This is a genomic window from Leptolyngbya sp. Cla-17 (genome assembly GCF_016807185.1).
In the GTDB taxonomy this organism is placed as follows: domain Bacteria; phylum Cyanobacteriota; class Cyanobacteriia; order Leptolyngbyales; family Leptolyngbyaceae; genus ULC077BIN1.
In genome coordinates this window covers 1756343-1814013 of sequence record NZ_JAEVYN010000001.1, presented here as the reverse complement: position 1 = coordinate 1814013, position 57671 = coordinate 1756343, and the positions used below count along the sequence as shown (strand labels likewise).

The following is a 57671-nucleotide window of genomic DNA, read 5'->3' as shown; positions in this document are numbered from 1 at the left end:
CGGTGCAGTTCCTATCACCGCAGGGTTCGTCAGCGGCGGTGGTTTTGGAGTGGTGAATATGCATGCTTACACCATCACTTCTTACAATGCGGCAACTGGGCGCTTCCGCCTGAACAACCCTTGGGGCAACACCCACGCGGATGTCACCTTCAGTGAACTGAGAGCACTCAACGCTCGTGTCGAATGGAGCAATGTCTAAGAGTCTCTTACTTGATTAACCCCAAGGATAACTGGGAGCGGACTCCTGGTTATCCTTTCTTTTCACATTCGCTACCGAGGATACTATGTTCAAACTTTTCGTTTTACTCACTCTTTCTACTAGTGTGCTTGCCTGCAGTCGCCTGATTGCCAATGGTTCTCCCAGTCCTTTACCTACACCAGTGATGTTATCCACTTTTGTTTCCATCAAACGTGCCAGCTTGGTTGCTAGAGAGGAAACCCTACCTCCTCTAGGCACCAATGTAAAACCCGATCGCCCGATTCATTCAGCCGCTGTGTTCATCGAACTAGAAAATCTTCAAGAAGCCGATTCGATAGTCCGCATTCAAAAAATCGAGATTAAAAATAGCGAAAATGGACGAGTTGAGTTGCTCAATCAAAAACCTGAGGAAATTCTATTGCGATCTCTGCAAAGTTCAGTTCGAGACTTTCATTTGACTCAAGCAGGCACTTACTCAGGAGTCGGCAAAGTGAAAGCAGTTGTCACACTTCAGGTGAACAATAAAACTCAGGTTATCGAATCTGATGCAGTTGAGGTCCAGCGGTATTAGTCCGTCCTTTCCTATGCCGCTTTCATCGGTTCAATGCACTCCGGGCGATCGCTGCTTGCCCGGTTCACCACCTTACTCACTGGGTAGGATGCCATTTCATCAGCCGGATAAGGACGCAATAACCGCAATAGCTCAGATGTCTTGTCCAAAGTTGGGGCAAGCCACTGATCGTAGTCTTCAGGTTGCAGCATCACAGGCATCCGGTTATGAATTGGGCTTAATACCTCATTCGCCTCAGTTGTCAAAATGGTACAAGTCTCCAGAATTTCATTTTGGGGACTTTCCCAATGCTCCCACAGCCCCGCAAAGGCAAAGGGTTGATCATCTTGCAAGTGAAAGAAATGGGGTTGCTTGCCACTCTCTACGCGCTGCCACTCATAAAAGCCATCCGCCACAATTAGACAGCGTCGATAGCGAAACGCCGCCCGAAACGAAGGTTTCTCCGCCACCGTTTCAGCTCGTGCGTTGATCAACTTGGCTCCCAAACTGGAATCCTTTGCCCAAAAAGGAACTAGCCCCCACTGAAACACCCGGAACTGCCGCTGGACTGTTTCAGCAGGCTGAGTCACTGCTGCAATCAGTTGAGTTGGCGCGATGTTGTAGCGCGGCGGCGAGTCGGGTACAACCCCAAGCTCAAATTGTTTTGCGATCGCATTGTTAGGTTGCCGTTGAGTGAATCGTCCACACATAAAGGAAATAGAAAATAAGGAATGAGGATCTCAGTAACACTTGCCACCTGTTACCTGCCGCTCTCCTCTATCATAGAAAACACCCCGCCGAAGGGTAGTCTTTCTTGCGATAGGTCATGGTAAATATTTCTCAATTGTTGGCAACGGAGCTTTCTCTACAAGCGTTTCAGGTGGCAAATGCGCTGGAACTGCTGGCAGAAGGGGCAACGGTGCCGTTTATCGCTCGCTATCGTAAAGAGCGCACGGGAGAAATGACCGAAACTCAATTGCGAGATTTATTTGAGCGGTTTGCTTATGTGACGGAATTGGAGGAGCGCAAAGGGTCGATTTTGGAGGCGATCGCTCAGCAAGGCAAACTCACTGACGATCTGAAAGGCAAAATTGAAACTTGTTTGCAAAAGACGGAACTGGAGGATCTGTATTTGCCTTACCGTCCTAAACGTCGTACTAGAGCCGCGATCGCCAAGGAGAAAGGCTTGGAACCGTTGGCAGACTGGATTAAATCCCTCAATACTTCTGTGGCAAAACCGCAATCTTTAGAAGAGGAAGCTGCTCAGTATATTTCTGCTGAAAAGGGAGTTCAGGCGATCGCCGATGCCTTGAGCGGAGCCTCAGATATTTTGGCAGAAGAAGTGGCAGAAAAAGCAGCTCTGCGCGCCTACTTGCGTAACTTTTTGCTGACGAATGGGATGTTTACCTCGCGGATTAAGGGCGATCATGCCGAAGGCAGCACCAAGTTTGAGATGTACCGACAGTATCAAGTAGCGGTCAAATCCATTCCCTCGCACAACCTGCTAGCGCTGTATCGGGGTGAAACAGAAGGCATTTTGACTGTCGCACTAGATTTTGATGAACAGGCAGTACAAACCTATTTAGAATCTCAGGAAATTCATACGAAGCAACCGGAAATTCGCAGCTTTTATCAAACAATGCTGAAGGATACATTTAATCGTTTGATGAAAAATTCTTTGCTGTCTGAAGTGCGAAATGCAAAGAAACAAGAAGCAGATATTGAGTCGATCAAAACCTTTGAAGCAAATCTGCGAGAACTGTTGCTATCCTCTCCAGCAGGAATGAAACCTACCCTAGCGATCGATCCTGGATTTCGCACGGGATGCAAAGTTTCTGCACTCGACCAAACAGGTAAATTTTTGGAATATAAAACTATATTTCCTCATCAATCTGCTAATCAACGAAACCAGGCAGCACAAACGGTAAAGCAGTTGCTTGAGAAATACAAAATTGAGTTGATTGCGATCGGAAATGGCACTGCTGGTAGAGAAACCGATGACTTTGTGAAGGAGGTGCTGAAAACTCTAGATAAAACCCCAATCGCTGTCATGGTAAATGAAGCAGGAGCCTCGGTTTATTCCGCAAGTTCAGTCGCGATCGCGGAGTTTCCTGATCAGGATATCACCGTGCGTGGAGCTATTAGCATCGGTCGCCGTCTGCAAGATCCCCTAGCTGAACTCGTAAAAATCGATCCTAAATCGATTGGGGTAGGGCAATATCAACACGATGTTGATCAAAAGCTGCTGAAAAAGAAGCTGGACGACACCGTGGAAAGCTGCGTCAATTATGTCGGCGTAGATTTAAATACCGCATCCAAGGAACTGCTGACGTTTGTGTCGGGTCTTAGCCCCGCGATCGCCAACAATATTATCGCCCACCGCAATGAACATGGAGCCTTTCGCGATCGCCGTCACCTGCTCAAAGTCGCCAAACTTGGACCCAAAGCATTTGAACAAGCTGCTGGCTTTTTGCGAATTCGAGATGGCAAAAATCCTTTAGATAATACTGCCGTTCACCCCGAAAGCTACAGCCTCGTAGAAGCGATCGCGGTTGACCTCAATTTACCTCTGACTCAAATTCACCAGTTTGCCGAAAAAATCAAAACTGTCAATCTGAAAAAATACATTACCGATACCGTTGGTGAACCTACCCTACGCGACATTCTGGCAGAATTGGAAAAACCTGGCAGAGATCCCCGCGCTGAGTTTAAATACGCCACTTTTATGGACGGTGTAAAAGAAATCAGCGACCTGAAAGTGGGGCTGGAACTAGAAGGTGTAATCACCAACGTGGCAAACTTTGGTGCTTTCGTGGATATTGGCGTGCATCAAGATGGACTGGTGCATGTTTCTCAACTGGCAGATCGGTTCATTAGCGATCCTACCCAGGTCGTGAAAGTAGGACAGGTCGTGCAGGTGCGAGTGTTAGAAGTGAACGAAAAACTAAAGCGGATCAGCCTTTCCATGAAATCGGAGCGATTAGGTGAAAATATCGCTGGTGCTCAACCGCAAGCCGCGACAAAAGAACGCGATCGCGCCCCAACTAAACCGCAACCGCAAACCAAACCGCAGCCACAACAGTCACTTAATCAATATTCAACATCACCCACCTTGGAAGATTTGCAAGCCAAATTTGGCAAGAAGCGCTCTTAAACAGAAGTCTATCGCCTTTGCAGTTCTCGTCCTGAATACCCTTCTAAGTGAAAATGTTCTCATCGTAATTTCTAAACCCCGGACTCCTAACCCCATTCTTTTTCAACCTCTGGCTTCAAAAGACTTAAGTCTTCTCAGGTAGTCACGTAATGATGCTTCCTTTGAAAGCAGGGAATACTATAAGCAGTATGTATCAGTGCCCGGCATTTTCTGCTGTTATGACAACTCTAAAAGGTGCGACGAACCCACATTTGCCTACTCCATTGGTCACTGCTGCCAGTGAACAAACCATCACAGTTTTGCTAGTGGACGATCAAGCGACTGTCAATGAAGCGATTCATTGCATGTTAGAAACTGAAGCAAACTTAACCTATCACTACTGCTCTCGTGCAGAAAAGGCGCTCCAAATCGCAACAGAAATTGCGCCAACGGTGATTTTACAAGACCTGATCTTACCTGACAGCGATGGGATGACGATGGTCAAGAAGTTTCGGGCAAATCCGGTGACATGCGATGTGCCCATCATCATGCTATCCACCAATGACAACCCCCAAACCAAAGCAGAAGCGTTTGCGATCGGTGTTAATGATTACTTAGTCAAACTGCCGAACCAAATTGAGCTAGTTGCCCGAATTCGCTACCACTCGCAGGCATATCTCAATCGACAGGCACATACCGCTGCATTACTTGCTCAAGCTCATGCCAAAGAACTTGAACAAACGCTGCAAGAACTTCGGCAAACTCAAGCCCAACTGATTCAAACAGAAAAGCTATCGAGCTTAGGGCAAATGCTGGCAGGAGTCGCCCATGAAATCAACAATCCGGTCAACTTCATCTTTGGCAATCTGACTTACATCGATACCTACGTTCAAGATTTGATGAAACTAGTGCAGCTTTATCAAGATAAGCATCCTGAGCCAGATAGCGCGATTCAAGCGCACCTTGAGGATATTGATTACGATTTTGTGATGGATGATTTGCTAAAAATGCTGCGGTCTACTCGCATGGGTGCTGAGCGTATCGTTCAGATTGTGCTGTCGCTGCGGAATTTCTCGCGCCAAGACCATCAGGAAATGAAGCCATCCAACATTCATGAAGGGATTGACAGCACTTTGTTAATCTTGAGTCATCGTCTTAAACTTGGGATTAATGTTGTTAAAGACTATGGAGATCTACCTCTAGTGGATTGTTATCCAGCACAACTTAATCAAGTGTTGATGAATATCATCAATAATGCGATCGATGCTTTGTTAGACCAACCTAATCAACAAAAGAAAGAAATTATTATTCATACAAGTAAGATTAATAAAAACCACATTAAAATTCAAATTAAAGACAATGGACCAGGTATCCCATTGGCCGTGCAAACTAAGCTTTTTGAACCATTTTTTACAACAAAACCAGTAGATAAAGGCACAGGTTTAGGACTTTCTATCTGTCAACAAATTATTGCAAATCATCAAGGAACGATTCAAGTTATCTCTAAGCCTGATGAGGGTGCTGAGTTTACAATCCAGCTAGCTGTGCAGAGTACTGTTGCTTAACTGATGCAGCCATATCTATCCTGGGTTTAACTCGTTTTAGGATTGATTAACAGCCGCTTTGTAGGCTGCCCAGCCGCCATAATCAGAAATATCAAGCCAGTTATATTTTTCAACTAAATCTTGAGGATAAAAGAATGCGATCGCAGCTTCTCCGTCCTCCAACAGCACTTCCGCAGGATACATATGAGGTGGTTCACTGGCACATAGCCGCTCAAAATCAACCAGTGTCATTTCATACACCTCACCTGGAATTGCAACCCCATTTTCTGTCACTCTATAAATTGCGGGATGCCATCCGTCTGCCGCTGAATGCATTCGATAGATTGGTTTAGTTTTGGTTTCACAAATAAACGTGGAAGCTTGCATTCCTGAATGATCAGGCTGTCCTTGCAAAGCAGATCCGCAAATGAAAATCTTTTTTGTTTCTGAATAAGAATCTGGATTGGGATGAGCCATACCGCTTGAAACTCCTGAATATGTTGCCAGACATTGTATGAGCATCCGCGACCTGAACTGCAAAAAAATCTGCAAAATTGAACACAGCCAGTTGCATTCTTTACAATGAATAGGGGAACAAATCAATTTTTGCTTGTCATAAATTTCCGGTCGGGGCGTTTCAAGCAATGCTTTTACCGATTCTGTTCTTGCCCAATCTAATCACTTTTAACCAGCAACAATGGCACAACAAGCAGACTTTGAAGTAACAAAAACTGAAGATGAATGGCGCAGTATGTTGACACCAGAACAGTTTAAGGTGTTGCGTCAACATGGTACCGAAAGAGCAGGCACCAGCCCGCTCGATAAAGTGTATGAACCGGGTACTTTTGCCTGTGCGGGCTGCGGTCTACCTCTATTTACAGATGAGACAAAATTCAACAGTGGCACGGGGTGGCCCAGTTTTTTTGCGCCCCTTGACGATGCGATCGCCACCACAGTTGACCGTGCTTTGTTTATGACTCGCACAGAGGTTCATTGCAGTCGTTGCGGTGGGCACTTGGGGCATGTTTTTAACGATGGTCCTGCACCCACAGGGCTACGCTACTGCATGAATGGAGTGTCTTTACAGTTTGTTCCCAAGCAAGACGCTTAAATTTCATTTCAAACTAAAAAAGCTGAGAGTTGGAATACTCCTCAGCTTTTTTAGTTTGCGTAGCTATTTATAGCTCTGTTGAAGGAGGCATATCAATGCCGAGATTCGCTTTACTGCTGGAAAGAGTGCCCCACAGGTCTCCAATTTTTTGATAAGCATCTTCCGAGGAAATTTTACCATTGGTTTCAAGGCTGCAAATGTAGCTAACCTTTTGGGAGAATTCCTGCAAGTTTGCATTAAACATCAGGTTTTGGGGAGTAAACTGCCCTCGATATCTAGAGCGGGGAAAAAGAAACTCGGTAACTTGCATTGAATACGCCTCCCTAATTACTCCTGTTCGGAGCTAAAAATTGAGTCTATAGAGTTTAATCTCTAAGATATGAACCTACATATTTTAATCTTCCCTTAACCCAGAATTGCTTTTCTTAATGTTTTGGCGTAATTCCTTAACCTTTAGTTAATCTAAGTTTGTTAGCCAACAGTTTATTAAGTCGATTGCCCTTAGTGAAACTCTCTTGAGGAAGATGCTTTGTAAAATTATGCAGAGGGCTGAGGCTTTGTGGAACTGTTGCCCCAGCCTGCAATACTCTGTAGATAAATACTGCCCACACTCGCTAAAAACAAGCAATAGGCGATCGCTTGAACCAAATAAATCTGATCTTCATACCCCAATAGAGTGTGCAGCAAAATTCCAGGAAAACGCTGCTCTGGTAACCATCGGCTGCTATTCCATAGCAGCGGTCCTAATATGCAAGAACTTTGATTGGCTGAAGAATTTAAGCAGATTGAAGCAGCGGGCTGGATGTCGGCCCATCGCAGTAAAGCTGTGTCGATATGGGCTAGGGCAGAGAGAACCAATCCCGCCACAATGAACAATAGAAAAATACCCATCGCCTGGAAAAACAGCCGCAGATTAATTTTCACGCCGAACTGAAACAGCAGTACGCCAATCCCAGCCGCAACAATTATTCCCGCGATCGCGCCCAAAATTGGAATCGTTCCCTGCTGAAATTTAGCCGCGATAAACAGAACCGTTTCAAACCCTTCTCGCAGCACGGCAAAGAAAATTAGCCAAAAAATACCCCATCCTGCTGCCCCATCCTCCAGCGTTGAGCTAACCGTTCCTTCAATCTGTTTTTTGAGTAGGCGAGATTGCTGAGTCATCCAAATCAGCATCCAACTCAGCATGGCGATCGCTACCACACTGAAAACCCCTTCCAGCAGCGGCTTGAGGACGGGAGCGTAGACTTGATTGGTTGAGCCAGCCGCGCTTAATCCCAAAATAAATACGAATCCTACCGCTCCACTGGCAAGCAATCCCGCGCCAATGCCGCTATATACCCAAGCATTTAAGCGAGTTTGCCCAGCTTTTGCCAAATATGCCAGCACGATGCCTACCACAAGCGCCGCTTCAACTCCCTCTCGCAAAGTAATTACAAAAGTCGGTAGGGCAGGCGTTAGATCAATCATCAGTTGCACTCGAACAGAACATACTTTTAGATTGTAGGTTTTGTAGAATGAACGCGCCTGCTTAAACAAATATAGATTTGCGATCGCGCCAAGGAGTTACCGTTGAGCCTAAGTTACATCTGCATATTTTGTGGTTCGAGTATGGGGGGTAACCCTGCTTACAAATTGGCAGCGCAAGCAATGGGAAACGCTTTGATTAGTCGGGGACTTGGCTTAGTCTATGGCGGCGGAAATGTGGGACTGATGGGCGTAGTTGCCGATACGGTGTTGGCAGGGGGTGGAGAAGCGATTGGCGTGATTCCAGAGTTTTTAGCGGCTAAAGAAATCGCCCATACTGGATTGACTCGGCTACATACGGTCGCCTCGATGCACGATCGCAAGGCGCTAATGGCAGAACTCGCCGATGGCTTCGTTGCGATGCCCGGTGGCTATGGCACCCTGGAAGAATTTTGCGAAATCCTGACCTGGGGGCAATTAGGGTTGCACCAAAAACCGCAAGGTTTGCTGAATATAAAAGGCTACTACGACCCGCTACTCAAGCTGTTTGATCAAGCAGTAGCGGAACAATTTTTGAAGGCTGACTTGCGCAAAATGGTGTTGGCATCCTCTGACCCAGAAACGTTGTTGGATCACCTAACAACCTATCAACCCAAAGATGTTGATAAATGGATTGATGTACCTAGACAGTCCTAATCGAAACCTGTTTCTAACCTATCAATTACTGATACTGCTTTCTGTCAGGGCGATCGCATCCAAACTGTCCAACTTTGCACTGAAACTCGCAAAACAGTGTGCCTGAGTTTAGGATTAGCACCGTGATTTCATTGATAGCTAGTTCAGGCTGTGTTACATGAATAATTTGAGAGTAAAAAGCCCCCTAAGACGTTATATTTTAAGGGGCTTTTCAATGAGTTGCTCAAGCTGGTTCAGGTAACGCTTACGCTTCTTCCTCTTCCTCTTCTTCACCAAAAAGTTCGACAATAATCTCGTTAGAACGCTCTAATGAAAGACCAAGCGCTCCACTGAGTTGATTGATGTATTCTTGCTCTTCTTCAGGCACTTCACCATCCGCAGAGACCATGACGAGGGCAACGATAAAGGCTGCTTCTTCAAGTCCTTCCTCTTTTGCAGTGGCGATCGCTTGATTAACGACAGTATTAATCCCCTCGTTATTGATTAGGCTAGCAATCTCTACCCCTAGCGCTTCAAAGTCTTCATCGGCGTAATCTTCATACAGATCCAATGCTGGTCAACATTTCACCGAGCGCGTAGGTTTTCACGTCTTCAGTCGCTTCGCCATCGACAAAGGTCGAAAAAAGCCCGATTGCTGCGATCGCAAGTCGGGACTCAAAGCTATCTGAGTGTTACCACCACTAGGCACTATACGTTTAGACATCGTTTCTCCTAATTTCCGGTGAGTTTTTCTAGTGAACAAAACGATAAATGCTACCAATTGTCTTTGAATCTGCACCACACGCATCTTCAAAGACAATGGATATAACCCGTCTGGGTTCGACCAACCAAATCATTAACTTTAGGGTTCTCTAAGGTGACCTGAATGGCACACAGAACCGTGTGTTGCACGATGAGTAATATGAAATCCGGGTGTAAACTTACTGCATAAAGTTAGCCTAGAAAGTCCTATGCCCAAACGCCTAACCCTTGAGCCTCATCTCAGTTGTGAAGAATTGGAGGAGCGGTATCGTCAAGCGAAAGAGGGGATCGAACGTAGTCAGTACCAAATTCTGTGGCTACTGGCGAAGGACAAGCGGACGGCAGAGGTGCGCGAGGTGACAGGGTATTCGTTGCGCTGGATACGGGTGATAGCCAATCGCTACAATCGAAAGGGAGAAGTAAGTGTGGGGGATGGTCGGCAGCACAATTGTGGAGCCGAACCTTTACTCGATGAAGTTCAACAAGCCCAACTCCTGCAAGCGATTGCAACGCCTACGACTGAAAACGGCTTGTGGAATGGACGCAAGGTTGCCGATTGGATGAGTCGAGTGCTGAGCGTCCAGTGTCGCCTCAGCGAGGGTGGGAATACCTCAAGCAGATGGAGTTTCGCCTGCGAGTGCCGCGCCCTGAGCATCAGCAGCAAGACCCGCAAGAACAGGAAGCCTGGAAAAAAAACTGCCCGTGCGAGTAGAGCAGTTGCGTCAGCAGTATCCTCAGGCAGAGATTCAACTCTGGGCAATGGATGAACATCGAATCGGTCTCAAGCCCGTGCTGCGGCGCATCTGGGTGCCTTGGTGGGAAAACCCAATTGCTAAAGTGCAGTGGCGTTATGAGTGGGTCTGGGTCTACGGTTTTGTTCATCCTGCCTCCGGCGAGACGTACTGGTGGATCATGCCCAAAGTCAACATCGACTTGTTCAATCGAGTCTTAGCAGATTTTGCTCAGCATTTTGGATTGGGTCAGCACAAACATGTTTTATTGAGCGTTGACCAAGCGGGTTGGCACACGAGTGACAAGGTAGTATTACCCGAAGGTTTGCACCTGGAATTTCTCCCCCCCTATTCACCTGAGTTACAGCCCGCAGAACGCCTGTGGTCAATTTTGGATGAACCGATTGTAAATCGTATCTTTGAGAAGATTGAAGACCTTGAACAAGTACTCTGTGACCGCTGCTGTGCACTGCTTAAACAGCACGAATTTATTCGAGGTCTGACTCATTTTCACTGGTGGCAGGAAGCTAATGCTTAACGATAACTACTTAGCCGGATTTCATATAATGTGGTATTTGGTAAATAGTCTGTCGATTGTGGTGCTGGAGGAATTGAGCGATCGCGATCGCATTTTCCGCAGGTTTACTTAAACGAACCCAAAGAAGCCTGATTTCATCAAAATATTGCCAAAGTTGCCTTTCATCGCCACATGGATCAATATTATGGATATTCTTCTAGTACAATTGCTCGATTCCTCATCACTTTCGGCTATAACCAATAGGAAAGACGCTGCGCCCAGAAAGCTCGCTATTTATGGAACTTCCTAGCTCCCCACTGAATTCATTTTCCACTGTTGCCGTTGTGATCGGCACTGTTAAAGGTCCTGGCGAAAACGGCAACCAGTATGTATTCATCACAGCAGATAACCGCTATGTGAAAATCGGCGAGTTTGTTTACTACGAAGTGCAGGAAACCGAAACAGGCGGCGAAATGCGGCAGATTTTGGGCAAGCTGTCGGCACGCAGATTGATTGACCACCTACCCGATCGCATCTTTGCTGATACGGAAGTTAGCCCTGAGGCAGTGGCAGCGCTGATTGGCTTCACCGACACTAATCCTGAAATTTACGAAGTGACTGTAGATGTGATCGGCTATTTTGACGATCGCCTGGGTTTTATGAATCCACGCCGCACACCGAATCCGGGTGCAAAGGTTTATTTAGCCGATGATGCCATGCTGCAACGGATACTCAATAAACGGCAACCGGGCGCGATCGGCTCAGCGTTTATCGGTGGCTTGCTGTTGCGAGAAGTGGGAGCGGTGCCGATCTCGCTGGATGTAAAGGAACTGGTCAGTACTCACATGACCATCCTTGCAGGCACGGGTTCCGGCAAATCTTACACTGCTGGCGTGTTGATTGAAGAGTTGCTATTACCCCACAACCGAGCAGCTGTACTAATTTTTGATCCTCATGGAGAATACAGCACCTTGTCTGAAATGCAAGGACATCCAGCCTTTCAAGGAGATGATGGCTACTCGCCCAAGGTAAAGGTGCTGACTCCAGACGACATTCGGATTCGCACATCGTCGCTGGATTATGCCGATATCCTGACTCTGCTGCCGGAGATGAGCGATCGCCAGCAGTCCATTCTCAACAAAGCCTACGCGATCGTCAAAAAGCATCGCAAGGGCGACTATCGCTGGGATGTCCAGGATTTAATTGCAGCAGTATACGAAGCAGATACACAGGTAGACGATGAAGGCAACGAAAAGCCCGGTTCCTCGGCTCCAGCACTGGAGTGGAAGCTAGAACGACTAGCGCGATCGCCCTACTTTCACCCGTTTCAGCACCTTGCCCCCAAAGATTTGTTTGAGCCAGGTCAGGCAACCGTGTTGCAAATGAACGAAATCAGCCAGGAAGAACAGCAGGTGATTTGTGCGGCGGTACTGCGACAAGCCAATCAAGCCCGGATGAATACTCAAAAAGAACTGATTACCCCCGAAGACGAAAACTATCTTCCCTATCCGGTTTTCATCATTGTGGAGGAAGCGCATCGCTTTGCCCCCGCCCACGAGCCATCTCGCTGCAAAGCTGTGCTGCGAACCATCCTCAGCGAAGGGCGCAAGTTTGGGTTGGGCATGGGTTTGATTACGCAAAGACCAGGCAAAATCGACTCCGATGTGCTGTCGCAATGTATGAGCCAGTTCATCATGCGAATTGTCAATCCAGTGGATCAAGAAAGTCTTAAGTTTGGCGTGGAAGCAGCCGGACGAGATTTGTTGAAAGAGTTGCCATCTCTGACCAAGGGACAGGTGATTATCTCTGGCGCTTGCGTCAACACCCCTGTCTTATGCAAAGTGCGCCAGCGGTTGACTAAACACGGCGGCGAAACCTTAGATGCGCCGAGTGAGTGGCAGCGCCATTTTCAAACTCACCGAATTCAAGATCGTAAGATTCAAGAGGCACCTGTGGCAGGCAGGGAGCGATCGCAAACGATTCGCGGAGTCAGCATTGAATAACTAAATTGCAGCAAGTTTTGCTTCACAGGTTGACAAAAGCCTGCGATCGTTATCACTGACTGTTTGAATGCGATGGTAACCTGCTAGCTTAACCGCTACTAAAGTGGGGTTTGCAGCACTTGCCACTCGTGAATTAGTTTGCAGGGCAATGCCGTAAGGCGACTGAGTTTGCTCGTAACTGTTAGTGACCGTCAGTGCCAGTCGGTTTGCCTGTAAAGTGCCTTGAACGCAATCAAAGGAAGACGCAGGCTCATAAATGGCTCCCGTCACCGAGCGATCGCGCACCTGCAAAACAAGATAAGTCCTGCCAATCTGTTCGGCTTTGGCAGCTTGACCATACAAGTAGGTTCCATTCGGCAACGAAGGAGATTGAGCGACCTGAACGGATTTAGCAGGTTGAACCTTCACCTCAGAATCTTTCATCTCAGAACTTTGGGCTGGCAGTGTTGCAGCCGTTATTCCCAAGGCGATCGTGAACAAGGTGCTAACGAGGATTGTTTCGGCACGGAATGCAACAGATGTTTGGGTCGATGCAGTGGGGCAATTACAGGCTGACATCATGGCAAGAAATTTGTTAGGGGCGTTGGATGTCTGTAGTATCGAGTGTTTTAATCGATAGCCTGGTGATGCAAAGGGTCACTGAACGGTGATTTTGCTCTAGCCATGACGTAATTTAGCTCACCGGAGAGTGTGACCTACATCACGAGGTTGCAGAACGGCTCAGATTTGTTAAGAGAAGATGTATTTCGTAGCTCTCGATACAGAAAATAATTATATAATTAGTGTGAAGAGAAGGAAAAGACTTCTCTGTTGCCCATTTTTCTGTAGAACTTCCATGACTAATACTCTTTACGTCCACGATGATTCCCTTCTTTCCAAGCATCGGGATAACATCATGACCTCGCTTGCTGAACGTCTGCAAAGAGCTGAAAGCGCAAATGATTTTCGCCTTGTTCAACTGTTGGAGCAAGAAAAAAAGCAAATAGAACAAGAAGTTCATCAGCTTGAGCCGCGATCGCTTTGGCTAAATACCCTTCAAAACTGGTTAAACAGAATGCTGTTTAACAAAAATGAACTGCAAGTCTCCCAGTTTGTAGATGGTGCGAACGATCAGTGGTGGTATGCCTTCGATCCACAAAGCGGTAGCTGTGTTTATGCTGATTCTGAAGCCGAACTGCGTCTGTGGATCAAAAATAACTATCAGGGTCGGTAGAGTATCGGTTATCTCTTTCGATTGCTTTGGTGGATGATCCCGGAGGGCAGTAATACAAAAGCTTGGAGTTGCACAACCATCGAGCAGGTGATGGCTGGGACTATGCTGAGATTATGATCCTTAAGGCCAGAAAGCTCGGAAATTGGTCAATTTCACATCTCTACGTACCAGTATCCTTGCAGCGAATTAGATAACGACGAGCAAGTATCGATTGCCAGAAGCGATCGCGAATACATTGTGGAACTAAGCTATTTCACCGACGATCATTACAGACTATCTGTGGTGATCGTTCAATTTTGTCAAATTACATCCTTGCATAGAGGCAATTAACCCGTTTCTAGCCAAGGATAAAAAGTATGATTGGTCAAAATTGCAAGCTTCCTTTAGAGAAGGTATTCCACCATGAGTCAACAATATTTTTCAGAAGATGAGTGGGCAACTCTGCTGCAAACCCCCAATATGGTCATCATGGCAATGACACTTGCCGATAAAACTGACCCAGTTTCCTTTCTTCAAGAAACACAGGCAGCCATTCAAATTGTTGCAAATGAGCAGAATCGCCCTGATTTAACGAGTGATTTAGCAAAATCGCTGACCGCATCAATGAAAGAAATTGATGCAAAAGATTCCTTACAAGGAGAGCAGCTTTTGCTAAAAAAACAGTTTGAATTGCTGGGCATACTTCAAAATCTAAAGAACGCCTCTGAAGGACGGAAGACCACCTTGGATCACTTCAAACAGGTGGGTTTAATTTTGGGCAACAAAGTGACTGCGGTGCAGGCACGAGAGTTCAAAGATTGGATTCTCTCCATGGCGCGCCAAATTGCTGAAGCTGTGAAAGAAGGCGGTTTATTTGGTATTGGTGGTGAACGAATCAGTCGAGACGAATCGGAGATGCTGAAAGCTATCGAAAAAGCTCTGGATGTGAAAATATAAGTACTTTTTTGCTGTGTTGAGCACAAATATTCGTGTCATAGAAAGTTTCTAGAAAATTAGGTCTACGGCACGATTATTTTTATGGCTTGAATTTATGACCTGCTTCCGCAACTAAGTTTACCTGCTGCCTCAATTCGAGGGAAGTTGAAGTAAACACTCCTAGTCTAAGCATCAAGAGTCATTGTCTCAGTAATGAGAGCACCAAAACGAGTGTAGAAATATTCCTGTTTTTTCTGCTACAAAGCGATAGATAGGAACAGAGGACTATTGGTATAGCTTCGGACTGATTTGATCTGTTGATCTGACAGAGGTGTTGGTGCGCGATCGCCTGACCATGATGCTTAATTTAGATGAAACTGTAGTTGTCACAAACATGAGGGTTAGGGATTGGGCGTTCAAACGATTGAAGAACAGGCGTGGGAAGCGCTTGAAAAAACGATTATTTACTATCAAGGTAAACCTGTTGGTACTGTTGCCGCCCTCGATCCCGATTCGGATGCATTGAACTACGATCAGTGCTTCATTCGAGATTTTGTTTCGGCAGGATTGCTGTTTTTGATCAAAGGCAAACCAGAAATTGTTCGCAACTTTTTAGAAGAAACTCTCAAGCTACAGCCAAAAACTGGACAGTTAGATTGTTCCAAGCCCAGTCGAGGTTTGATGCCTGCCAGCTTTAAGGTTGAGTTAATCAACGGACGCGAATATGTGCGGGCAGACTTTGGCGATCACGCTATTGGGCGGGTTGCCCCAGCCGATGCTTGCCTATGGTGGATCTTCTTGCTGCGAGCCTACGCGATCGCCACCGAAGATATGGAACTCGTTCATCGATCGGATTTTCAAGAAGGCATTTGCGTCATCTTGGAGCTTTGCCTCGTCACTCGATTTGACATGTACCCAATGGTGTTGGTGCCCGATGCTGCCAGTATGATCGATCGCCGCATGGGTCTATATGGGCATCCCTTAGATATTCAATCTCTGTTCTATGCATCGCTTCGAGCCAGTTTAGAACTACTGCTACCGACTCAATCCAACCAGCGGATTATTCAGGCGGTGCAAGCGCGACTAGAACCCCTAACAACCCAACTCCGTGAAAACTATTGGCTCGATACGGAGCGCTTGAATGAAATTTATCGCTATCGTGTCGAAGAGTATGGCGAAGGAGCGCTGAATCAGTTCAATATTTTTTCCGATTCAATTCCTTTTTATAAACTGGCAGAATGGCTGCCCGAAGCGGGTGGTTATCTGGCAGGTAATTTGGGACCGTCTCAGTTAGACTGCCGTTTTTTTGCGATCGGTAACTTGATGGCGATTATTTCCTCTTTGGCAGATGAAGAACAGTCTCACAAAATTTTAAACGTAATTGAGCTGCGCTGGAGCGATTTGGTCAGCCATATGCCGATGAAACTCTGCTATCCAGCCCTGGAAGGTGCAGACTGGCACATTGTCACGGGAGCTGATCCTAAAAATCGCCCTTGGTCTTATCACAACGGCGGCAGTTGGCCTGTGTTGCTGTGGATGCTGACGGCAGCAGCGCGCAAAATGGATCGGGCAGAGTTGGCGCATCATGCGATCGCAGTCGCTGAACGCCGCTTGGTACAGGATCGGTGGCCTGAATATTACGATGCACCCGATGCTCGGTTGATTGGCAAAGAATCGCGTAGGTATCAAACCTGGACGCTGACTGGATATTTGTTGGCAAAAGAGTTGATTGCTGACCCTAGCCACCTGAATCTGATCACGTTTAGCTATGGGGGAGTTCTTTGAAAGGCTTTTACGAGGAGCGATAGTTAATCAACAAGGTCGGCAGATAGTCAAACCCATCTACACCAATGATTTGCAAAAACTGTGGACGGTATTTTGTCAGGACTGCCTGAAAGGCTTCAGCCCCCATTTGCCCGTTAAGGATACTAAGGATTCCGGCAGGTTGTCGCCATTGGTGAGAGCCAATCTGATTCAGCAAATACATACCTAGACAGCCGGTGTAAATTGCCAATTCAGAGTTTCCTAAACCGCGATGGGCTTCTGCCATGTAGGTGCAGTTTAAGCCTTGTAAGGATAAGTCGCCGATCGCTTGGGCAATCCGAAGTCCTTTTTCTAGGGACGCGATCGCCTCTGGATATTGTTCCAGCATCACTTGAGCAATGCCTAAACTATTGGTGCAAAGCGCCTGACTGGGCACATCACCTTCTTGTTCAGATAGTCGTAATCCCCGCTGCAAATACCCCAAAACCTGTTCGTATTGATCGGCATCGAGAGTAATTTCTGCCTGACCTTGTGCCACTGTCGTACTGCCCAAGTTAGTCAAGGCATTCGCTTCACCCAGGCGATCGCCCGTTTGCCGCGCCAAAATGAGCGCTCGTTGACTGGTATCAATTGCCTTAGCATACGCGTTTTGCATCACCCAAGCGCGGCTGAGATGGTTCAAGTTAGCAATTTCACAAGAGCGATCGCCCGCTTCTCGCGCAATTTCCAACGCCTGCTGGTGCAGCTTTAAGGCTTGCTCAACTTGCCCTAACGCCCGTTGCGAGTAGCCCAACAGGGTTAGAATTCTGGCTTTACTGGCAGTATTGGGCACCTGACGCAACGGCTGATCCAAATAATCCAGAGTCGTTTGCAGCGGTTCGCCCGACAGCGCCGCAAACAGACCTCCATACAGCGGATAGTAGGGCTGCTGAGCGAAGTAATACAGCGATTGCAGCGCCATTTGAAAACAGCCCTGCGCCAATATCGGCTGATTCAGTTGGCTAAACCGCTGAGATAACTGACTCCAAACAGCAGTGAAAGTAAGAAAAGTGGCGATCGACAGGCGTTTTCCGGCAGTGGCATCATAGGGTTGTTTATCAAACCAGCCCACCAAGCCTAATTGCAACCGCTGCAAGGCGATCGCCCATTCCACCCAATCTGTAACGCTGGTAGGTGAAGGAACTCCCTCTGCTGTGACCGCTTGCTGCTGTGCCAAATCATTAAATAGGGCCTTTAACCCAGGCGATCGCACTGACTTTGCCCAACTGCTCCAAGGACCAAGCTGTTCAGATCCGCCAAACCCTAATGAACCCTGATTTTGTTCAAAAATCCAACCCACCACATTCACTTCCAACTCTTGCCAGGTTTTTAGCCCTTGATGCAGTCCTGCGGCAAAATCTGCAATTTCTTTGGTAAATTCCTTTGCGGCATCGGGTTTATTTGCGGCTTGTTGCAGCAGTTCGGCAAGTTGTCCAATTTGTTCACGGGTTAACACTTGAGCCTGATTTGGATCGATCGCATCCAAAAGCTGGCTCAACCGTTCTTCTGGAGGCTGGGTTGCGATCGCCTGCACCACTTTGGTTAAGGATGAACTGCTTTGATTATTTTTTTGCCAGCGTTCCCATTCGCCTTGAATCGTCTTTAACGCCCGCTGTTTGCGAGTTGCTTTAGCCTGTAGCAACTCGTCAGTAGACTTTAAATGTGCCTGAACCTCTTCTACTCGTTCCTGCAAACATCGCTCAAATAGCTCACCCGTGCCAGGGCTGACCTCTGCCTGCAACATCTCATACACCTGATCTTTAGAGCGAATCTCTCCTTTCAGCGTGGCGGCAATAATGCGGTCAATCAAATCTAAGTAGCGATCGTTCATAGAGGGGGGAGGGGGGCTGAGTTGAATTTTGTGGCTGTAGTCAGGCTGAACTACTATTTCAGCGTAACAAAAAGAGGATTACAGGCTTTCTTTAGAATTAAGCTATCAAAACAATGTTGCAGGCCATTTATATTTCTTAAACTATTGAAATATGGTTAATTTTTTGTTTCTCATTTGGACTAGGTTGGAAACGCGCTATGGCTTCATCAAAGACCTCTTATGACACAACTAAAGTCACTCAAACTGCTGCGGATGCCTCATCAAGCTGGAAAATCAAGTTACTTTACGATGGTGAATGTCCATTGTGTATGCGTGAAGTGAATTTTTTGCAAAAACGCGATGCGGGTCGAGAACTGGTGGCATTTGTGGATATTGCTGCCGATGATTACACCGCAGAAGCAAATGGTGGCGTGGATTTTGAAACTGCAATGGGGCGCATTCATGCGGTTTTGCCGGATGGCACTGTCGTTCAGAAGGTAGAGGTGTTTCGTCGCGTGTATGAGGTGTTGGGGATGGGCCGGATTTACGCCATCACTAAACTCCCTATCATTGGCTGGTTGGCAGACGCTTTGTATGATTTTTGGGCAGATCGCCGACTTTTCCTGACTGGTCGCTCTATGGCAACGGTTTTAGCTGAGCGTCAGCAGCAACGTGAGTGCAATCAAGAGGGTCGCTGTCGATTGTAGGAACGGGTGGAACATAATAGAGCAGGGATAGTCATTTCAATCAGTAATACTGTGCTTCGGGTGCTTCTATATAGTCCCGACTGTCAGGAATCTTATTAGGAATCGCTGAATTTATTACTGAACTGTGTTTAGCTAGCTAGCTTTTCATCCCTATCTGAGTGTTTTTAGGACTATTCTCTATGGTTCGCCCTATTGTCGATAGAAAATCCATTACAGCGTCGATGGCATTGGTGATGGGGCTGGCGATCGCGATTTCGCCCCTTGTTGCCCTAGCCCAACAGTACACGCCTCCTAAGCGTGGCATTCCTGGGCGACGAGAAGGGGCAGGAACCCGTAGTCCAGGCAGTTGTGTTTCTAGCAAAAAATCACTGACAGCTTTATCTCCAACGGATAGTTTTAGCACTACCACTTCTCCAACCCCAACGCTGTTTTGGTATATTCCTAAAACGAAAGCTGAGATGGGGGAGCTACGAATTACAGACGACAGCGATAAAGATATCTACAGCGCTGTGATTCCGTTGAAAGGTGGATCAGAGGTCATGAGTCACTCAGTACCTAAGTCGGTGACAAAGGATATGGAGGCTGGAAAAGATTATCGCTGGCAGTTTGCGTTAATTTGTGACGCTGACCAGCCGTCCATGAATCCGTTTGTGGAAGGAATTGTGCAGCGAGTGAAAGTCACTGGGGCGCTGAGCATGGCGTTGGAAAAGGCATTTGATGTCCGCGATCGCGCTTCGATCTACGCATCTTCTGGCATTTGGCAAGATGCAATCTCCACTCTGGCACAAGAACGCTGTATCCAACCCAAGGATTCAGCTTTGCTCAGTAGTTGGAACACGCTGCTAAAATCGGTGCGATTGGAAGCCTTTGCTCAAGAACCCCTAAGCCGAACCTGCACCACGATTGGCGTGAAACAATAAGATGTATAGGTATTAAGATTTCCGGCTAAACGACCATCCAGTTTTCAAGGGTGTCACAACGTTCACAGCAGTTAGGCAACGGTATGCACCCTCATGTTTCGCTTGTTATTACTACCTACAACCGGGAAGCATTTTTAGACAGCGCGATCGCTAGCGTTTTGCAGCAGACTTACAGAGATTTTGAGCTATTAATTTGGGATGATGGCTCCACAGATGGCTCTTTTGAACTTGCGCAGGCTTACGCTGAGCGAGATCGCCGAGTGCGCGTTGTTAAAACTGAAAATCGAGGACGCGTGGCAGCGCTAAAAGCTGCTGTTGCGCATACCACGGGAACCTATCTCGGCTGGGTCGATAGTGATGATTGGTTGGCCCCCAGTGCTCTGGAGAAAACGATCGCTGTTCTAGCCGCAGATTCCAATGTTGGCATGGTTTATACCGACTATATGGATGTAAATGAGCAGGGTCAACTACTGCAACTGGGGCATCGCTGTCGTGTACCCTACTCGAAAGATCGGCTGCTGGTCGAGTTTATGACCTTTCACTTTCGCTTGCTGCGGCGATCGCTTTATGAACAAGTCGGCGGCATTGATAGCTCCCTTGATTTTGTGGAAGATTATGACCTCTGCCTACGCTTGTCTGAAGTCACCCAAATTCGCCATGTTCGAGAGCCGCTCTATTACTATCGTATCCACACTGGCAACGCTTCTCAACAACTCAATCTAGAGCAAATTCTACGCAGTAGAGTTGTTATCCAACAAGCATTGCGGCGGCGCAGGATGACCCAAACTCATGAACTTGAGGTGGAACTGTCTGCCGGACGCTTTACCCTACGGCGCAAATCTTCCCTCTCAAAATCTTGGATTCAACTGGCTCAACTACTAGCAGTGTTTCCAGCCATAGCAGGCATTGACACCGTTGCTCAGGCGCAAATTGCTCCTGCTGCCGATGGCACGAATACGATTGTTATCCCTGCTGGCAACCGTTTTGATATTGGTGGCGGCACTTTGTCGGGCGATCGCGCCAACTTGTTTCACAGCTTCGAGCAATTTGGACTCAATCAAGGACAGATTGCCAACTTTCTTGCCAATCCTCAACTGCGAAATATCTTGGGGCGTGTGGTTGGCAATAACCCTTCAGTGATTAACGGGCTGATTCAAGTCAGCGGTGGCACACCCAATCTATTTTTGCTCAACCCGGCTGGCATTATTTTTGGTACGAATGCCAGTCTCAATGTGCCTGCTGCGTTTACTGCAACCACGGCCAACGCGATCGGTTTTGGCAATGGAGTTGTGTTTCAAGCAAGTGGTGTAAATGATTACGCGAACTTAATTGGCAATCCCAATAGCTTTGCGTTTTCTGCGATCGCGCCTGGGTCAATTATTAACGCCGGAAATCTGGCAGTGGGGCAGGGGCAAAGCATTACACTTCTAGGCGGCACAGTTGTTAATACGGGCACCCTCTCTGCACCAGATGGCACTATCACGATCGCCGCCGTACCCGGAGAAAATCTGGTACGCCTCAGTCAGCCAGGGAGTTTACTCAATCTAGAATTTCAGCCGCTTGCGGCCTCCGCTCCCCTTAGCTCCCCTGCGCCCACACTGCCCCAACTCCTCACCGGCGGCAACCTCAGCAACGCCACCGGACTCACCGTTAAACCGGATGGTTCAGTCCAATTGACCAATTCTGGTGTCACCCTTCCCACCACCATCGGAACCGCGATTGTCAGTGGTCAAGTGTCTGTTACGAATACTCAAGCTCCTAGCTCCCAATCCCTCAGTCCTTCTATTACCGTTGTGGGTAGCAAAGTTGGCTTGGTTAATGCCAACCTTGATGCGTCAGGACTGAATAGTGGCGGCACCGTTCGTATTGGCGGTGACTATCAAGGCGGCAACACCTTACCCACTGCCAGCCAAAGCTACATCAGTGCTGACTCCACTCTCAAAGCCGATGCTGGAGAACGGGGTAATGGGGGCAGAGTGATTGTCTGGGCAGATCAATCCACTCAGTTTGGTGGCAAGATTACGGCTCGTGGTGGCGCGACAAGCGGCAATGGTGGCCTTGTGGAAGTATCGGGCAAGGAGAAATTGCAGTATCGAGGTTCAGTAGATACTTCTGCTGCAAACGGCAACATGGGCACACTACTGCTCGATCCCCTAAATATCACCATCGTTAACGGTAGTGGCGCACCTGATGATGCCCAACTAGCAGACAACCAAATTTTGGCGGACGATGGTGGTACTGATTCCTTCACTATTTCAGAACTTACATTAGAAGGGTTGCTGGGCGGCGCAAATGTGATTTTGCAAGCCACAAATGACATAACGCTTAATGATTTGGTTGATAACACGCTAGCTTTTGCTGCGGGTGCAGGAAGCATTACTTTTCAGGCGGGGGGAGCCATTAGAATGCTAGACCCCAACGACACGATTGATGCCCCAGCCAGAGATATTACGTTTATTGGGAGAAGCCTTTCCTTAGGCAACATTGATACTACTTCTGCTGTATTCCCTCTAGGGCGGGGAGGAAATATTACATTACAGGCAACGGGCAGCATTGCAGCAGGTGACCTAATTGGCAATGGCTATAGCATCAGTGCGCCTCAAATAGGGGGGGCTATCAGTGCTAGTAGCACTACAGGATCTATTTCAGTTCGCGCAATTCAATCTTCAGTAGCTGCCGGATCGGATGGTTCAGTTTCGGGTAACACCGTTGCCTTGATCACCGGCAGTACCGGGGGTGACATTAGCTTTCAAAGTATCGATACTCGTGGTGCTGCGTCTGTAGGATCACGAGGAGGCGATGTCATCATCTCTGCGACGGGGCAGGTGAGAGGAACGGGGCAAGTTGCCACTTCACCAGGCAATACGATTGTGACCAGCGGGGCAGGGGGAGAAACCAGCGGCGCGATTCGTATTACCCACGATGGCGGGCCCACTAACCAACCCTTCACAGTACAGAATGGTGCTGTTACTGCCACTAGCGGCAACGGCACGGCATTTGCTCTCAATGCTATTGATCCAAGTGCCGCAGATGCGCTGATTTCTGGTCAAACCTTTGGCTTTTCTCCGGCTCCTTTTACAACATCTAGCGGCAAAATTCAGATTACCTTCAACAACGATACGCCGACGCTGAATCCGATCGCACCTCTACCTGCCACAACGGTTGATCAACCGTCGAATTTTTCAGTTGCATCTCTGGGTTTGGTTCCTGCCGACCTGAATGCTGATAGCCTGTCTATTCGGGTGGCAGAGATTGCTCCAGGGGCTATCCTCCAAATTAATGGGGTCAACGCAGTGCCAGGGGCAATTATTTTACCGAATGCGACGTTGCAGTATACTCCGCCAGCCGGATTTGTTGGGGTGCTTAGCAATGCATTTTCGGTGACGGTTGATGATGTGATTTCGGTCTCTGCGCCACGGGCGATCGCGCTGGATGTTCGTTCAAACGTTCGCGTTCGCCCAATCGATCGCGTTCGCCCAATCGATGTTCCCAATATCTGCGTATTGACGACATGCCAAGTACTCGATCCCAAATTCGATAATCCTTCTGTGCCTGAGTTTGCGCTGGAGGGCAACACACCTGAACAGCGTTTTACAGATGCATTTTCGGTTTACTTGGGTCTGCCTGAAACGGCAACGAAATCCATTGATCAGCAAAAGGAAATTGCCCAAACGATTGAGCGCGAAACGGGAGCAAAACCTGCTTTTATCTACATTAGCTTTGTGCCGGAATCTTTGAAGGCGTCAGATGTGGCAGGTTTAAGCGGTATTGGGGGCAGTGCGGTCGACCGCGATCGCGATACCGATCAGCTTGAAATTTTGGTGGTGACTGCAAAAGGCGATGTGATACGGCGACGGATTCCAGTGGCAACCCGTGACAAGGTACTGGTTTTAGCACAGGCGTTTCGGCTGGAAGTATCTGATCCCCGCAAAACTCGATCTAAGCGCTATTTAGAAATGGGGCAGCAGCTTTATGGCTGGTTAGTCGCTCCCATGATCGAGCAACTCCAGTTTCGTAAAATTACCAATTTGGTGTTTCTAATGGATGCCGGATTGCGATCGCTCCCGGTTGCTGCACTGCACGATGGACAAAATTTTTTGGTAGAAAACTACAGCATTGGCTTAATGCCAAGCCTTAGCCTGACGGATACGCGCTTTCAGAAGATTCAAGACTTTAAGCTTTTGGGTCTGGGAATTTCCGAAAGTACGGATGGACAACTTCCGCTGCCAGCGGTGCCAGTAGAAGTTTCGACCTTAGTCAATCAGCTTTGGTCGGGACGCTCCTTTTTAAATGAAACTGCCACTATCGAAACCCTTAAACTGGCTCGACAGCAGCAACCCTATGGAATTATTCATTTAGCCACCCACGCAAATTTTCAATCTGGCAGCATTGGCAACTCCTACATTCAGCTCTGGAACGAGCGGTTGCGGCTGGATCAGGTGCGTCAACTGGGCTGGAATAATCCACCTGTGGAATTGTTGGTGCTGAGTGCCTGTGCAACGGCGCTGGGCGATCGCGATGCCGAACTCGGTTTTGGCGGCATTGCGGTGCAATCTGGCGTGAAAACTGCCGTTGCAACTCTATGGGCAGTCAATGATGTGGCAACCACCGCGCTGATTGCCCGGTTTTATCGCGAGTTGCAATCGGCACCGATTAAAGCCGAAGCACTCCGGCAAGCTCAAATTGCCATGATTAAAGGGCAAATATCTATCGAAGAGAATCAAATTCGCGGCGCAAAAGAAACGCCGATTTTATTGCCAGAAGACACATTGACCACCCGTGATCGCGTCCTCAGTCATCCCTATTACTGGGCACCATTCACCATGGTCGGCAGCCCGTGGTAGAAAACTTATTCCCGCTCCACCAAAATGATATTTTCGGTGACTTTTTCAAAGGTGTCGTCGTGGCTAATGACAAATAGTTGGCGGAAGGTTTTGATGTTGGCGATCGCTTCTGCGAGTTGATCCCGGCGCATTCGATCCATGTTGGTGGTGGGTTCATCGAAAAAGGCGATATCAATGTCTGCCAGAATTTTGAGCAGCGCTAGCCGAACCGCGAGGGCAGCGCACATTTGTTCCCCACCGGACAGGTTTACAAAGCGGCGGGGATGCGCACCTTCCTGGATCACAATTTCATAATCCCGTGTCCATTGCAGGCTAACATTGGGGCGGTTGAGCAGTTCTCGCAGCAGTTTGTCGGCTTCACGAGAAATGCTGTGGATGTAGCGTTCGGTGATGCGGGGTCCGGCTTCTTTGTAAGCTTTCCGGGCGAATTTGATAAAGCGCTCAGTTTTCTTTTTCTGGTCTAAAGCGGTTTGGGCGATCGCCCGTTTTTGGCTTACGGCTTCCAGTTTGCTCAATTGCTGCTCCAGTTCTGCCAACAGTTTTAGCTCAACGGGCAGTAGGGCACCGAGGGCAACTTTTTGATCATTTGCGGATTGATAGGCCGCTTGCACGGTTTGAAAGTGGGTAGGGTCAAACGTTTGCTGGAGGCGATCGCGCTCTTCGGTGGCGCTGAGTGTGGTCTGCTCTAATTGTTGCAGGGCAGCGGCGATCTCCTCAACTTGCTGCTGTCTCTGTTTGCGCGTGTTTGCGAGTTCTCGCTGCGCCATATAGCTCTCGTAGGCAGCGCGATAAGTATCCTTGAGGGATTGTTGAGTCTGAACCTGGTCTGAAAGGGTGGCAAAGGCAGCGAGTTGAGTATTAATGTGGGCGATCGCGGCTTCTAAAGTGCTGAGGGCAGATCGAAGAGTGGTTGCTTCGGCCTGCACGGTTGCCGCCTGGTGCAATTCTTCTTGCCGCAGTTGAATCCGCCCCTTGGGATTATTAAGCGTCTCTAAGTCGGCGGCCAGGGTTGCCTGCTGCTGGCGCAATTCAGGTTCTGCGGCCAGGTGCGTTTGTAGCTCAACCAGACTGGCTTGCAAATCCGTTTGCTCCTGACCGAGTTCCGCTTGATCCGCTAAAAGCCGCTCCAGATTAGCAACTTGCGCCTGGTGCTGACGTGCCGATTGCAAGGACGCTTGAATCGTTTGCAACTGCTGTTCTAGTTTCGTGACGGCAGTTTGTTCTGCCAGATCGTTCAGGATAGTTTTCAAGGCAGCTATAAACTGCTGCTGGCAAACAGTGCCGCTTTGCAGCGTGGTTAAGATTTCTTCCAGAGAGGATGCCCAGAGTGGAACCGTTTGCTGGAGGTCTTTGAGCACGACGGTAGCATGTTGAACCTGGGTGATAAAGCGATCGCCAGCCTCCTGGGACTGGGTGAATAATTGCTGCAAATCGGCTTCAAACTGGCTGGCGGCGCTAATTCGGCTCAGATGTTGCTGTAGGCGCTGTTGCTGTTGCTCCAACATCGGAATTTCATCAACAGATAGCTGCAACTCTCGAAGGCGGGTAATGTCTTTGGCAAGTTGGGTTTGGCGAGTTTGAGTTTGTAACAGCCGTTTCTCTTGTTGCTGGAGGGTTTGCCGATGACTGAGGCAAACTTGCAATTGCTGATTGAGCAGGTGTTGTGTTTTTTCTAGCTCAATTTGGTGGTGAGCCAGAGGTTCTAGATGTTGAATCTCCTGATGGGCATTCGATAGGCGGGCAAGCTGTACGGTCACTTTAGCAAGGGCAGTTTGGCGATCGCTGCGTTGAGCTTCTTGTTGTCGCCGCTCCTTTTGAAGGACTTGTTCGGCTTGGCGCTGTTGCTCCAGATCGCGTAGGGCTGACTCCGCCGACAAAAAAGCCTGGTACGCTTCTCGCTGCGCGGTGCAGATCGCCACGGCGGATTCTGCCTGAGCAAGGTCATTGTGCGATCGCTGAAGCTGCAAAGATTGGGTCTGTAGCTGGATTGCCAATTGCTCTAGCTGAGTTTCCAACTGATGCGATCGCGTTGCCAAAGCTGCCAACGCTTCCTGCTCTTGCTTCAAATCAGTCAGTCGCCCTTCTGCCTGCAATAACTCGGCTTGCGCTTGGGAGATCGCGGTCTGTTGCTCTAACCGTCTTTGTTGCAACTCCTCTAACTGCTGCAACTCCTCGTCATAATGAGCGATTTCTCGCTCCAAAATTTCTACCTGGTTTTTGGCATATTTTTCCAGATCATTGAGATGTTTATAAGTCTGCTGATATTCCTCAACCTTGAGAATTTTGTCGAAAATCGGCTTACGTTTCTCTCGGGTCAGCAAAAAATCTGCGGTAAAGGTGCCCTGAGGAACGCCAATCGTGCTGGAAAAAAGCTGGCTCAAATCCGTGCCGGCTGCAACGCCTAAATGCTGCCGCAGCCAGGGCAGCACTTCCTCTTTAATTCGACTGTAGGGTAGGCGCTCATTTAGTTGAGGATCGTAAAGAGTGTAGCTTTTAGTTGTGCAGCGTTGAACTTCATAAGTGCGTCCATCGCGGGTAGAAACAAAGGTGACTCGCACTTGGGCGCTCGCCGTGCCGTTGCGAATCAGGTCATCTTTGTTGTAATCGCCAGAATAGTCGAACAGAACCCAGGCGATCGCTTCCAAAATACTAGTTTTGCCTGCGCCATTTTCGCCACAAATCGCATTGGTGCCCGGTTGAAAGGTGAAGTGGCGATCGCTATGGGATTTGAAATTGTTTAGCGTAACCGAAAGAATTTCCATAGACTATCCAAAACAGAAAACGCGATCGCTTATTCAGTAGTATAAATGCCCTATCCCCTAACCTCTGCCACTATTTTTTCAAGAATGATTGAGCCTACTAGCGCGATGAGATACTCTGGATCCAAGAGGTCTAGGAAAGTTTTAAGTCCAAAACGCTACTTGTCTGCATCTGCTCTCCTAATCCCTGCCCCATCCTCCTGCCACACGTATGCCTGTTAGACGCACAGACGATTCGATCGCGCGCAGCATCATGCTCCTTTGCATAGGAACAGCAGGAGTGTTGGCGTTGGCTCAATGGCAAATGATAGCAGGACGGTTTAATACTGACAGTTCTCAAATTGCTTCACTGCAAATGAGGGAGCGATCGCAGCAGTCGCTCGTTGTTTTAGAACAGTCTATTCAACCGCTTAGCAACCCCGATCCTCAATCTCCTGCCAATTCTACAATTACACCTTTAGAGTCAAAACCCAAAACTGCGGCAAAGACGGATGCTCGTGTGGTTGTGAGCTTGAGTAAAAGGCACGTTCAGGTTTATCAAGGGAGTCAATTATTGGATAAGTACGCGATCGCGGTTGCTAAACCAGGCTGGGAAACTCCAACGGGCACTTTTCAAGTTTTAGAGATGGAGCAAGATCCAACCTGGGTCCATCCTATTACTGGAATAGCTGTTCCACCGGGAAACAATAATCCTCTTGGTGCTGCGTGGATTGGATTTTTGTCTAATGAAGTAGGTGAAATTGGCTTTCATGGAACCAACCAGGAAGAACTAATTGGTGAAGCTGTTTCCCATGGCTGTCTGCGGATGCGAAACGAAGATGTGAAAGAACTCTACGCACACATCGCTAAGGGAACGCCAGTGATTGTTGAGCAGTAGAAAGCTAGGAGTTGAGAGTTAGGGAATACATGGTTCATTTATCTCCTGACTCCCACTTCTAGCCTCTATTTCTAGTCTAATTGGCAGGTCCTGTCGGTTGTTCATAGCCTGGGGCATAGGCTTGGAGTAAGGCGCTAACTTGAGTCAGTATTTCGTCACCAGAGCTTTTGCCAATCACCTGTCGTTCTGGGAAGAATTCAGGACGATCCAGATTACGAGCGATCGCTTCTCCAACTTGCTGAGCAATTAAGGCTTGCAGTTCTTCTTTTGCCCGCTGCCGTTGATAGTTTGCGCCTTCTTCCGTGGTGGCATACAGAGGCGGTAGACGGTTCAAACCGTAAGCGGCTATATCTCCCAAATCTAAGGTGCGATCGCTGGTGGCTTCAATTTCGGCAACACGGGCGATCGCCTCTGTTAGCACCAGTTCTTCCATCACATTGATAAACTGCTTCCGAGGTACAGCAACCACTTCCCCGGTCAAAAGCGCTCCCATCAAGCGATCTAACGCCATGTATTCTTCAATCGACAGTTCCGAGGCAGTATCACAGATGCGTCCCACCTCTGCCTCCATTGCTGGGGTCAGATACCCGTCTTGCAGAGCTTGTTCGACAATCTTTTCGATGCTCATAGAGCTTCCACACCTCTTCCCTGGCTTAAATTTAGTGATCTGCTTTAGTAGTCTTGAATAATGTTGCCCTAGATTGCGTCTAGTAGACCACTTTCATCAAAACCTTAAAGAACAAATTATTCAAATCCTACCTCACGCCATGGAGATGGATCGACTGATAAGCCATTAACATATAATCCCCAGTGTAAATGAGGTCCTGTTACTCCACCCGTTGCGCCCACGGCTCCAATCACCTGCCCTGATCGCACAAGATCTCCTTCTCTAACATTGATTCGGCTGAGGTGGAGATAAATAGTGGTGACTCCTTGTCCGTGGTCAATGCCGACCGTGTTGCCGTGAAGCTTGAATCCTTCACTGACTCGCCCCACAAGAGATACCCGTCCAGGAGCAGGAGCTACCACTGGAGAACCAGAAGCTCCTGCATAATCAATTCCACGATGGTAATAATCTTTGGCAAAAACCCCATTGTAGTAACGACGGATGCCATAGCTAGAAGTGATAGGTCCTTGATTGGGACGGCGAAAGGCACCCTGCCACATTTTTTCGGGAGTCACGAGTTTTTTAAAGGCATCCACGCGATCGAACTCCTGATCAGTGCCATCGCTGCCGCTGCCCGAAATCCGAATAGATTGGGTAGGAAATTTGCGATTGGCAAGTTTTACGGTAACTTCAGCGGTTTCGCCGCCGCCTGTAGCCCGAATCGTTAAAGTGCCCGGTTTATCAAGCGGAGTGGTGGGCACCAATGCCCGAAATTGATTAGCACCGCTCAAAAACGCTTGATAGGTCTGCTTGCCAACAGACACTTGAGGGGTTGCATTAATGCTGACATCGTCATATTGAGCAACAATTCGCAGCGTATCCCCTAGTTTGGGATTAGCTGGGGTGACCTTAATTTGCATCGCCATAACTGCGGAATTGGGAATGCAAGCGATCGCGCTTCCAAGGAGCAACCAGGATGTTACTCGTTTTGGTGTTGGAACAAGTGAGTGGTTAAAAGGGGTACTGAGATAATTTTTTTGCAGCCAGGGCTTCAAATGAAACACGAACATAAGCCAGTGTTGTGCAACTCATAAAAATCAACTCTGTCAAGAGTAACGCTCAATCGCTTCTATTTTCTACTCATGATCAAAGTCTTTGTGTATGGAACACTCAAACCTGGAGAAATAAACTACTTCATATGCGATCGCTGGGTAACAGAATCCTGTCCTGCGATCGCTGTAGGGAGCGTTTATCACCTTCCCTTTGGTTATCCTGCAATGGTTGCGAATGGCAATGGCATTGCGCATGGAGTGGTGCTATCGTTTGCGGACTCCACCATCTTGCAGAAATTGGATGAATTTGAGCAACATGATCCCGATGTGTTTCAATACCATTGCCCTACACTGTCCCTAGATGCTCACCAATATCAACGACAGGCGATCGCAGTTTTTAACCCAGACGGTATTTCCCTGGGGGATGCCTGGGCTTACCTGATGACATCTACGCAGACACTACAGATGGGTGGCATTTTGGTGCCTGCGGGTCGGTGGAAAGGAACAATATTGTAGAGACGTATCAATTGGCCTGCACAAAAACGCATTGCAGTTAACCAACGGTGTGATTAACGAACGTCGCTATTTGAGTTTTGCGGCAGTGGGGAAGGCGATATGCCATCAGCCTGAGCAGCAACAGGAGTTTTAGAGATTGCAATCAAGGGTTGATCCAAAGCAATCAACAAGGGTTCTGGCTTAACAGCAGTTTGCGTTTGTGCTCCATCTCGTGACGATTGTGCCATTTGGAAGAACGGCGAGCGATCGCCCATCAAACTGGTGGAAACAGCTCCTACTGCAACGGCTGCGAGGGCAATGCCGCCCCAAATTGCAGAAAAGCGAGAACGACGGTCTACGCGGGCTAAAACGGCATCAACGGTCTGTTGAACGGCTTTCTCATTGGCTGTCGGAACGGGCATGGCCTGAAACGTCTGTCTCAGCTTAAGCAACCGGAAATGAAGCTTCTGCACGGTTGGGTCATTTGCTAACCATTCTTCCACCATGCGCCGTTCATCCGCAGTCACTTCGCCATCCATGTAAGCGCTCAGCATCTCAAATCGATCACGCTGTACCGCATCAAGCGATCGTGCTGGAACATTGAAATCATCAGCCCCTGAAGGCATTTGCTCGGAGTTTTGAGAGTCAAAATTAAATGTCATTGCAACATTACTTTATGTGTGAGGAGTACACCCAATGCTCAACTAAAGCATAGAGAATCTGTCTTAGAAAAACAAATTTCGTGAGGTAGATTGTGAAAGGCTCAGTTTAATAAAGGCTGACATTCACTTGCTGATTAAGGTTTTTTAAATGAGTGCAATTGCTTAAAGCACTTGCTAGTTGCCATCTAAATAGCCTTGCAGTTGAGTTTGCAGTCTTAAACGCGCCCTAGCAATTCTAGATTTGACTGTACCGAGGGAGACACCCGTAATTTCGGCGATTTCTTCGTATGCCAGACCTTGAATTTCGCGTAGCACAATGGTTGTGCGGAACGCTTCTGGCAAGTCCGCGATCGCGGTTTGCAACTGATCATAAAACTCCTGGGAAGTTAAATCTTCCTCTGGTCCAGGAGCCTCCGACGCAACATCCCAACTCATCTCCCCATCTTCCATTGAGCGCGGTGCGTCCAGGGATAGGGGTGCAGCATGGCGTTTGCGCTTGCGCAACTCATCGTAAAACAAGTTGGTGGCAATGCGACTCAGCCAGCCCCGAAACTTATCCGGTTCTTGCAATCGCTTAACATTGCGATACACTCGAATCCAAACTTCCTGCGCCAAGTCTGACCGATCTTGCCAATCAGGAGCCAAATGATATAGCACCCGATCAACATGAGATTGGTATCGCCGCATGAGTTCTGCAAAGGCAGCCTTATCAGGAGAATGATTGGCTTGACACTGCAGAATTAAATCGTAGTTAGAGAGTTTGTCTGCTTGCACTGGCACCTGGGTAGATGTAGGTTCCACCGATGACCAGGATAGCCGAAGTGAGTGATTCATGAACGGAACTTTACTCTAGTAGACATTCCATTTCTTACGACGGTCTGTTGTAAAGAAGGTTCCTGCGGAAGAATTGGAATTATTTTCTGCCTCGGCACTCGTCATGGCTGCCTGTGGGACAGTGGATTGAGTGGTGGAAGATTTTTCAAGCCCAAGGAAAAAGTTGAGGGAGAAGGTCAGCGCGATCGCCACAATTAATTTATTGACCATTACGAGTTCTCCTAAGCGTTCGTTCGTCCTGAAAGCAATTTAGTGAGGGTTGCTAATTAAATGGGATGATCGCGTAGACAGACAAATTGATCTATGCGATCGTTTTGCTTTTAGAATGCCCATTCATTGAGACTTAAAGCTAGGAGAACTATCAAGATTGTGTGAGGAATAGGAACTCTGGAATCAATTTTTATCCGCAATATTACCTGTAGGAGCTTTTCACAGGATGACCCGATAAAGTCCTACAGACGTGGCAGATATTGGTTGAAAGGGGATGAGTTAAATCGTAATGATTGTGCTGCTTTCTAGGGGCGATCGCTCCATTTCTAGGGGCAGATAAACGGTCATAATTTCCCCGGCTTTAGGGCGTTGTTTGACTGTTAGCTTGCCACCGATCGCCTGAAACAAACTTTTCGTTACCGCTAGGGTGAGGCTAAGGCTACCTGTGTCTGGTTGAAACATCAGCATATGTCCAATGGATTTAGGCGAAGGTTTAGGTAACGACGTGCCAAACAGCCCCTTACACTTAACCTGACTTGCGGTATCTAACAGGGATTGTAGCTGTAGTTTAAGCTGATCTCCTGCCAGGGTCACATCTACTTGAATATGGCTGCCAGCAGGCAAATTGCGGGTAAAGCGCTCGATTAAGCTGGTGAGGACCTGTTCTAGCATGGTTGGATCGCTGACGACGGCTGGCATTGTTTCAGGAACAACGATGTCCAGGGTCATCTGACGTTGGCTGGCTTGTTGCTGCCAGCGGGGAATGCTTTGTTGAAACACATCGACTACAGAGGTGCGAATCAAAGACATTTGAGGTTGATGGGTGGTGGTAGTTTCCAATTCCATCGCTCGAAAGATCAGCCCAAATCGATCAATCTGTTCGCTGCATTCACGGTCGATGATGCTAAGCCGTTTCAACACATCGGGAGCTAGATCGAGGCGCTTGAGCAGCGATCGCGTCAAAGTGCGAATGGTAGTTAATGGGGTGCGAACTTCATGGGCGATCGCTTGCACCAATTCCACATCCAAATACTTTTCATCTAGTTCTGCTTGCACTGGAATCGTTTTATTACTGGAAGTATTCGACCAGGCAACATTTTGAGTAATTTCTTTTTTCAATGTCTCATTTGAGACATTGAACCCGGTTGCCTGAAAAATTGGCTCTGGCTGCTCATCTTCCGATGGTGGCAATTCCAACATCAACCGACTGAACTGCATCACCGTTTTATAATCTGGTGAAACGGGTGCAAACTGATGTATCAATTCATCCAGGTGATCGACTTGGTGAGAGGTCATCAGCAAAATGCGAGGGCGAATCGCTTCCCAAGCTTGCTGCACCACCTCTGGCACGAAGGAAAACAAAAAAGCAGGTTCTTGGGTCAGGGTTTCGCCCAATACCATGACTAAACTGAACCAAGGAGTTAGGACCAGACAAAACGGTTCTGCCGCTAGTGGATCGCCGGGTAGTAACGGCAGTATTGGCAGCGGATGGTCACTCGCAAGTGTTTCTGATTCTGCTGGAAGCAATTGAAACGGCATCCAGTGAGGCGAATCTAGGGAGGTTGCCGCCAGCGTGCGAGTTGCAAACTGCTTGACTACTTGAGGATGGTTGAAAATAGGGGTAGGACCGGACAAAATCACGCCAGAAATTGCTTGGTCGCCATTGCCATTCAACGTTCGAGCAACAGTTTGAGCAGCTGCATAGGCGGGAGTGTTTGGAATCGTCAGGTGATGTTGTAAAAGGACACTGAGCGCCGAGATCGCGCCATACCACTCGCGCTCTACCTTGAGTTGTTGCAAAGCTGCACGGCTATTGAAGCGCTGAGGGGGTTCAGGCTTTACATTACTTGCTGAGTCTGATGTGCCCATCCAGGTTGGATCATTCAGCGCTATCACTTCACTTAAAGTTGGCAACAACCACTTCGACACGCCCTTATCCCTCTTTAATCCGGTTTTGATCACTCATAAAGTAGGCTTGTTAAAGTTGCAAATCCCATCAAACTATTTTTCCTGAAGATAAAAATAAGTTGAATGGCGATCGCCTACTCATACGAAGTTAGCCGGAATTTCGGATAAGCGATAGTCGCCAAACCGAACCTTTAAGGTGGCAATTGCCGCTATCGGTAATTGGTAAATTGCAGAGGCGTTGGGTAATCTTCTTGCTTCAACCGCTGGATCACGTCTTGCAAGTCATCTTTAGACTTTGCTGTAACCCGCACTGCGTCTCCCTGAATCGATGCTTGAATTTTGCTAAACTCGTCGCGAATCAACTTAGAGATTTGCTTGGCAAGCTCTTGGGAAATTCCTTTTTTTAATTTCACTTCTTGCCGCACACGGGTACCGCTTGCGGATTCAACCTTGCCATAATCAAAAATTTTCAGGGATAGGTTGCGCTTAATCGCTTTAGTTTGAATCAGACCATTGACGGCATCCAAGGTAAAGTCGCTATCGGTGTTGATGGTGATTGCTTCTTCACCCAGTTCTACAGTGGTTTTAGTATCTTTTAAGTCATATCGGCTCTGAATTTCGCGGGTTGCCTGATCAAGGGCATTGACTAACTCTTGACGATCGAACTCGCTAACAATATCGAAAGAATAGTTTGCAGCCATCGGTGAATATCTAAATTGAGGGTTGAATCCTGTTCCTTAGCATAGTAAACGTAATCCTGACATGCCTTAGAAAAATTAATTCTCAAGTGCGATCGCGATCTTCGACAAATGACGAAAATTTTTCAGTAACAAATTCGTCCTATCAAAAACTTGCGTCTGGTTTTCCGTAGAGCGTTTTGCTCAACGCCCTACGAAGGCACCTATCAAAAACTTCCTATGGTAGAAAAGTTTACGCTTCGACTTTCACAGAAAGAATTTTGTCGTTTTGACGGATGGCATTCACAATATCCATATCTTCGGTTTTACCGAATACGGTATGTACGCCATCAAGATGCGATTGAGGCGAATGGCAGATAAAAAACTGACTGCCACCTGTGTCTTTTCCAGCGTGTGCCATGGAGAGTGAGCCTGCCTCGTGCAAATTAGAATTAATTTCGCACTTGATTTTGTAGCCCGGTCCGCCTGTTCCGGGTGTACCTGTTGCGCCGGGGCGAGTGTTGGGGCAGCCCCCTTGCACCATAAAGTTAGAGAGAACCCGATGAAAGGCTAGCCCGTCATAAAAGCCGCTGTTCGCTAGTTCAACAAAGTTTTTGACAGTATTGGGGGCATCTTTATCAAATAATTCTAGATGAATGGTGCCCTTGTCGGTTTCCATGGTTGCGCGAGTCATAACTATCTCCTAAGGACACAAATTGAAACTTTATAATCCTAACAGTGTTAAAGCGATCGCTTCGTCTATCCAATCGCCTATCCGCCAATTTCAAATAGCCTCTATGCAGGATGATAATGATTGCGATCGCGCACTGGCAGAAAACATGGCAACAACTTGGTGCTGAAGGCAACGTAGAGCTTTATGAGTTGATCTGTGCCCGGTATGCTGAACCCCATCGTAGATATCACACATTGCAACACTTAAATGAGTGTTTTAATCACTTTGAACAGATTCGGGAGCAGGCAACGCATCCACCGGAAGTGGAGCTTGCAATCTGGTTTCATGACGCAATCTATGAGTTAGCTAGCAAAGATAATGAGCAGAAAAGCGCTGAATGGGTAAGGACAAGCGTGATAGCTCATGGCTTACCTGAAGCAATTGGGGATCGTGTGTATTCGCTGATTATGGCAACGAAGCATGACGCGATACCTACGAGTCGAGATGCTGAAGTTCTAGTTGATGTGGACTTAGGGATTTTGGCGGCTGAGCCAGAACGGTTTGATGAATATGAGCAGCAAGTGCGGGCTGAATATAAATGGGTGCCAGAACTTATTTATCGACGTGAGCGGGGCAAGATTTTGAAAGGGTTGATGGGGCGATCGCAGATCTATTCAACCCCTCTATTCCAGGACCGATATGAAGCTAAAGCCCGACAAAACCTAATTCGCTCTTTGACTAAACTGACCTAAATCAATGAGGGGGAGCAATTCATATTAGGAACAACCTTGATTAATCGCCGTTTAGTTGATGCATTGCCCAGGTGGTATACGTGCCAATTGGACTCCAGAGTAAATAGGGCACCAGCAGCCAGAATGCCGTATTAGAAATGGGTTGCACCAAGAATGCCAAGATCAAGCCAATTATAAAACCGATACCACCAACGATCGTGCCTGCTTTGAGGTTGCGGAGGCGAATGGTAACAGGCGAGTAGGCAATGATGACAATCTCCAGCAATAGATAAAATGCCATCAACCACCAGGTTTGCTCGGTGCCAGGGTTCGATTCCCACACAAGATAAGCTGACCAAGCACCGCAGATCAGGATCACTGTCCAAATGACAGGAATCAGCGGTTCAAAAGTCAGCCATTTAGGTCGCCGTAATTGGCGAAACCAACGCATGTTGTTGCGTCCAAGAATATTTCCTGAAAAAGCAACCGCGATCGCCACCGCCCCAATTACCATCCACGACCTAATCATGCTCAATCCCCACATGCTCATGCGCTGGCAGAATACCAACGATCTACAAAAAATTATGGCAAGCGATCGCTTGTTTGCCATCAATCGTTAGTTGTATTCCACTCACCACACCGCAAACCACATCGATTGATCGGCTTTCAGTGCTGAAGAATACTTGCTCTGTAAGTCTCACCGCTACAGGCGCTTGAAATCCTCAATTAGGCTAGTGAAAAAGTTGGGAGCATCGACTTGAGTGGCAATCCAGGCGTTGGCTTCTGCTTTTGCTCCGTGCCGATTGTCTATTAATGTCTGCCCGCGAGTCCACAACCCTTGGGTTTCGATCTGCACCGTTGCTCGTCGCCAGAGGAAGGTTTCAGGGTAAAAGAGATAGCCTACCGTGGCGGCATCGTGAATTAAAAACCCTCGATCGCCCTGGGTTTCTCGATAGGTCAAGGCAGTGGAAATCATGAAACTACACAAAGCGTCGATGAACTGGGCGATCGCGCTATCTGGATTCGCCTGCCTGATCGTTTGTGCCATCGCTTCCGTAAAAATCAGCGATCGCGTCACATCCAACGGCACCATCACGATATCACTGCGGCTATTCAGCACCACTTGGGCGGCTTCTGGATGATAGGCAACATTAAACTCAGCGTGGGCTGTAACATTGCCAGCACACCCAAATGCACCGCCCATCAACACGATTTCTTTTGCCCGCTGCAAAATGCCAGGAGAGCGAGTTTCTGCGGCTGCCAGATTGGTGAAGGGGGCGATCGCTAAAATGGTGATCTCACCGGGCTGAGTCGTCAAGGCATCTATCAACACCTGATCTGAATCGTTTGCCAGCTCAAAAGAGCGATCACCCTCTGGCAAAGTCTGAGACAGATTACCCATACCATCGCTGCCGTGAATGTGAGCGGCATTGGTAGTTGCGTGATTTACTGCAACTGCACGCCCGATCTCAATTTCATCGAGTCCACCTAACTTCAAAATTTTGCTGGCAGCGGCAAACGTTTGCCTAGCAGAAACATTGCCTTCTGCCGTTGTTACGGCAACCAATTTAGCTACCCCCTGCTTGACTAGGCTCAGCAGCCATAGCAACGCAAAAATATCGTCGCCGCCGGGATCAGTATCCAAAATTATTTTAGGGATCAGTCTTTCCAAAGGTTTGTTCGACCGCTAAGTTGTTAGGTGGGACATATTTGGAAAGTTAGCGACTCATGTTAGGCATTGTGATTAACTCTACCTGCTATAGCGGTTCTTAATCTAGTGAGGTACAGATAAAAATCTGAAACCCCTACCCTGTCTTATCTGCGCCTCATGTTGAGAGGAGTCTCCAAATTGCTTATCGTGCTTCGCTAAATGCGGAATCCTGTAAAAAGTGAGTGTATCTAAACGTTGATCTGTCGTTGACAAAACACTAAGCTGCAAAGGAAAAAATATGCAAGTTCTTTTTCAAAAATTGCTGAAGCACTCTGATGGGTGGAATCAAACTCAAAAAGAGGCAATGGTGGATCTATGTCTCCTGGGTATGTACTCGGATGATTTGATTTCGTTAGCTGAACAAGATTTTATAGAAAACGAATCCACTCAGTTAAAGTGGGAGTCTGGCATCTCATTCAGTGGATATTTGCAAAGAACCATTCCAAAAATCAGGTCTGCGAAGGTTGACTCCCAAAAAGTGGAAGACCTGCTTCAGAACATTAGTGAACGCTTGGGCAGCGATGAATTAAAACGAAAAGCTAGCAGTGAGCTTGAGAAGTTGCTTGCAAGTGATGAAGTTGTCAAACTTGAGGAAGAATTCCTATCCAAAGTACAGAAGGTAATGGGTATTTAGCCTCGTAGTGTAGAAACGTCTTTTGCGTTCTCGCAAAAGTTATTTGGTATCGTTGAACCGAGTTCTTAGCAGCAGGGGCGGAGAAGGTTGAATGACGAACTCAACTCTTTGCTTCTTCGCTCCGCACCCAGCACTATCTTTCTCTAAAACCGTTGCCCAAAGCCAAATTGAAAGCGCGTGTCGCCCTGCCCACTAAAGCCAAAATCTGCTCGAATAATGCCAAGCGGTGAGTTGACCCTCACCCCCAACCCATAGCCAATCCCACTACCAGGAGTGCCGCGCACCACACCCGGTTCACCCAACACATCTTTATTGCTGCCTAGGTCAGAGGCAAAATCTACAAAAGCGGTGCCGCCAATGAATTTGTAAATTGGAAAGCGGTATTCAGCGGTTGCTTGAATGTAGCTGCGAGGAGTGGCGATATCGCCCGTATCCCAACCCCGCACTGAGTTTGCTCCCCCCAATATAAAAGCGTTGTAGGGCGGCAAATCACCCACGTTAGTCCCCCCTTGCACATTCAATGCAATCACTTCTGGCTGACGTTCAGTGGGGGGCGCATCCTTTTGATTTGCCGTAATCAATTTCACCGGAAAATATTTAGCGTGTTCCGCCTGAAGCTTCGTGCCAAATACCTGCCCGCGCCCAATCGGTAAGTATTGCTCGACGTTCAAGCGAGTGACAGAGCCGTTACCGGGATTTAAGGGGTAGTCGCGCAGGTCTTGAATGGCGGTAAATGAAAGGCTGAACAGATCATCAATCCCCTTGCCACTCAACGTGAGTGGGTTGCCTAAACTATCGTTGCTGGAGACCTTGCCATCACTATCCCGAATGCTGACGTTGTTATAATTGAACCCAAGATTTCCATTCCAACCATTGCCAATGGGACGCTCTAACCCAATGCCAACCCCTTGCCGCCGCTCTCGTATGCGATCGCCATTGGGCAAATTCACCTCATCAGTAAATACCTGTGAAAATCCCTGTTGCCGATAAATACTGGCGTTATAGCCTGGAACATTGGGTTCCGTATCGCGATAAGGACTAACAAATCGCCCATCAAACTGCACATCTCTCGTACCCACTAACACCGTGCCACCAAGTCGTTGCCCCAAGCCACCAAAGTTGATATCTTGCACGCCAACCGTGGCATAGAGTCCCAAAGAATCGTTAAAGCCGCCGCCAAACCGCAGATCGCGAGGCGCACGCTCAGTCACGTTATAAATAACAGTTACCCGCCGCGCATCGCCTTCAAACGCAACGCTAACCGTTTCAAAAATGCCAAGCTGCCCCAACCGTTGCAAGTCTTCTTGAGCAATTTTTGTCTGAAACGGTTGCCCTGGCTGCACTTTAATTTGGCGCTGCAAAAAGGCATCTTGGGTACGGTAGCGAATGGGTTGCCCCTTTTCATCCACAGACTTGCCATCGCGACTGACGAAGCGCACCTGGGTTTCCCCGACTACACCCTCTGCCACCTCAATGGTGATAATGCCATTGCGATCAGGGCGCAGAGAAATTACCCGCGCCAAAGTGTACCCATTTTGGGCGTACCAGTCGTTGATTTGCTGCGTTGCCTGATTGAGTGCCGTTGGGCTAATGGGCTTGCCGAACTGGTCTTTAAAGATTTCGTTCGTTGCGGTGAAGGTGAGTGCTTGAGCAGTGGGCAAGGCGATCGCCCGCACAATTGTAGGAGTTGCAAAAAAAGTAACGCTCACGCCTTGAGGGTTGGGGCGAGTGGAAACTGTCGCCGACGAAAAGAAACCCGTATTTAGCAACAGCGCCACATCATTCTGTAGTTGACCAGAGTTTGCTTGCCCTCCTGCTTTGGTCTGAATTGCCTGTAAACCGAATTCTTGCAAATCTTGGGCAACTCCCGCAATTTGTACTTCTGTAACGAATAAAGCGAGATCGTTTAGATTTTGTGAGCGAACAGGTGGCAGTGGAGTTTGACCGGGCGGCGGCGGTTCTATTTTGGGAACTACAACCTGCTGGGGTGAAGTAGAAAGCGGCGGCGTAACAGGTAATGTCGAGGGTGAGGTGAGCACTGGCAGAGGGGCCGCGGGAGAGGGAACCGTTGTCGGCATGACCCAGACCGGCTCATTCAACGATGAGGGCTGATTAGACGGCATTGCTGGACTAACCGGTATGGATTGCACCCGACTGGGAGGGGGGGGCGGTTGCACCAAGCTCGAAGGCGGCGGTGGCGGGGCAACCTGCGGTTGAGCTAGAACAACTTCAGATTGGGCGATTGCTGCCACAGCCCATCCCGCGATCGCGGATAATCGTCGTCGCCCAGATGATTTATAAGCCGAAGAAAGTACGTTCAATGCGTTTCAAAAACCAAACGTGTGAAGAACTTGCCATAACCACGGTTCCAGCTTTGTAATCAGTTAGAACCACCCAGGTTGCAAGTACATTCTGCACAGGATTTTGAAAATGGCTACATTCTTTACAAAAGAACGTATGGAACATTCAATTGCCGCTGCATTAACAAAAAACTCCTTTAGACAGAAACTTGATGAATGACCGTTGTCATACCAGGTTTACTGACCCAAAGGAGCGGCCTAGCCTACAGCGAATAGGTTATGCGTTTATGGGCTGAGGGTTGTTCTGTTGGTTTTGTCCTAGCGTTGAGGGATCAATTCCAATACTCAATGCTTTGGCAACGCGCCGCCCGTAGTCGGCGTCTGCTCGGAAGAAATGGCTGTAAAAATATCGGGTGTTGCCTAGTGGCTCCACTGCATATAAGGCAGTTTGGCAGCGATCGCCTGAACTTGAGCAGCTTGGGCAACCAACTGTCCACAGGCATCCCAAGTGCCGGACACTAGCATCGAACGAGTGCCCTCATTCATCATCACAGGTGCAGAAAAATCACCACAGACGACCTGACAGGTTTCCAAATCTAAAGTGATGTTCGCTAGAGGATTTGCCACAATCGTATCCTGCAAAGTTCTCACCACATCCGCCGCTGCCGTGACGCAAGGAATTCCCATCGCCAAGCAATTTCCCAAAAAAATCTCAGCAAAGCTTTCCCCTATGATCGCCTTAATGCCCCACTTCGCGATCGCTTGAGGAGCATGTTCTCGCGAGGAACCACAGCCAAAGTTGCCGTTGACCACCAGCACTTTGGCTTCTTGATACTGCGGCAAATCAAACGGATGCTGTCCGTTTAGCTGAATACGATCGTCTTCAAAGACGTGTTGCCCTAACCCATCAAATGTGACGCAGCGCAAAAACCGCGCCGGGATAATGCGATCGGTATCGATATCATTTCCGATTAAAGGAACTGCTCGTCCTGCAACCAACTTTACTTCGCTCACCATAACCACGCGCTTTTTTTCCACGTCTATTCTCGCACCAAATTCTTTAGGTTTTGGATCTGCTCAGAGCTAAGTTTAAATCTATCTTTTGACAGTCGCTAAAATCTAATCGTTAAAGAGATAAAAATCAATCTACTAACCAACAAATAAAGATTACGTAAATTTTCTGATTATTGAGGGTTTGCTTAACTTTCTTTGAGGTTCTCTTAACCTGCGATCGCTAAAGTTTGAGATGCCTGTGTAATTTCACGGTGGTATCAATTAAAAGTATTCATTTAGAGAAGTCAGAAATTGTACCGAGTTAGGCGAATGCAAAAGTTCATTGGCAACCCGCCATCAAACTCATGGCCCGTCTTGTTAACCACCATTCATCTTAAGTACCCATCATGCCGTCAATCAACCTAAAACCGTTCCGCTTCAGCCACTGGCTGTTAGCGTCTACTTTGACCCTAACAGGATCTTTGGTTCCAAGTGCTGCACAAGCTTTTACTCTAAATTTGCTGCACTTCAGTGATGGTGAATCATCCCTTTTGACCCGCACCGCACCTGTAGTTCCCGCCACAACACCCGCGACTACATTTGATTACAGTGGTGTGGGTTTGTTTGCCAGTCTGATCGATCGCCAGCGCAATGCTAGCAGCACTGACTTTGACTTGTTATTAACCGCTGGTGATAACTTCTTGGCAGGACCTCAATTTGAAGCAAGTTTAAGCCTGCCTGCGGGACAACAGTTTTACGATGCCAAGGCATTAGAACTGTTCAACATTGATGTGGGCGGCATTGGCAACCACGAATTCGACTTTGGACCCGATGTATTAGCCCGGTTTATTGATCCAGAAGGCGACGGCACCAGATTCCGTCCCTTTGTTTCATCCAACCTGGTGATTCCCGACAGCAGCCCGTTGAAAGGGTTGATTCAACCCAGCACTATTGTCACCAAAATGGTGAATGGTGTGGAAGAGAAAATTGGCGTTGTGGGTGTGACGACTCCCTTACTACGCTCTATTTCTAGCCCTGGCAACATTGGCACGGTCGGTGATTTATCCACAACACCAGGATTCAGTGTCTTGGTCAGCACCGTTCAGGCAGAGGTGAATAAACTCACTGCCCAAGGCATTGACAAGGTAGTGCTTGTTTCTCACTTGCAAGACATCAATGAAGAAAAGAGTTTAGCTGGCAAACTAACGGGTGTGGATGTGATTGTGGCAGCGGGTAGCGACACTCGGTTGGCTAACCCGGATGATCCGTTGCTGCCTCTAGCGGCTGAAACCGCAGTTCCTTCCTATCCACTGATTTACAACTCTCAGACTGGGCAGCAAGTGGCAAGTCTGGCGGCGTTGGGTGGCGTTGAGCCGCTGCTAATTGTTTCCGCGGATGGCGAATACAAATACCTGGGCAATCTGCAACTTGAGTTCACGAATGGCGTAGTCACCAACATTCTGGAGCCAGGTTCGGGACCTAAACGCAACACAAACTTGGATGGACTTACGCCCCGTCCTGATTTAGTGAGCCAAGTACAAAATCCAGTTGCCGCTTTTGTGGCTGAATTGCAGGCGACTGCTGTGGGCGTAACCAATGTGCCCTTGAATAGTGTCCGAACGGAAGTTCGCGCTAAGAGTACACTGGCTGGAAGTTTGATTGCCGATGCAATTCGAGATGCGGCTCAAGATGGCGCTCCTACGTTTGGGCTAGATCCTGCCAAGATTTTAGTGGGCATTCAAAACGGTGGTGGCATTCGGAACGATCGCCGCTTTGCTCCGGGCGACACCATCTCCGAGTTTGATACCTTTGATGTGCTACCGTTCTCCAACTTTGTTTCCGTTGTCACAGACCTGACGGGTGGCGAACTGCTGCCTATCCTAGAGCGGGCAGTCTCTGGTCAAACGGCTCCCGGTGTGGGCGGCGGCGGTCAGTTCCTCCAACTCTCTGGCTTGGAAGTTGTGTATGACGTGACCAAGGCTGCTCAAGTAGTCACCGCAGCAGGTGCAATCACTCAAGATGGCGCTCGAATCATCAGCATTTTGCTAGATCCTAACAACGATCGCACGGGACAGTTCCTATACGACGTGGCGCAGGGCGGTTTTCTAGTTGATCCAAATCAGGCGTTGTTTGATTTGGCAACCATCAACTTCACTGCCAACGGTGGCGATAACTTCTCAACCCTGGCGGGTATCCCCGACAGCCGCAAGTTTACCCTCGGCGGTGTAACCTATCAGGCGGCTCTGGAGCGATACATTCGCGAAGACTTGCAGGGCACGGTTGACGCAACTGATATTGCCAGCGGCGCAGATATTCGTGTGCGCGATGTTTCTGCTTTAATTGCTGATGCAACGGGTGGAGAAGTGCTTGTAGATGGTGACAGTGCTGCCGTGCCAGAACCAACTACGATGTTGGGGATGCTAGGCGCAAGTTTGGGTATGGGCTATTTAAAACGCCGTCAGGCTAAGAACAAGCAGAAGTAATCAATCTGTTGACTTGATTCTGCAAACTTGAGCGATCGCTTTTTGAAATTTTAAAAAGCGATCGCTCTCTCATTAGATAATGATCTAGATGTATTTTGCAGCTTCTGCCAACCGTCAAAGAACTAGTGAGTAAAACTTGCAATCGCAGACACAAGCGGCTGAGTAATCCAATTTAGCCCGACCCGAAGCTGGTGATCCAGGGTAGGCATCCGGTAGAGATAGGCTAACCGTCGAGCAACTACTGCCAACGATCCATCTAGCTTAATGCCCATACCTGTCAGCGTGGCATTGTCGGTGCCCAACGTCATCATTTCACCCAGGTATTGATAGCGGAACGGGAGTACAGGTCTTCCGGTCAGCGATGCCCACAGGTTCCAGCCTAAATAATCGGCTTGCTGAAAAGCTGCTTGCGCTGTTGGCGGCACCTGTTGCCCTTCTACATCTTTGCAGTCTGCCAAATCGCCCAAAGCAAATACATTGGGTTGGTCAACCACTTGCAGCGTAGTCGTCAGCACCAATTTGCCACGATCGCTCTTCTTCAGTGGCAAGGCGCTAATCACTTCTGCAACACGAGTGCCCACTGTCCATAAGACAACATCCACAGGAATAGTATCGACGGCATTCTTGTAATTGAGAGCAATAGTGTCGGTTGTAATTTCCTCAATTGCAGTTTCCAAGTCTATCCAAACGGAGCGATCTTGCAACGCTTTAGCAGCACTCGTGCGATTAAATTCAGGCGAAGTTCGCAGCAGTTGATCCGAAAGCTCCACTAAGCGGAGTCTTCCGCGATCGCCCAGCCGATCTGCCAATTTACACGCCAGTTCTACCCCAGAGTAGCCACCCCCAACGATCGCCACTCGAATCTTTTCCGCATCCGACTCTTCCAAAACCCGCAGCCGCTCTTCTAGGCGATGGGCATCTGCCACCGTGCGAAAGGGCAGCGCATACTCAACGGCACCGGATACTTGATTTAGCGGAGTTTCTCCGCCCAGCGCCAACACGAGGCGATCGTAAGTCAGGTCTGCGCCATCCTGAAGCTGAACTCGCTGCGCCTCTAGATCAATATTGGCAACCGTGGCTTGATGAAACCGCACGCCTGTATCCGTTAGCAATTCTTCAAAGGTTGGTGCGATTTCCCAGGTTTGCAGTTCACCGGTCATGAGTTCATACAACAGCGGTGAAAATAGAAAGCGATCGCTGCGATCGACCAGCACAATTTCTGGCTTTTCTTGCTTTGTCCAGGGTAACTGACTTAAGCGCAGAGCCGTGTAGAGACCTCCAAAGCCTCCACCCAAAATGCAGATGCGGGTACGTTGATCAGTCATAACAAGGAATCTTACTCTTGGCGGGCAACCCCTATAGGATAACGAAATCAGGAAAAATAGCGAGTGGCAAAGTGCGGAGTCCCCATGCAATAAGTCTGAACACTTCAACTTCAAACTCCCGCTCGCGAACTCCCGACTCCTGACACCGAGATCCCAATCCCCAACTCTCCCTACCTGCCCAAATCCAACATTTGATTAATTGCGGTTGTACAGTGCTGAGTCACGGTTTCCAATTCTTCGCGATCGTTGGATGTGGGCGGCGGGATGATTTTGCCGATACGAATCGTAATGGGAACGGAGCGAGGAATAGAAGATCCTTTTTGGGCGATCGCGTGAGTCCCCCATAGACTAACGGGCAAGAGTGGCGCTTGCGCTTTGGCAGCAATCAGGGCAGCTCCCAGCTTGGGATTGGTGACGCGCCCATCGGGTGTGCGGGTGCCCGTGATGAAAACTCCGGCTGCCCAGCCCTGGTCTAAAGAGGCAAGCGCGGCTCGAATGGCGCTGCGATCAGCAGAACCCCGTTTAACGGGATAGGCACCATAGAGCGTGATCGCCTGCTTCAGGACTGGAATCTGAAATAGTTCTTCTTTTGCCATATAGGCAACCGGGCGCTGGACAGAGTTTGATAAAAAAACTGGATCAAAATCGCTGGCATGATTGCTAACCACAATCAGCTTGCCTGTTTGAGGCACGTTTTCAGCCCCGTATATCTTTCCCCGAAAATAGGTATGCAGGGTAGGACTGATGACCGCCCACTTAAGCAAACGATAAAGCGCAAGATTAATGAAAGGTTCGCGATCGCCCATAAGAAACTAGCGAATAAAGAGTAAAAGCAGGGCGATCGTTGACGGTTTATTGCCAACCATTTTCCCCTGCTCACTATCCTTCATTCAAGGTTCACTGTCTACTACTGTGGAAATTTCGCCAAGATTACTGACGTTTTTTAAGATCAAATCGGGACAGGTGCGTTTAATGAGTCCCGTCAACACTTTGCCGGGTCCAATCTCCACCACTGTTTCAATCCCTAATTCGGGTAGCTGTAGGGAAATTTCTCGCCAGCGAACCGATCCAGTCATCTGTTGAATCAGACGTTGTTTTAATACAGCCGCATCGGTGGCAGGAGTTGGATCAACATTCGACAAGATCGCCACTTTTGCTGGGCTAAAGGAAACTTGATCCAGAACAGCTTGAAACTCAGTTGCTGCCGCTGCCATCAAAGGCGAGTGAAAGGCACCGCTGACGTTGAGCTTAACGGCGCGTTTTGCTTTGACGATGTTCAAGACGGTTTCAACCGCTGCAATGGTGCCAGAAATGACGACTTGCCCAGCGTTGTTGTCGTTTGCTAGGACCACATCCGGAGTTTGCTCAATTTGTTGGGTTAGCTGGTCGCAATCGAATCCAATCAACGCCGCCATCATGCCATCCGATGCACTATCCATTAGTTCTGCTCGACGTTTGACCAATTGCAATCCTGCTGAAAAGCTGAACACTTCCGCCACATAAAGTGCCACATACTCACCCAAGCTATGTCCTGCCACCAAAGCGGGTTGATGCCCTTTGGCTCTCATCTGGTCTGCCAGCAAACATTCCACTACATACAGGCAGGGTTGGGTATAAAGCGTGCGGGAGAGCTTATCTTCGGCGCTTTGGCAAATTTCTGCAACTGACCAACCCAAAATGTCAGCGGCTTGCTGCGCGATCGCCTTAGCCTCCGGCAACTCCAGCAGATCGTTACCCATGCCAACGACTTGAGATCCTTGCCCAGGGAACACCCATGCGGTTTTCGTCATGCTATCTACCCCATTGAAAAACGGCGGCTCCCCAAGTCAGTCCGGCTCCAAAGCCAGAAGTGACAAGGGTGTCGCCTAGTTTGATTTTGCCTTCTCGCACGGCTTCATCCAAAGCGAGAGGAATGGAAGCCGCGGAGGTATTGCCATAGTTCGCTAGGTTGCTGATCACCTTTTCTGGCGGGATGTTGAGCCGCTCTGCCACCGCATCTAAAATCCGCTGGTTTGCCTGATGGAGTAGCAGCCAATCAACATCGCAAGTCGTAATTTCGGCGCGAAAAAGGGCTTTTTCAATCACTTCAGGCACTCGGCGCGCGGCAAAGCGATACACTTCTTGCCCGTTCATAGTGATGGGCTGAAAACTGCCCTGACCGATCGCCACTTGCTCAGCCAATACCTTCTCTTGAGGCTGATACGACAGATTGAGATATTTATTTTGGTTGCCGTCGCTGCGAAGTTCAAACCCGAGCAAGCGATCGCACTCATTCGCTTGAATGACCACCGCTCCGGCTCCATCGCCAAACAGCACCGCGGTACGGCGATCGCCCCAATCGACCCAACGAGAGAGCATATCGGCTCCGATCAACAGCACATTTTGGTAAGCGCCCGTCCGAATAAACTGAGCCACTGTGACTAGCCCAAACACAAAGCCAGAACAGGCAGCCGTAATATCAAACGCCACAGCGCGACTGGCTCCTAGTTCTGCTTGAACTAAACATGCAGTGCCAAACAAATCATCGGGAGTTGAAGTTGCTAGCACAATCAGATCAATGTCAGTGGCAGACAATCCCGCCATCGTGATCGCCCGTTCTCCTGCCTGAGCCGCTAGCCCTGCCAAAGACTCTGTAGAAGAGGCTAACCGCCGATGCCGAATTCCAGTTCGGCTAGCGATCCACTCATCCGACGTTTCAACAATTTGACTCAGTTGGTCGTTACTAAGCGAAATTGCTGGAACCGCCGAGCCGCTACCCGTTAGTGCAATCCCGACTCCTGGTTGTTTCAAATCCTTGCTCCACTCATCACTGGGATAGGGCATTCAAACCCATGCTCTAAACTAGCCATCTACCTGCGAACTACTAACCGTTGGCAACTGATTAGCCTCGACATAGTTTGCTTGAATTCGTTCCAAAACCTGGTTATCAAACGCTTCTCGCGCTAATCGCACAGCATTAAAAATCGATGGAGCCTGAGAGCTACCATGGCTAATAATACACACGCCAGCTACTCCCAACAGCAAGCCACCGCCGTGTTCGGCATGATCCATTCGCTGCTTAATCCGCTTCAGATTTGGTTTCAACAAAGAGGTGCCAACTTTGCCACGTACCCCTTGAGGTAACTCTTCTCGCAAAATTTGCAGTGCTACTTCGCCAACTGCTTCTGCAAATTTCAGCAACACATTTCCCACAAATCCATCACAGACAATCACATCAAAATGACCCGACAGTACGTCGCGTCCTTCTGCATTGCCAATAAAGGAAATTGCCTGATTTTCCTGCAAAAGCTGATGAGTTCGCAGAGCCAGATCGTTCCCTTTTGACGCTTCCTCACCAATATTCAGCAGTCCAACTTTGGGTTCTGCTACTCCCAGCACATACTGAGAGTAAACGGAACCCATGGTGGCAAACTGTTCTAAAAACTTGGGTCGGCAGTCTACGTTAGCTCCAACATCCAAAATGATCACCGGCTTTCCCTGAATCATTGTGGGAAAAACTGCCCCGATCGCAGGGCGATCAATGCCTTGTAAACGCCCAAGTCGGAGTAGTGCCGCTGCCATCGCAGCACCAGAGTGCCCCGCCGAGACAACTGCATCCGCTCGTTTATTTTTTACTAATTCCATCGCTACGTTGATGGAAGCTTTTGGCTTTCGCCGGAGGGCACCTAGGGGTTCCTCGCCCATTTCAATCGTGCCTTCGGCCGGAACAATCTCTAAAGAAGACAGGTTAGAAGCGGCAGGCGTTGAGGCTGCAATTTGCTCTGGGTCGCCAACCAAAAGTACTTCAACACCGAGTTCAGCCTGCGCTCTCAAAGCTCCGGCAACGATTTCATTGGGGGCATGATCCCCGCCCATCGCGTCAATTGCAATCCGTGCTCGCGTTGATCCCATCGGTCAAAAAGTAAATATAAAGGCTTAATAAGGATAGCTGCGATTTGTGAAACGATTCATACGGGAATCGCATCGCTTCAACCATTCTTGCGTACAAGGGGATTTATGTCAGCCGTTTTTAATCAGATGCCCCAAACATTGGTGACCTTTTTAGGTGATTGGGCATCATAAAAATAGTTGACTCTTCATCTGTTCTTCACACTTCTACAGCAGTGAATCTTCATTCCATTCAGAATATCTCTATTTGTTGGCTGTCCTTTTTGGGAATTAGTCTTTCGGCTTGTCAGTCGGAAGAAGTGCAAATTCTCCGACCTAGCCCTTTACCGCAAGACCAGCAAATTCAGGTTTATACCAATCACGAACCAGCCTCAAGCTATACCGAGCCTTATCGTCAGATAACGCGAGATGGGGATAATTTGGAGCAGGCAATTATTGATGCCATTTCGTCCGCGCGGTCAACGGTTGATATGGCGGTTCAAGAATTTCGCTTACCAGGAATTGCTCAAGCGATGGCAGAGCGGCAAAAGGCGGGTGTACGAATACGGCTGATTTTGGAAAATACTTACTCTCGCCCGTTGAGTTCTTTCACTGCTGAAGAACTGAATCGGATGGAAAAACGCGATCGCGATCGGGCTGAAGAAACGCGTCGCATCATCGACCAGAATGGGGACGGTCAACTGAGTCTAGATGAAATCAATAATCGAGATGCTTTGATTGTTCTAGATCGGGCAAACGTTCCCCGCATCGACGATACGGCTGATGGTTCTAGTGGCAGCAACTTAATGCACCATAAATTCGTGGTGGTCGATGGTCAAACGATGATTGTTACCTCCGCCAATTTCACAACCAGCGATGTTCATGGAGATTTCAAATCGCCTAACAGTCGCGGCAATGCCAATAACCTGCTAAAAATTCAGAGTCCTGCACTGGCGACCCTCTTTACTGAAGAATTCAACCTCATGTGGGGGGATGGTCCGGGCGGCAAGCCGCCGAGCAGCCTGTTTGGGTTAAAGAAGCCTTTTCGCCCAGTGCGCCAAGTGATGGTAGGCAATACGAAGGTTAAGGTGCAGTTTTCTCCCACCTCTCGTTCAGTGTCTTGGCAACAAAGTAGCAATGGGCTGATTGGTCAAACCTTGAGCAGTGCCAGCAAATCAGTGTCTATGGCACTATTTGTCTTCTCTGATCAACAATTGGTGGATTTGCTCGAACCAACCCATCAGCGTCAAGTAGAGATCAAAGCCTTAATTGATCCGGGTTTTGCGTATCGATCATATAGCGAAGCCTTAGACATGATGGGGATCACGTTGGCAGAAGATTGCAAATATGAAGCCAGTAATCATCCCTGGAAGCCCGCGATCGCAACCGTAGGAGTGCCTCGAATGCCACCCGGTGATTTGCTGCATCACAAATTTGGGATTGTAGACCAGCAAACTGTAATTGCAGGTTCTCACAACTGGACGAATGCGGCTAATAATGGCAACGATGAGACCGTACTCATCATCCATAATCCAGTTGTGGCAGCTCACTATCAACGAGAATTTGAGCGTCTCTACACGAATGCCATTGTGGGCATTCCCCCGGCGATTAAGAAGAAAGTCGAAGCTCAAGCAAAAGAGTGTCCAGTCACGACCGCGATCGCGCCCAGACCACTGCCCCAAAAAACAGTATCTGCTGTCACACCACAACGAGTAAAACCTGCTCAACCGCTATCGTCATTGACGGGCAAGCCCCAATCAACTCAAAAAACACAACAAACCAGCGTTACCTCTAAACAGGCAAACCGCCGCATCAATTTAAATAGCGCCTCCCAAGCAGAACTTGAGACCCTGCCAGGAATCGGACCCGGCTTGGCGAAGCGAATAATTGTAGCCCGTCAGCAAAAACAATTTGCGTCTTTAGCTGACGTTGATCGGGTTTCTGGTGTAGGTCCTAAGTTGCTTGAAAAACTTAAAGATAGAATCGTCTGGTGAACCAGCTTAAGCTCACACACCACCTTAAGCTGGGTTAAAAGCTACTTCATGCTTTTCCATAGCATGTCTTACCCTGTGGCAAGTGAGTCATGGGAAGGTAAGAGCATCGGTCTTTTAGCCGTAAATGGCCTTTAACTTGAATGCGAGTGGTAAATTGTTCCTGGACGCAAACGCCATCGCGCTCAATTTAGAGTAAACCGAAGAAGATTGCTTCAGGTTGGGTTGTGTCCAGCGGCTTCCGCCGCCAACTCGACGACTCGGAACTCCATCTCTCCCTGCAAAAGCTGGCTCAGATGCTGAAAAAAGTATAGCTAACAAAGAAAAAGCAATAGTAAGGTGACGCATAGATTTAGTAGATGCAAGATTAGGTTTCTGTCATGTTCAGAATGTCAATAATCTTAAGGTCTATGCCAGCGTTAAATCACCGAAGTCAGAATTTGATTTGAATAACCTGCTTGTATTACGTCAAATCAGACCGTGAAAGTACCAGTTTTGTACGAAAATCTGTAGAATTTGCCCAGATTGGCTTGAAATTTATCTTTACAGATTGCTGTGAGTGTGATGTATCGAATAGACTTTGGTTAGAATGGCGTAGCTTAGAATATGAACGATCTTCGAGCAGAGTTGGCTGCAACGCTGGATGAGGCAGAGTGGGACTGGTTAGCTCCTCATGCTCGTCGCGATGTAGTGATTTTGGTAGCTTCAGGGCTTGACCTAGTAGAGGTAGGTGTGGCGATCGCTACGGATGATGCCACCTGTATCCAGCGTTGGATTGATGAGGCGCTCATCCAAAAGCCTTCTCCCTCGCATCTAAGCGAGTGGAATCGAAATCAATCGAAGCGATTTCAAGCTCTTATCGTGCAGCCTTATGTATTAGTGCAGGAAGCAAGCGTCAACACGATTGCCTAATAATGGTAGGCAAAACATTTTTTTGAGATCCTTCATTCTTCACCTCGCACTCTGTCTAGTGAGAGTGGAAATGCTGTTTAAGGGTTGAACCACTATAGCCAGTGGTAACCCAAAGGATAGCCCTGCCTCCATCACGAACTGCTTTTTGCCAGGGTTCAACCGTTTGACCAGAGTGGACTGCGATCGGCTTAATATAAATTCCTCGACTTCCAAAAATAATTTCGCCAATGGTTTTAGCCCGACGCATGTGATAGTCGGAAGTGATTAGATAAACACTGTGGATTCCTTTTGCCTTTAGTTTATCCACAAGGGTTGTAAAGTTGGTCACGGTGTCAACCGCTTCTCGATCAATATGGATTTGTTTGAGATTAATCCCTGCATCTGAAAAAATGCCGTAGGTATACTCAGGGTTGCTTCCACCCGAAATCCATATGGGCAACTCTGGATGCTGCTGGGCAAATTCTGCTGCGAAATCTTCTCGTCCAGTTGCTCCTCCCAAGACAAAAATGGCTTGTGGTTCAACAAAATAGTTATTGATTTCTCGATAACTGATCCACAAGATTGGTAGGAGGATCGTTAACCACAATAGTCGCCTTGTGAAAGAGTAGAACGCTTTTTTTGGCGATCGCTTAGTTAGCGGGAATACACCCTGAACTCGCATAGGGAATGGTTTTAATCGCATGGAAAGAGCGGGGGAATACGAACTATCGGGGGGAAGGGCGTTGAGTTCTAGGATTTTTTTCTTTAATTTGCGCTAAGGTTGCTTGCATTTGGGGCGTTTCAAGCAGCTTGCTAGTATCTGTGAGTAACCGTGCACCCCATAAGTTTTCTTTCAAAAACTTTAGCTCAGCATATCGGCTATCTAACCGAATGGCTGCATCCCCTAAAGATAATCCTTGATCGCGTTTACCCCTAGCATATAGAGCTGCAGCGATCGCCAATCGAGGTTCTGCTGCTTTTGGATCTAAATCTACAGCTTTTTGCCAGTGCTTTAACGCTGCGTCCCCATCGCCTACTTCGTATTTAATTAGACCAATGTTATTGATAGCTGGCCAAAAGCTTTTATCTTGAGTAACTGCTTGCTCATATTGAGCGATCGCCTCAGGAAACTGCTTCAACATTAAATAAGCATTACCCAAATCAAACAGCGCACCAGGAACATTCGGCTTAATCTTGAGCCCCTGCTTTAAGTAATCTACTGCAACTGAATAATCTCCCTTTTGAAAATAAGCAGATCCCAAAGCAAATAAAACTGCTGAATTTTTGCCGCTTCCATTCAACGATTGAGATTTTTTGAGTGAAGTAATGCCCTGATCCAAATTGTTTGTTTGAAGATACAGCCCACCTAACAAAGACCAAACTTCCGGGCTTTTAGGAGCTAGCTGCGTTGCCAACTTTGCTCTCTGTAGGGCAAGTTCATATTGTTGAAACTGTGCCAACTGAGAGGCTTCTTGTGCCAGCCCAACTCCCTGCTGCTCTAACTTGGTAGTATCCAAGCGCAACGTATGAGGAATTAAAGCTTGGGCAGAGACAGGTTGAGCAGATCCCCACAGCCCAAGAGTGACTAGTAGCGAAAGAAAAGATATTCGGTTCGGCACGGCACAGCCTTTTGAAAAATGCAATGGATTGAGTGATAGCTTAATCGATTTGAGTAGCCCGGTGGCACAATTCTAGGCGATCCCAAGGAAAAAGCGAATGGGCTTAAGAAATTTAAAATTTAGAATCAACTCCCATTTTTGACCCAAAACACCTATGCTAGAAGGCTCAAAATATACTGCTTAAAAATTCTATGGATCGCTTTACTGTCCAAGTAATTGCTCAAACTCCAAATCCGCAGCAGGTCATTTATGCCGCCATGCATCAAGATTATGCAGAGGAATTTGTTTGGGACGAGCGCGATCGCTTTCCTGCTGAAGAGAAATGCGGAGAAGTTGTCGTTAAGCAATTACTCGCAGGTAATCGCGGGCATTACGGTCCTTTAGAACATCCCCAAATCGTTTTGAACTGTGGTTGGTTTCCTCACAGCACCATGCAGCAAATCCGTACCCACCGCGTTGGTATTAGCTTTGACGTGCAATCGTTTCGATATACGGGACAGCGAATTTTGGATGTGGTGGAAGGTAGGCGCGAGATGGAAGATGTGTTCTATCTGCGTCCGCTGGGGGCCTATTCTGACCGTCAGGGAAAACATTATGACTACACAGAGGAGCTACGACAGCAAGATATAGAGTGGTGCTTAAAGGCTTGCCATCGATATTATGAGCGGATTCACCAAGGGTTTTCTGAAGAACACGCCCGTGGATTAATCCCGTTTGATGTGCGGCAGCATTGGGTCATGTCAGCAAATGTGCGATCGCTGATGCACTTGCTAGATCTGCGGTGGAAGTCGGATGCCCAGCTTGAAGCTCAAAAGTTATGCGAAATCATCTTTCCCCATTTTGAAGCTTGGGTGCCAGCGATCGCCCAATGGTATACCGCCAATCGCATGAAGAAAGCTCGGCTAGCTCCATAAAACCTGATTGAGACTATTTAGATTAAGACTGTTTATGATCTAGTCTTTATGCTCTAGTTAGTAACTGCCCTAATTTATGCAACTTGCTCCGCTTTACCCGGTTATCCATCAGTTTCTCAAGCCGCTCTTTCCGAGTTGTCTTTGGGTTGGGGATCAGCAAGTGCCTGCGATCGCGCTTACCTTTGATGATGGACCTCATCCACACTACACGCCTCAATTACTTCAGGTTCTAGATCGCTATGGAATTCCAGCTAGTTTCTTTTTGCTAGGTCTCTGTGTCAGTCGATCACCTGCGATCGCTCATTCAATTTATCAAAGCAATCATTGGTTAGGTCTACATGGTTTTGACCACCGCTCTTTCACAACGCTTTCATCGGTTGAACTGAAGCAAACTTTAGATAAAACCCAAGCTGAAATTGTCAAAGCTTGCCACCTTTCATCAAAAACCGTTTGGGATGTTCGCCCACCAAACGGTTTTTTTACGCCCAAAACTTTAGACTTGCTACAGCAGTGGAGCTATCGCCCGGTAATGTGGAGTGTTGTTCCCGAAGATTGGGTCAGTCCTGGCGTTTCTACAGTTGTTGCTCGCATTTTGCAACAGGTTACGAATGGATCAATTATTGTTTTACATGATGGATACACCGGCGGTGTGGATGTTGCAGAAGTGGTTGATCGGTTGATTCCGCTTCTACTCCAGCGAGGCTACTACTTTGTCACAATTGACCAGCTATGGCAGCAGGAAAACGCTCCTAGGTTAAAGCAGTGAGTTAGCCAGAAACTGCTGTTGAGAAGTTTACAGTGCTTTCTAGTTATCGATGAAGAGCGCGTTTTGTCTTCAAGTTTTGGTTTGCTGAGATACCGTTCAAAACGGGATATAGTCTCAGGCTGACTTGATTTGTCAGCTAATGATAGCTGACAAATCAACAGAGATCGCAGCTTTATCACCTTGGTTGCGAATTTCCTCATAAAAGAGAATTCATAGTGACTTGGTCATAGCACCGCCAGCTTGGGTAATTCTTCGAGGTGGTTCTGTCAAAGAGTTACTCCTTGACCATTAATGCTTAAGCTACTATCAAACTTTTGTCTTAAAAAACAAGCTGCATCGTAAACAATAATGAACAAAAAAAATTGTTTTCTTTAAATTCTGTTATCAGATTTATAGTTTCTGCTTATAGAAATTAGGTTTATCTGTGAGCTTAACTTAGCGATCGCGCCTTAAATTTATAGTTTTATATCCAATATCCGCAACAGCTAAACCATTAAATGATTTACCACTTAATTCATCTAAAGGTTATGGGACAGAGGTTTCAAGCTTCTGAGGTAGATACTTTTTCAACTTCACTCAAACGACTGAGCGATTTAGGCTATTTTTATGAACCTTTAATTATTCTCATAAACTATCTTGGAATAGCGAACTAGTTTAATACTCATTCAGATCTTATTTCCTAAGATCTGAGTTAACTTAGCAGAGGGAGCTTACACTTTTCCATTCTCGTCTACCATTGAAAAATATTCCTAAGTTGCAGTCCTGGGTTACTTGGCATAGAGGCTCACTAGTTTTTGAGTCGTAGCTTATGGATGGTTTATCTAAATTCAGACATGGCACTAGGAAGTTTTGGAGGGAAGGTTAGTGTGGCACTTAGCAGGATATTCGATTCATGTTCTACCTTGCTGGTTACAGTTCATGCCTCAACTGGGTTATGGCTATGTTTCATAGAAGGCGGATAGCATCGTGAAGAGACCTGCGATCGAAGCATCCTGAAAAGTCACCTTTCCACTATTGGTAAGGTAGTTCGTTTGAAGTTTGAACTATGAAGTAAGGAGTATACTGTGTATTCGGCTAGTTTCTATTAGCTAGCGGTACAGGTTTTCTCTTATTTGCAAATCCTTTTGTTGATGTTGATTAAGCAACATTAACGATTTCCATTTGTTAGTTAAGGAGCATGAGGAACACGGCATGACCCAGGTCAATAACGTACTCGAAATCGAGTTGCTAGGTAGCGCTTCTGATGGTTTACCCGACAACGATTTAGAACTCTTCATTGAAGAAGAGGATGATTCAGATGATGGCGTAGCTGCCTCAGATGAGGATGGCAAGCCAGGTAAGGCTAAACCAGGTCGCCGCCGAGCGCAAGCAAAGAAAAAGCACTATACGGAAGACTCTATTCGCCTGTATTTGCAGGAAATTGGTCGCATTCGGTTGTTGCGCGCTGATGAAGAAATTGAGTTAGCACGTAAAATTGCTGATCTGCTTGACTTAGAACGGATACGTGAAAGCTTGTCTCAGCAGTTAGAGCGCTGTCCTCAAAACTCTGAATGGGCAAATGCAGTCAACATGCCACTCAGTGCATTTCTTCAGCGTCTTCATCTAGGACGTAGAGCAAAAGACAAGATGGTTCAGTCAAATTTGCGATTAGTGGTTTCTATCGCAAAAAAATACATGAACCGTGGATTGTCTTTTCAAGATTTGATTCAAGAAGGCAGCTTAGGGCTGATTCGGGCGGCTGAAAAGTTTGACCACGAGAAGGGTTACAAGTTTTCGACTTACGCCACT

General features: G+C 47.9%; 50 protein-coding genes and 1 pseudogene (2 of these 51 running past the window's edge). 24 read left to right on the top strand and 27 right to left on the bottom strand.

All coding sequences use genetic code 11. From position 1 onward, the window contains the following. Positions 1 to 199, top strand: the end of a protein-coding gene (locus JOY44_RS08180) for a C2 family cysteine protease (RefSeq protein ID WP_171573116.1). 2270 nt of this gene lie to the left of the window's left edge; 199 of the gene's 2469 nt are visible here — the last part of the coding sequence; its start codon lies beyond the left edge, outside the window; its stop codon occupies positions 197 to 199. 85 nt (positions 200 to 284) lie between these two features. Further along, the gene (locus tag JOY44_RS08175) at positions 285 to 770 is read left to right on the top strand and encodes a hypothetical protein (RefSeq protein ID WP_171573115.1); all 486 of its coding nucleotides are present in this window, start codon (positions 285 to 287) and stop codon (positions 768 to 770) included. An 11-nt stretch (positions 771 to 781) separates the two neighbouring features. On the opposite strand, the gene JOY44_RS08170 is transcribed toward JOY44_RS08175, so the two are convergent. Next, positions 782 to 1459, bottom strand: coding sequence for an SOS response-associated peptidase (locus JOY44_RS08170; protein ID WP_171573114.1), 678 nt, complete (start codon positions 1457 to 1459; stop codon positions 782 to 784). Between the two features lie 116 nt (positions 1460 to 1575). Between JOY44_RS08170 and JOY44_RS08165 the strand changes: the two genes are divergently transcribed. Beyond that, positions 1576 to 3903, top strand: coding sequence for a Tex family protein (locus JOY44_RS08165; protein ID WP_171573113.1), 2328 nt, complete (start codon positions 1576 to 1578; stop codon positions 3901 to 3903). Positions 3904 to 4121: 218 nt separating this feature from the next. Continuing rightward, positions 4122 to 5447, top strand: a complete 1326-nt coding sequence (locus JOY44_RS08160; RefSeq protein ID WP_197985063.1) for an ATP-binding protein — start codon at positions 4122 to 4124, stop codon at positions 5445 to 5447. 36 nt (positions 5448 to 5483) lie between these two features. On the opposite strand, the gene JOY44_RS08155 is transcribed toward JOY44_RS08160, so the two are convergent. Beyond that, positions 5484 to 5903, bottom strand: coding sequence for a gamma-glutamylcyclotransferase (locus JOY44_RS08155; RefSeq protein ID WP_171573112.1), 420 nt, complete (start codon positions 5901 to 5903; stop codon positions 5484 to 5486). Between the two features lie 220 nt (positions 5904 to 6123). Here JOY44_RS08155 and msrB point away from each other — a divergent pair, with 220 nt between their 5' ends. Further along, entirely contained in the window at positions 6124 to 6537 is a 414-nt protein-coding gene (gene msrB / locus JOY44_RS08150; RefSeq protein ID WP_171573111.1) for a peptide-methionine (R)-S-oxide reductase MsrB, read from the top strand. A gap of 67 nt (positions 6538 to 6604) precedes the next feature. On the opposite strand, the gene JOY44_RS08145 is transcribed toward msrB, so the two are convergent. Both JOY44_RS08145 and JOY44_RS08140 read right to left on the bottom strand, forming a co-directional pair. Next, positions 6605 to 6847 carry a hypothetical protein gene (locus JOY44_RS08145; protein ID WP_171573110.1) on the bottom strand — a complete coding sequence of 81 codons (243 nt, stop codon included), beginning with the start codon at positions 6845 to 6847 and terminating at the stop codon, positions 6605 to 6607. 227 nt (positions 6848 to 7074) lie between these two features. After that, entirely contained in the window at positions 7075 to 8007 is a 933-nt protein-coding gene (locus JOY44_RS08140; RefSeq protein WP_197985062.1) for an FTR1 family iron permease, read from the bottom strand. A 102-nt stretch (positions 8008 to 8109) separates the two neighbouring features. Between JOY44_RS08140 and JOY44_RS08135 the strand changes: the two genes are divergently transcribed. After that, positions 8110 to 8700, top strand: a complete 591-nt coding sequence (locus JOY44_RS08135) for a TIGR00730 family Rossman fold protein (protein ID WP_281063285.1) — start codon at positions 8110 to 8112, stop codon at positions 8698 to 8700. A 244-nt stretch (positions 8701 to 8944) separates the two neighbouring features. Here the strand turns inward: JOY44_RS08135 and JOY44_RS08130 are convergent, their stop codons facing one another. Beyond that, positions 8945 to 9250: a hypothetical protein gene (locus tag JOY44_RS08130; RefSeq protein ID WP_171573108.1), complete on the bottom strand. Its 306-nt coding sequence runs from the start codon at positions 9248 to 9250 to the stop codon at positions 8945 to 8947. A 400-nt stretch (positions 9251 to 9650) separates the two neighbouring features. Between JOY44_RS08130 and JOY44_RS08125 the strand changes: the two are divergent. Next, positions 9651 to 10710 (top strand): annotated as a pseudogene (locus tag JOY44_RS08125) (IS630 family transposase). A gap of 275 nt (positions 10711 to 10985) precedes the next feature. After that, complete coding sequence (locus JOY44_RS08120) at positions 10986 to 12692, top strand: ATP-binding protein (RefSeq protein WP_171573107.1); 1707 nt, start codon at positions 10986 to 10988, stop codon at positions 12690 to 12692. Here the strand turns inward: JOY44_RS08120 and JOY44_RS08115 are convergent, their stop codons facing one another. Continuing rightward, on the bottom strand, positions 12693 to 13253 hold the full coding sequence (locus JOY44_RS08115) for a hypothetical protein (protein WP_171573106.1): 561 nt from the start codon (positions 13251 to 13253) through the stop codon (positions 12693 to 12695). Positions 13254 to 13587: 334 nt separating this feature from the next. On the opposite strand from JOY44_RS08115, the gene JOY44_RS08110 reads away from it, so the two are divergent. From JOY44_RS08110 to JOY44_RS08100, 3 genes are all read left to right on the top strand, one after another. Further along, positions 13588 to 13905 (top strand): hypothetical protein, encoded by a 318-nt coding sequence (locus JOY44_RS08110; protein WP_203031953.1) that lies wholly within the window; start codon positions 13588 to 13590, stop codon positions 13903 to 13905. Positions 13906 to 14307: 402 nt separating this feature from the next. Next, positions 14308 to 14841 carry a hypothetical protein gene (locus JOY44_RS08105; protein WP_171573104.1) on the top strand — a complete coding sequence of 178 codons (534 nt, stop codon included), beginning with the start codon at positions 14308 to 14310 and terminating at the stop codon, positions 14839 to 14841. A 387-nt stretch (positions 14842 to 15228) separates the two neighbouring features. Continuing rightward, positions 15229 to 16605 (top strand): glycoside hydrolase 100 family protein, encoded by a 1377-nt coding sequence (locus JOY44_RS08100; RefSeq protein WP_171573103.1) that lies wholly within the window; start codon positions 15229 to 15231, stop codon positions 16603 to 16605. Between the two features lie 7 nt (positions 16606 to 16612). Here the strand turns inward: JOY44_RS08100 and JOY44_RS08095 are convergent, their stop codons facing one another. Beyond that, the gene (locus tag JOY44_RS08095; RefSeq protein ID WP_171573102.1) at positions 16613 to 18454 is read right to left on the bottom strand and encodes a tetratricopeptide repeat protein; all 1842 of its coding nucleotides are present in this window, start codon (positions 18452 to 18454) and stop codon (positions 16613 to 16615) included. A 197-nt stretch (positions 18455 to 18651) separates the two neighbouring features. Here JOY44_RS08095 and JOY44_RS08090 point away from each other — a divergent pair, with 197 nt between their 5' ends. From JOY44_RS08090 to JOY44_RS08080, 3 genes are all read left to right on the top strand, one after another. After that, positions 18652 to 19140 carry a thiol-disulfide oxidoreductase DCC family protein gene (locus JOY44_RS08090; protein WP_171573101.1) on the top strand — a complete coding sequence of 163 codons (489 nt, stop codon included), beginning with the start codon at positions 18652 to 18654 and terminating at the stop codon, positions 19138 to 19140. 179 nt (positions 19141 to 19319) lie between these two features. Beyond that, positions 19320 to 20060: a DUF928 domain-containing protein gene (locus JOY44_RS08085; protein WP_171573100.1), complete on the top strand. Its 741-nt coding sequence runs from the start codon at positions 19320 to 19322 to the stop codon at positions 20058 to 20060. A 50-nt stretch (positions 20061 to 20110) separates the two neighbouring features. Further along, positions 20111 to 24904 (top strand): CHAT domain-containing protein, encoded by a 4794-nt coding sequence (locus JOY44_RS08080; protein ID WP_197985061.1) that lies wholly within the window; start codon positions 20111 to 20113, stop codon positions 24902 to 24904. Between the two features lie 5 nt (positions 24905 to 24909). On the opposite strand, the gene JOY44_RS08075 is transcribed toward JOY44_RS08080, so the two are convergent. Continuing rightward, on the bottom strand, positions 24910 to 27666 hold the full coding sequence (locus JOY44_RS08075; protein WP_171573099.1) for an AAA family ATPase: 2757 nt from the start codon (positions 27664 to 27666) through the stop codon (positions 24910 to 24912). Between the two features lie 208 nt (positions 27667 to 27874). On the opposite strand from JOY44_RS08075, the gene JOY44_RS08070 reads away from it, so the two are divergent. Continuing rightward, positions 27875 to 28540, top strand: a complete 666-nt coding sequence (locus JOY44_RS08070; RefSeq protein ID WP_171573098.1) for a L,D-transpeptidase — start codon at positions 27875 to 27877, stop codon at positions 28538 to 28540. 76 nt (positions 28541 to 28616) lie between these two features. On the opposite strand, the gene JOY44_RS08065 is transcribed toward JOY44_RS08070, so the two are convergent. Both JOY44_RS08065 and JOY44_RS08060 read right to left on the bottom strand, forming a co-directional pair. Beyond that, positions 28617 to 29168, bottom strand: a complete 552-nt coding sequence (locus tag JOY44_RS08065) for a late competence development ComFB family protein (RefSeq protein WP_171573097.1) — start codon at positions 29166 to 29168, stop codon at positions 28617 to 28619. A 116-nt stretch (positions 29169 to 29284) separates the two neighbouring features. Beyond that, a complete protein-coding gene (locus tag JOY44_RS08060; RefSeq protein ID WP_245404907.1) occupies positions 29285 to 30073 on the bottom strand; it encodes a M23 family metallopeptidase in 789 nt (262 codons plus the stop codon). A gap of 216 nt (positions 30074 to 30289) precedes the next feature. Here JOY44_RS08060 and JOY44_RS08055 point away from each other — a divergent pair, with 216 nt between their 5' ends. Further along, the gene (locus JOY44_RS08055; protein WP_197985060.1) at positions 30290 to 30715 is read left to right on the top strand and encodes a gamma-glutamylcyclotransferase; all 426 of its coding nucleotides are present in this window, start codon (positions 30290 to 30292) and stop codon (positions 30713 to 30715) included. 53 nt (positions 30716 to 30768) lie between these two features. Here JOY44_RS08055 and JOY44_RS08050 read toward each other — a convergent pair whose 3' ends face one another. The 6 genes from JOY44_RS08050 to JOY44_RS08025 form a co-directional block, all read right to left on the bottom strand. Beyond that, the gene (locus tag JOY44_RS08050; protein ID WP_197985059.1) at positions 30769 to 31356 is read right to left on the bottom strand and encodes an anti-sigma factor family protein; all 588 of its coding nucleotides are present in this window, start codon (positions 31354 to 31356) and stop codon (positions 30769 to 30771) included. 174 nt (positions 31357 to 31530) lie between these two features. Next, a complete protein-coding gene (locus tag JOY44_RS08045) occupies positions 31531 to 32190 on the bottom strand; it encodes a sigma-70 family RNA polymerase sigma factor (RefSeq protein WP_171573095.1) in 660 nt (219 codons plus the stop codon). A gap of 15 nt (positions 32191 to 32205) precedes the next feature. Continuing rightward, positions 32206 to 32400, bottom strand: a complete 195-nt coding sequence (locus JOY44_RS08040) for a hypothetical protein (RefSeq protein ID WP_171573094.1) — start codon at positions 32398 to 32400, stop codon at positions 32206 to 32208. Positions 32401 to 32679: 279 nt separating this feature from the next. Further along, on the bottom strand, positions 32680 to 34329 hold the full coding sequence (locus tag JOY44_RS08035) for a sensor histidine kinase (protein WP_171573093.1): 1650 nt from the start codon (positions 34327 to 34329) through the stop codon (positions 32680 to 32682). Between the two features lie 188 nt (positions 34330 to 34517). Next, the gene (locus JOY44_RS08030; RefSeq protein WP_171573092.1) at positions 34518 to 35009 is read right to left on the bottom strand and encodes a YajQ family cyclic di-GMP-binding protein; all 492 of its coding nucleotides are present in this window, start codon (positions 35007 to 35009) and stop codon (positions 34518 to 34520) included. 229 nt (positions 35010 to 35238) lie between these two features. After that, positions 35239 to 35679: a peptidylprolyl isomerase gene (locus JOY44_RS08025; RefSeq protein ID WP_171573091.1), complete on the bottom strand. Its 441-nt coding sequence runs from the start codon at positions 35677 to 35679 to the stop codon at positions 35239 to 35241. A 116-nt stretch (positions 35680 to 35795) separates the two neighbouring features. On the opposite strand from JOY44_RS08025, the gene JOY44_RS08020 reads away from it, so the two are divergent. Next, positions 35796 to 36410, top strand: a complete 615-nt coding sequence (locus JOY44_RS08020; RefSeq protein ID WP_171573090.1) for an N-methyl-D-aspartate receptor NMDAR2C subunit — start codon at positions 35796 to 35798, stop codon at positions 36408 to 36410. A gap of 40 nt (positions 36411 to 36450) precedes the next feature. Here the strand turns inward: JOY44_RS08020 and JOY44_RS08015 are convergent, their stop codons facing one another. Then, the gene (locus JOY44_RS08015; RefSeq protein ID WP_171573089.1) at positions 36451 to 36918 is read right to left on the bottom strand and encodes a TspO/MBR family protein; all 468 of its coding nucleotides are present in this window, start codon (positions 36916 to 36918) and stop codon (positions 36451 to 36453) included. A 174-nt stretch (positions 36919 to 37092) separates the two neighbouring features. Further along, a complete protein-coding gene (locus tag JOY44_RS08010) occupies positions 37093 to 38034 on the bottom strand; it encodes a nucleoside hydrolase (protein ID WP_197985058.1) in 942 nt (313 codons plus the stop codon). 304 nt (positions 38035 to 38338) lie between these two features. On the opposite strand from JOY44_RS08010, the gene JOY44_RS08005 reads away from it, so the two are divergent. Then, complete coding sequence (locus tag JOY44_RS08005) at positions 38339 to 38734, top strand: hypothetical protein (RefSeq protein ID WP_171573088.1); 396 nt, start codon at positions 38339 to 38341, stop codon at positions 38732 to 38734. A 143-nt stretch (positions 38735 to 38877) separates the two neighbouring features. Here JOY44_RS08005 and JOY44_RS08000 read toward each other — a convergent pair whose 3' ends face one another. After that, positions 38878 to 41055 (bottom strand): BamA/TamA family outer membrane protein, encoded by a 2178-nt coding sequence (locus JOY44_RS08000; protein ID WP_197985057.1) that lies wholly within the window; start codon positions 41053 to 41055, stop codon positions 38878 to 38880. A 399-nt stretch (positions 41056 to 41454) separates the two neighbouring features. Continuing rightward, positions 41455 to 42072, bottom strand: a complete 618-nt coding sequence (gene leuD / locus JOY44_RS07995) for a 3-isopropylmalate dehydratase small subunit (RefSeq protein ID WP_197985056.1) — start codon at positions 42070 to 42072, stop codon at positions 41455 to 41457. Between the two features lie 362 nt (positions 42073 to 42434). Between leuD and JOY44_RS07990 the strand changes: the two genes are divergently transcribed. Continuing rightward, positions 42435 to 44510, top strand: coding sequence for a 5'-nucleotidase C-terminal domain-containing protein (locus tag JOY44_RS07990; RefSeq protein WP_171573087.1), 2076 nt, complete (start codon positions 42435 to 42437; stop codon positions 44508 to 44510). Positions 44511 to 44632: 122 nt separating this feature from the next. Here the strand turns inward: JOY44_RS07990 and JOY44_RS07985 are convergent, their stop codons facing one another. From JOY44_RS07985 to plsX, 5 genes are all read right to left on the bottom strand, one after another. Then, positions 44633 to 45835, bottom strand: a complete 1203-nt coding sequence (locus JOY44_RS07985) for an NAD(P)/FAD-dependent oxidoreductase (RefSeq protein ID WP_171573086.1) — start codon at positions 45833 to 45835, stop codon at positions 44633 to 44635. 170 nt (positions 45836 to 46005) lie between these two features. Continuing rightward, entirely contained in the window at positions 46006 to 46641 is a 636-nt protein-coding gene (locus JOY44_RS07980) for a lysophospholipid acyltransferase family protein (RefSeq protein ID WP_171573085.1), read from the bottom strand. Between the two features lie 84 nt (positions 46642 to 46725). Then, positions 46726 to 47625 carry an ACP S-malonyltransferase gene (gene fabD, locus JOY44_RS07975; RefSeq protein ID WP_171573084.1) on the bottom strand — a complete coding sequence of 300 codons (900 nt, stop codon included), beginning with the start codon at positions 47623 to 47625 and terminating at the stop codon, positions 46726 to 46728. A 1-nt stretch (position 47626) separates the two neighbouring features. Then, positions 47627 to 48658: a beta-ketoacyl-ACP synthase III gene (locus tag JOY44_RS07970; RefSeq protein ID WP_171573082.1), complete on the bottom strand. Its 1032-nt coding sequence runs from the start codon at positions 48656 to 48658 to the stop codon at positions 47627 to 47629. An 18-nt stretch (positions 48659 to 48676) separates the two neighbouring features. Continuing rightward, complete coding sequence (plsX, locus tag JOY44_RS07965; protein ID WP_171573080.1) at positions 48677 to 49726, bottom strand: phosphate acyltransferase PlsX; 1050 nt, start codon at positions 49724 to 49726, stop codon at positions 48677 to 48679. A 212-nt stretch (positions 49727 to 49938) separates the two neighbouring features. Between plsX and JOY44_RS07960 the strand changes: the two genes are divergently transcribed. Both JOY44_RS07960 and JOY44_RS07955 read left to right on the top strand, forming a co-directional pair. Further along, positions 49939 to 51696, top strand: a complete 1758-nt coding sequence (locus JOY44_RS07960) for a phospholipase D-like domain-containing protein (protein ID WP_197985055.1) — start codon at positions 49939 to 49941, stop codon at positions 51694 to 51696. Between the two features lie 603 nt (positions 51697 to 52299). Next, entirely contained in the window at positions 52300 to 52605 is a 306-nt protein-coding gene (locus tag JOY44_RS07955) for a DUF2288 domain-containing protein (protein WP_171573077.1), read from the top strand. A gap of 55 nt (positions 52606 to 52660) precedes the next feature. Here JOY44_RS07955 and JOY44_RS07950 read toward each other — a convergent pair whose 3' ends face one another. Continuing rightward, on the bottom strand, positions 52661 to 53287 hold the full coding sequence (locus tag JOY44_RS07950; protein WP_242541728.1) for a YdcF family protein: 627 nt from the start codon (positions 53285 to 53287) through the stop codon (positions 52661 to 52663). A 22-nt stretch (positions 53288 to 53309) separates the two neighbouring features. After that, on the bottom strand, positions 53310 to 54203 hold the full coding sequence (locus JOY44_RS07945) for a tetratricopeptide repeat protein (protein WP_171573074.1): 894 nt from the start codon (positions 54201 to 54203) through the stop codon (positions 53310 to 53312). Between the two features lie 191 nt (positions 54204 to 54394). Here JOY44_RS07945 and thyX point away from each other — a divergent pair, with 191 nt between their 5' ends. The 3 genes from thyX to rpoD form a co-directional block, all read left to right on the top strand. Continuing rightward, positions 54395 to 55117, top strand: a complete 723-nt coding sequence (thyX, locus tag JOY44_RS07940) for an FAD-dependent thymidylate synthase (RefSeq protein WP_171573072.1) — start codon at positions 54395 to 54397, stop codon at positions 55115 to 55117. A gap of 76 nt (positions 55118 to 55193) precedes the next feature. Further along, positions 55194 to 55883, top strand: coding sequence for a polysaccharide deacetylase family protein (locus JOY44_RS07935; protein ID WP_171573071.1), 690 nt, complete (start codon positions 55194 to 55196; stop codon positions 55881 to 55883). Between the two features lie 1191 nt (positions 55884 to 57074). Next, on the top strand, positions 57075 to 57671 hold the 5' portion of the coding sequence (gene rpoD, locus JOY44_RS07930) for an RNA polymerase sigma factor RpoD (RefSeq protein ID WP_171573070.1). Its footprint extends 540 nt past the window's final position; only the first 597 of its 1137 coding nucleotides appear in the window; its start codon is at positions 57075 to 57077; its stop codon lies beyond the right edge, outside the window.

Excerpts from the sequence above, each read along its gene's own strand:
- JOY44_RS08175 (WP_171573115.1), top strand. The coding sequence starts at position 285 with ATGTTCAAACTTTTCGTTTTACTCACTCTTTCTACTAGTGTGCTTGCC.
- JOY44_RS08170 (WP_171573114.1), bottom strand. The coding sequence starts at position 1,459 with ATGTGTGGACGATTCACTCAACGGCAACCTAACAATGCGATCGCAAAA.
- JOY44_RS08165 (WP_171573113.1), top strand. The coding sequence starts at position 1,576 with ATGGTAAATATTTCTCAATTGTTGGCAACGGAGCTTTCTCTACAAGCG.
- JOY44_RS08160 (WP_197985063.1), top strand. The coding sequence starts at position 4,122 with ATGACAACTCTAAAAGGTGCGACGAACCCACATTTGCCTACTCCATTG.
- JOY44_RS08155 (WP_171573112.1), bottom strand. The coding sequence starts at position 5,903 with ATGGCTCATCCCAATCCAGATTCTTATTCAGAAACAAAAAAGATTTTC.
- msrB (WP_171573111.1), top strand. The coding sequence starts at position 6,124 with ATGGCACAACAAGCAGACTTTGAAGTAACAAAAACTGAAGATGAATGG.
- JOY44_RS08145 (WP_171573110.1), bottom strand. The coding sequence starts at position 6,847 with ATGCAAGTTACCGAGTTTCTTTTTCCCCGCTCTAGATATCGAGGGCAG.
- JOY44_RS08140 (WP_197985062.1), bottom strand. The coding sequence starts at position 8,007 with ATGATTGATCTAACGCCTGCCCTACCGACTTTTGTAATTACTTTGCGA.
- JOY44_RS08120 (WP_171573107.1), top strand. The coding sequence starts at position 10,986 with ATGGAACTTCCTAGCTCCCCACTGAATTCATTTTCCACTGTTGCCGTT.
- JOY44_RS08115 (WP_171573106.1), bottom strand. The coding sequence starts at position 13,253 with ATGATGTCAGCCTGTAATTGCCCCACTGCATCGACCCAAACATCTGTT.
- JOY44_RS08110 (WP_203031953.1), top strand. The coding sequence starts at position 13,588 with ATGACCTCGCTTGCTGAACGTCTGCAAAGAGCTGAAAGCGCAAATGAT.
- JOY44_RS08105 (WP_171573104.1), top strand. The coding sequence starts at position 14,308 with ATGAGTCAACAATATTTTTCAGAAGATGAGTGGGCAACTCTGCTGCAA.
- JOY44_RS08095 (WP_171573102.1), bottom strand. The coding sequence starts at position 18,454 with ATGAACGATCGCTACTTAGATTTGATTGACCGCATTATTGCCGCCACG.
- JOY44_RS08090 (WP_171573101.1), top strand. The coding sequence starts at position 18,652 with ATGGCTTCATCAAAGACCTCTTATGACACAACTAAAGTCACTCAAACT.
- JOY44_RS08085 (WP_171573100.1), top strand. The coding sequence starts at position 19,320 with ATGGTTCGCCCTATTGTCGATAGAAAATCCATTACAGCGTCGATGGCA.
- JOY44_RS08075 (WP_171573099.1), bottom strand. The coding sequence starts at position 27,666 with ATGGAAATTCTTTCGGTTACGCTAAACAATTTCAAATCCCATAGCGAT.
- JOY44_RS08070 (WP_171573098.1), top strand. The coding sequence starts at position 27,875 with ATGCCTGTTAGACGCACAGACGATTCGATCGCGCGCAGCATCATGCTC.
- JOY44_RS08065 (WP_171573097.1), bottom strand. The coding sequence starts at position 29,168 with ATGAGCATCGAAAAGATTGTCGAACAAGCTCTGCAAGACGGGTATCTG.
- JOY44_RS08060 (WP_245404907.1), bottom strand. The coding sequence starts at position 30,073 with ATGGCGATGCAAATTAAGGTCACCCCAGCTAATCCCAAACTAGGGGAT.
- JOY44_RS08055 (WP_197985060.1), top strand. The coding sequence starts at position 30,290 with ATGATCAAAGTCTTTGTGTATGGAACACTCAAACCTGGAGAAATAAAC.
- JOY44_RS08050 (WP_197985059.1), bottom strand. The coding sequence starts at position 31,356 with ATGACATTTAATTTTGACTCTCAAAACTCCGAGCAAATGCCTTCAGGG.
- JOY44_RS08045 (WP_171573095.1), bottom strand. The coding sequence starts at position 32,190 with ATGAATCACTCACTTCGGCTATCCTGGTCATCGGTGGAACCTACATCT.
- JOY44_RS08040 (WP_171573094.1), bottom strand. The coding sequence starts at position 32,400 with ATGGTCAATAAATTAATTGTGGCGATCGCGCTGACCTTCTCCCTCAAC.
- JOY44_RS08030 (WP_171573092.1), bottom strand. The coding sequence starts at position 35,009 with ATGGCTGCAAACTATTCTTTCGATATTGTTAGCGAGTTCGATCGTCAA.
- JOY44_RS08025 (WP_171573091.1), bottom strand. The coding sequence starts at position 35,679 with ATGACTCGCGCAACCATGGAAACCGACAAGGGCACCATTCATCTAGAA.
- JOY44_RS08020 (WP_171573090.1), top strand. The coding sequence starts at position 35,796 with ATGATTGCGATCGCGCACTGGCAGAAAACATGGCAACAACTTGGTGCT.
- JOY44_RS08015 (WP_171573089.1), bottom strand. The coding sequence starts at position 36,918 with ATGATTAGGTCGTGGATGGTAATTGGGGCGGTGGCGATCGCGGTTGCT.
- JOY44_RS08005 (WP_171573088.1), top strand. The coding sequence starts at position 38,339 with ATGCAAGTTCTTTTTCAAAAATTGCTGAAGCACTCTGATGGGTGGAAT.
- JOY44_RS07990 (WP_171573087.1), top strand. The coding sequence starts at position 42,435 with ATGCCGTCAATCAACCTAAAACCGTTCCGCTTCAGCCACTGGCTGTTA.
- JOY44_RS07985 (WP_171573086.1), bottom strand. The coding sequence starts at position 45,835 with ATGACTGATCAACGTACCCGCATCTGCATTTTGGGTGGAGGCTTTGGA.
- JOY44_RS07980 (WP_171573085.1), bottom strand. The coding sequence starts at position 46,641 with ATGGGCGATCGCGAACCTTTCATTAATCTTGCGCTTTATCGTTTGCTT.
- fabD (WP_171573084.1), bottom strand. The coding sequence starts at position 47,625 with ATGACGAAAACCGCATGGGTGTTCCCTGGGCAAGGATCTCAAGTCGTT.
- JOY44_RS07970 (WP_171573082.1), bottom strand. The coding sequence starts at position 48,658 with ATGCCCTATCCCAGTGATGAGTGGAGCAAGGATTTGAAACAACCAGGA.
- plsX (WP_171573080.1), bottom strand. The coding sequence starts at position 49,726 with ATGGGATCAACGCGAGCACGGATTGCAATTGACGCGATGGGCGGGGAT.
- JOY44_RS07955 (WP_171573077.1), top strand. The coding sequence starts at position 52,300 with ATGAACGATCTTCGAGCAGAGTTGGCTGCAACGCTGGATGAGGCAGAG.
- JOY44_RS07950 (WP_242541728.1), bottom strand. The coding sequence starts at position 53,287 with ATGCGATTAAAACCATTCCCTATGCGAGTTCAGGGTGTATTCCCGCTA.
- thyX (WP_171573072.1), top strand. The coding sequence starts at position 54,395 with ATGGATCGCTTTACTGTCCAAGTAATTGCTCAAACTCCAAATCCGCAG.
- JOY44_RS07935 (WP_171573071.1), top strand. The coding sequence starts at position 55,194 with ATGCAACTTGCTCCGCTTTACCCGGTTATCCATCAGTTTCTCAAGCCG.